This is a genomic window from Variovorax glacialis, from assembly GCF_051216375.1.
In the GTDB taxonomy this organism is placed as follows: Bacteria; Pseudomonadota; Gammaproteobacteria; order Burkholderiales; family Burkholderiaceae_C; genus Variovorax.
In genome coordinates this window covers 1-57,671 of sequence record NZ_JBPJZT010000021.1, presented here as the reverse complement: position 1 = coordinate 57,671, position 57,671 = coordinate 1, and the positions used below count along the sequence as shown (strand labels likewise).

Below are 57,671 nucleotides of genomic sequence, written 5' to 3'. Positions count from 1 at the left end.
GGTCCGAACCCGCCTCGGACCGCACGTGCATCGACTTGGCGGCAAGCAACAGTTCGCGGCCCGACCGGATTCGCCCCTTCATCGACGCATCCGCGACCAGGCGTTCCAGCGCCTCGGGATGCTCGTTGCTGATGTAGAGCACGCGGGTTCCCGCTTGCCGGATCACCGGAAATTCCTTGGAATGCATCAGGCCCTCGATCGTCAGATCGGCGACGAAGCTGCATGCGCTCAGCGCTTGGATGACGGGGATCAGCTCGCCGATCGCAAATGACGAGCCGGTCGATCGCACAGGGACTGGCGCGTTTTGCGGTGGGGTCGGCAGCACCACGTGAAACGGCCGCGCGCCGATGCGCAGCAGGGCAAGTTCGGCCAAGTGGACGTTCACCTGCCGGGACTGGGTCTCTGACAGGATGGCCACGGCATCGCCGGACTTGACCTGGCACAGCATGAAGCTGTGGACGAAGGCGTCGATCCATTTGCCTTCAATGCGTTCTGACAACATGTTGGATACCTCTGTTTGTTTCGTTCAACTTGAAAGATCGATGACGAGTTCCACGCCCTCATCGAGAGCTATCTCGATGCGCTGCCCCGCCTGGAACGACGTGCCCATCGCGATAGCGCCCGTCGCGACCACTTCGCCCGAGCGCAACGGCGCTCCACGACGGGCCCGATCGTTCGCGAGCCAGCTCAGGGCAGCGAGCGGCGCGACACCCGCGTCGACGGCCGAGCGGCTTGCGATCCGCGCACCGTCCGCATACAGCGATGCCGGTATCCCCAGCAAGGACTCCAGTTGTGTGACCGGCCGCGGGCGGCCCAGCACCAGGCCTGCGTGCGCACCGTTGTCCGCGATGATGGCCGCGCCGCCGAGCGCGAGTGCGTCGCGATAGCTCGGCAGATTGATCTCGGCGCCCAGCATCACACAGTCGACGGCGTCACGCAGTTGGGCATCGCCCAACGCCTGCGGATCCGGAAGATCGTGCGCCAAGCGCAGCACCAGTTCAGCTTCAACGTCCAGAAACTGACCGAACGTCCGATAGGTGGCCCGGTCGGACCAGAGGCTGTGTTCGAGCACCCGGCCCGACAAGGGTTCGTCAAGGCCTAGCATTTGCTGCGCACGCTGGGTATTTGCGCCGACCTTGTAGCCGGCAGCACGCCAGTCCATAGCTACGAGCAACTGATTGGCGATCGCGTAGGCGGCATCGAGGGAAGCGGGTAGCTCGTCGACGGAAAGGTCGTCGATCTGTCGATGCTCCCGCCTGGCCGCCACGAGCCTGTCCAGCAGAGTTGGGGGCGTGCTCATCTGATCCTCATCATGCATGCCGGGCCACCGTGCGCGAAAGCGGCTCCGTCGATCGGCCGGCTGGCCCGCTTTCGACGAATGAGCCTCCATCGCCACCGAACGATGGCTTCGCGCCAGCTTCACGCCAATAGAGGAAGCGCGCAAGCGCTGGGCTCACGACGATCGCGCCGAGCATGCTGAAGACGAACATCACGGTGAGCATGATGCCCAGGTCCGCCTGGTAGCGCAGCGGGGAGAAAGCCCAGGTCGCAACACTGATGGAGAGCGTCGCTCCGGTAAAGATCACCGCACGGCCGGTTTCGCTCAGGGCCTTCTGGTAAGCCGGTAGGAATGCCAGTCCCTCTTCGCTGCGCGCCTGCTGGAAGCGCGAGAAGATGTATACGCCATAGTCCACGCCAATCCCGACGCCCAGCGCCGCCACGGGCAGCGTCGCGACCTTCAGGCCTATGTCGAGGGCCACCATCAGGGCATCGGCCAGGATGGTCACGAGGACCAGTGGGAGCACCACAACGAGCGTGGCGCGCCAAGAACGCTCCAGTCCGAGCCAACTCACGATGGCCACGGAGAGAAAGACCCACAGCAACATCGACCATTGCGCGGAGACCACGGTCTCATTGACCGCTGCGGCGACGCCCAACGGCCCGGCGGCGAGTTCGAATTGCAGGGGTCCCGGATGCTCGCGCGAAAAGGTCTTCACCGTATCGAGCAGTCGCGTGATGGTTTCAGCCTTGTGGTCGCTCGCGAAGACGTAGATTGGCATCACCTTGCAGTCGAGGCTTCGCAGGCCGGTGCCGGCGGGCACGTAGTCGACGGACAGAGCGAGAAGGCCTTCGCCGCGCTGCAGCGCATAGTGCTTCGGATTGCCCTCGGCCCAGGCCGCATTGAGGCCCTTCACCGCGGAGGCGAGACTCACGACCGATCGGACCCCGGGCGTCGCGCCCAGCGTCGCAGCCATCCGATCCAGATGACGCATGGTCTCGTAGTCCAGGCAGGCGTCGGTCTTCCCGGTGGCGACAACGACCAGGACGTCGGACGAAAGGTCGAATCTTGAAACGATCGCTCGCACGTCCTGGTTGTAAGTCGAGTCCGAGCGCAACTCGGAGGCGCCTTCCTGCGTGTCGCCGACAATTCGATGCTGCGCGACGAAGAAGGCGCCGGTGCCGAGCAGCACGGCCACGACCACCACGCCCGCCGCCACACGCGGGTCGGCGGTCCGGGCCAGTGGTCGCCACAGCGATCCGGCTCCGCCGGCCTCGCCGCCGCCCAGCGCGGACGGGCGCGCTGGCGCGCTGCGAACCCATGTCAATAGAAGCGGCAGCGTCGTGAGCTTGCAGATGCTCACGGCTGCCAACCCGAGCGTGGCCATGATCGCGATGTCACGGATCACGCCGACCGGGATCAGCAACAGCGTGCCGAAGCCGACCACGTTGGCTGCAAGCGCCGACATGCCAGGTGCCCAGAGCTGGCGGAAAGCGCGGCGCGATGCCTGCGCGGCGTCGAGCCCCTCACGCAGGCCTTCGAGCTGCATGCTCACGACCTGGATGCCGTGGCTCACGGAGATCGCGAAGATCAGGAATGGGACGATCGCCGAGAGCGGATTCAGCCCGCCACCGACCAGCCCCGTCAGCCCGAGCTGCCAGATGACGGTCGAAGCCGAGGTCAGCAGCAGCATCAACGTGGGCTTCCATGCACCCGCGTACCAGCGCACCAGCGCCAGAGTCACGAGCACACTGATGCCGAAGAAGACCAGCACCATCTGCCCGCCTGAAACGATCGCCCCGACCAAGGGCGCGTAGCCGATCACGTGAACATCCACGTCGGCGTTGGCATAGTGCGCGCGGATCTCTTCCAACCTGCGCGCAGTGTCAACGTAGTCCACTGGCAGTCCCGTCTGTGGATCCTTGTCCCGCAATTCCGCCACGATCAGCGTGGCGCTGGCATCGCGCGAAACCAGGCTTCCGATCAGGTCGGCGCGCAGAACGTTGCGGCGCACAAGCTCCACCCCTGCCGCCGTCGGCGTGTAGGCCGGCGGAATCACCGGATTGGCTTCGAGGCCACCCTCGACGCTGATGGTGTAGCGCACGTTCGGCGTCCACAAGGAGCGCAACGTCGTGCGGTTGACGCCCGGCAGGAAAAAGACGTCGTCGGTGGCCTTGCGCAGTGAGGCGAGGAATTCCGGCGAGTAGATCGTTCCGTCCTTCGCGCGCAGCGCAATTGTGACCTGGTTGGGACCGGCGATGAACGCCTCGTGCTTGAACAGGGTTCGGATGTAGGGATGCTCCAAGGGCACCTGCTTCGCGAAACTCCCGTCGATGTAGAGCCGCGAAGTTGCGGCCAACGCCAGCAACGTGAGGATGGCCCACAGCGTCAGCCAGCTGCGTCGGTGGCCAAATACCAGGGCTTCGAGCCATCGCGTCATTGCGGCACCTCGTACATCGTGGGCGCGGCGCGGCCAATCAGCAAGGCGCCACCCCGCAGACAGGCCAACGCAGTGATCGCCGAGTGGTCCGAGCGCTCGGCAGGGGCGAAACTTCTGCCTGCGTCGCGGCTTTCGATAACCGTTCCTTCGGCCCCTGCAATGACGACTGTGCGTGCGTCGAACACGCACGCGGCACTCAGTCCCGATTGACTGCCCGTCGGTATCGAAACCCAACTGCGGCCGGCGTCCTCCGAACGGTACACCGTGCCGCGCATGCCGTAGGCCAGTACCGCGTCAGGGAGCAACGCGAGTCCCCAGAAGGAGCCCCGGTAGCCGGTCTGCACGCGCTCAAAGTTTTTGCCGTGATCGGTGGACCGGAAGACCACGCCCTCCTCGCTCGCAATGAAGAGTTCGCCGGCCGCGTTGCCGGCGACCGCCTTGAGGTGGCGATCGCCCTGGCCGATGTCGCGAGGCTGGAAGGTGAGGCCACCGTCGATGGATTCCAGCAGTGTGCCGAATGCGCCGACTGCAAAGCCATGCGCGACGTCGAAGAAGTACACCCCCAGAAGCGGATCGACGGATCGATCGGCCAGGCGCCGGTCGGCCCAGTGCTGCCCGCCGTCTTCAGTCGCCAGGATGGCGCCGTGGTGACCGACTGCCCAGCCGTGAACGGCGTCCGCAAAGTACACATCCGTCAGCGTTTCGTCGATCGGGACGGTCGCTGCACGCCAATGACGGCCCGCATCCACTGAGCGCAGAACGGTCCCCCACTCGCCCACGGCGACCACGCCGTCTCCGGCACGCGCGGCGCCGATCAGCAGCTGATGGACAGGGGAAGCGTCGAGGGATGCCGCCGCGAGGCTGAGCGGCGGCGCCGAGGCGCAACACAGCGCCGCAGCAAGATATTTCCATTTCAAATGCATGTCTCCAGGTACACCGGTCGGCGCCCGTGTTCTCATTCTTGGTTGCGGCCTCAGCGCTGGCCCCTACGCAGCGAATCCGGGGAGAAGGTCAGTGCATTGAGCTCGGGCACGTCGTACTCGTATTTCTCGGACCACAGTTCCACGTAGTATTTGTCGTCGAGGAGGTCATAGTTCACTCGCATGCCCGGCAGGCAACTCGGGCGGTCATAGAAATTCACGAGTTGAGTTTCGGAAGTCCGCCAGAGCTTTCCCTGCGCGTCGTACATGTCTGCGGCGACGATGTACCAGCTGTCCTCGTCCATGTAGAACGTGCGCTTCGGATAGATGTGGCGTTGCCCGGGCTTCAGGGTCGCCTCGATCACCCAGACGCGATGGAGTTCGTAGCGCATGTAGTCCGGCGAGATGCGGGTCTTGCCAACCACCTTCGCTCGCTCCGCGGGCGGCACATCGACGATCTTGTAGCCGTTGTAGCCCACGTATTTTTCAGCCTTGCCAACAATCTTCCAGTCGTAGCGCTCCAGCGAATCGCTGAACATGTTGCGTTGGTCGATCGTGAGCAGCCCCTGCGAGTCCGGATCCGGCGCATCGTGGCGCACATCGGGTCCCCGCAGCATGCGGCGCAAGGCAGTGAGATAGATCCAGCCTTCCCGCTGGCTGGTCGATGCGTCGAGCGGGTCATGAATCAGCAGCGCGTTGCCCTTGCGCCGCGCCGGTGCCTCGGTCGTCACCTTGGTCATGAAGTTGTACTTGTCGAGGCCGCCCTTGTCGTCCATGTGGTACGGAAAGATGATCTCCTCGACCTGCTTGGACGGTTCGAAACTGCCGTCAGGATTTACGAGAAAGCCGCTGTTCGTCGACCGAAAGCGCGTGGCGCCGTAGAAGTTGGTCTTGTGGTTCCACATGATCTGCCATCCGTTCTCCGGAAACGGGAATGGAAATCCGCCCACGGCTCCCGACAAGGCATTGCCGTCGGCCGAGAGCTTGGCCTTGCCGACGTTCTGCGCTGTCTTCTTGTAGATCCAGTCCGGGTATGCGCAGGACCGATGTGTCGGATACACAAGCATCTTCTCCGCATCCCCACGCCGGAGAAGCGCCATCTGGCCGGCCGTGAGCCGCTCCTTGTATTGATCGACGTTGGCCGCCGTGATGGTCGCGATCGGCTTGTCGGCCGCGAACGGATCCGGATAGTGGGCGCCGGCGACCACGCCCGTGATGCCCGCGGGCACGCCTGTGAGTGGTTCCCACGCCGGTATCGTTCCGGCGCTGTTGCCCTTGCGTTCGGCGCCCACCGGCGTCACCGTTGGGGTATCGAGACGCGCGTCCTGCGGCGCCGCCCTCGCGGGTCCGGACACGACCGCCGCAGCCACCACGGCCACCAGCGCCGTCGCATAGGTGGCTGCGTATGGCTTGCCTGCAATGATCTTCATGTTTTGCTCCTGCTGTTGCTTGTGCTCAGAACGCCCACTTGGCGAGCATCGAGAAATAGTCCCGGTCGCTCAGCACCAAATTGCCTCGGCTGGTGTGATCGGAGATGTTGGTGTAGGCGAACTCGAGGCTCCAGTCGGGCTTTTGCTCGTGGCGTAACTGCACGGCCGCCGTCGCGTTCAGGCGCCCCTTGAAGAATGGCGCCTGTGTCGGGTCGTCGCCGAACACCCAGGTCTGCAGCACCAACCGCGGGGTGACCGTGATGCTTGACCCGCCGACTCGGTAGTAGTCGACGGCGGCTTGCGCGATGACAGACCCGGTCCAGGGACCCTTGACTGCCGTCGGCAGCACAAACTGGTTCGGCAACCCTGAATGGATCGCGTTGGCTTCGATCGCGACCAGTCCACCATTGGCTCCCAGCAGACGCGGAAGGAAATCGCTGCCGGTCATTGCCTGCGTGAGGCCCAGGTTGAGCGCCCATTGATCGACGCGCGTCCACCCTTGGACATACCCATTCGCCTGCGCACGAAGCGGCGTCGACGCAAGCGGGGGTACCGGAATGTTGAATGGCGCGGCACCGAAATCAACCCCGCAGTTCGCCGGCGCACCCAGAATCGCGCCGCACAGCGCTGCGTTGGTCCTCGCGGCGCCGACGGCGTTGGGATCAAGGCCGATCGGCGTGTCGTGTCGATAGGCGAGTTCGCCAGTGAACGCGGCTGAACCGAGCGCCGTGCTGAAACTGGTGCCCAGTGTCTTGACGTCATTGGGAAACTCCCAGAAATAGCTGGTCACCCCGTTGAGGCCCACGCCGCTGACCTTGGCCGCACGCTGCTGCAGGTTCTGAAAATAAAAGCCCAGGTTGATCCCATCGAGATTCAGGAAACTCGCCAGGCCGTATTGCCCCCCGGTCTTCGATTTCGGGTCCGGGCCGCGATACAGGGGCGGCGCGCCCGGGACGACGCCCACCGTGCCGGCACCCGCTCCGAGAATGTCGTTGTCGCTGAACAGGGTCCCCACTGGGTCATACTCAAACCTCAGCTTTTCGAGCTGGTAGAAGCCTTGGAAGCTCACTGTTGGATTGAGCTGCCAGGTGGCACCGGCCGCCGCGACCGGTAGCACCATTTCCTTGAGCGAGACACCCGCTGCGTGGCTCTTCCAGGACTCGATGGGATTGAACATGTTGATGCCGCCCGGCAGGAACTTTGCCTCGCCCCACATGATCGTCTGCCGGCCCAGCTTGAACTCCAGAGCGCCGGCATCCTGCAGGTCGAAGTCGCCTGCGTAGTACGCATCGAGCAGTTGCGCCCGGCTGCCGACCGCATCACGGACCTCGGACCTCAAAGTGCCGGGGAATTTGTCGAGCCCCCAGGTGTTCCAGGTATTCATCACCGCGCCGTCGTAGGCGTAGCTCGCGCGAAGCAGCACACGATGGTTCTTGTACTGCGCCTCCAGCGTGCCGAGCGCCGTGGTCGGCGATGACACCAGGGTCCCGCGGTCGGAATTGAGATTGCCATCGTCTTGAAGATCGGTCGCCTGAAGGCCGCCGTGGCTTGGCCCGACAAGCTCTTGGTTGCGCCTTGAGGTGCGCCAAACAAGCCCTTGCGACAGTTCTCCGTCAAAGGTCCACTTCACTGCGCTGCCCGTGGATTCGGGCGAGACGGCACCCAGGGTCTGTCCCAAAGCGGGCAGGCACAGCACGGTCGCGCCCATCGCGGACACGATCCTGCGATGGCGCGCGCGCCTCGTCACTTCTCTCATCTTCGCTCTCCTCCTAGTTGATGGGACGGCTTGCGGTCGACGCTTGCACGTCGCCCTCGCAAGCTTGTTCTGACCAAGGTACTTGTGCAGCGACGCTTCACCAGGGGCGTTTGCCCCGCGCGTATTGCGCCCGGCCGACGAAGAACTCGGCATCGTTGTCGGGCGGCACAATTCCGAGCGCACGGACCGCGTTGCGGGCCTCGTCCATCTCGTGCTGCTGCATGCGCATGACCGGCTGACGCGTGTAGCCTCCATTGCCTCCGGTCAGCCACTGGTAGTACTTCTGCTGGGGCCAGTGGTAAGTCCCGAGCATTTGGGTGGGCATGAACTGCTTTTCGAACAGGAGTCGCGCAGGAGTCAGGCGCCAGAAGCTCTCCATGGCCTCGTCGCGTTGCCCATCGAGCAGTTGTTGGAAGTAGTTCACGAGCCTGGGTTCGTCCGGCGACTGAAAGATCTCGTAGGCGCCGGGACCCGCCCATTGCTGGCCATACCGCGTGACGGCCAGGGGAAACCAGCGCTCCCACGGACACTGCACCAAGGCATGCTCTGCGCATCGCTCAAAGCATTCCGAGACGTAGGCTGGCTCGGTGATCGCGCACAGCACCGCGACCACGCGCTCGTGGCGCGCCAGGCGCTCCAATACATCAAGAGGAAAGCCTCCCGCGCTGAAGCGCGCAAAGTTGTACTTGAAGCTTGGATAGAGAATGACGCCGATCTGGGCCGCCTCGATCATCTGGAGACTCGCGCGCTCGACATCGTCGGGCGACGGCGGATAGTACGAAGGCGGATAGCCGATCAGCGCGAGGTCGCAACCGACCTGTTCGGCATGCTTGAGGAAGTCGACGTTGCGGTCAAGCGTGTCGAACATCGCCGTCGTCGAGACCAGAATGCGGCCCTTGGCCGCATCGGCCACGATCTGGACAAAGCGCTTGGCCTCATCGAAGGTGAGGCCCGCCTCGGTCGCGCAATGGGTCGAGACAAAGCCGTGCCGGATGCTCTGTTCCACATCCCAGCGAATGCCCTCTTCGCACAATCTCGAGAAGTCCGCCGCATAGGAGGGAAAGAGCAGGTTCTGGATGCCCCGCAGGCGCTCGCGCGCCCACGGCTTGAGTTCGGCTCTGTGTTTCGGTGCTGCCACTTCGGATCTCCTTGGTCTCTCGACCCGGTTCATCTATTTGGTTTAGGTCTCAAGGATGTTATGGATGCAGTGTCGTGCGCGCCAATGAATTGCGCGCCTTGCGTCATAACTTCGCGTGCGGCTCATGCCGCCAGGTTGGACCATTGCTGGATCACATGCTCGGCACTGCGGGACGCAAGCGCATGGAGTGTGAAGGTCGGATTGACCGCGCCGAGGCTCGGAAACACACCCGCGCCGGCAATCAACAGATTGGCGTGTTCATGGCAGATGCCAAAAGAGTCCGTGACGGACTCGGCTGCCTTTTCGCCCATGATCGTTCCGCCCGCCAGGTGCGCAAGTCCGCGTTGGCCCAACCAGTTCTCGCGGCTCCCCGCGGCAGCGAAGAGTGCGAGCGCCTCGCGACCCGCGAAGGCAGCCAAAGCCCTGCACTGCTCGTCCAGGCTGTGTGTGATGCGAACCTGCGCGATGCCGTCGCGGTCCAAGCCAGGGCCCAGTTCGATCCTGTTGCGGGCCGAGGGCACGGTCTCGCAGATCGCGCTCATCGTGGCCAGATGCTTGGCAGCGCGCGCCATGAAGCGATGGAGTTCGCCGCCAAAGAGGTCCGCACGCGTATTCGCGATGCCGAGCAGGTCGTTGGGCTTGAGGGCGTTGGCGATCGCCCAAGTCACGCTACCGAAAGGACCACCGGCGCGTCTCTTGCCATAGTGATCCTGGCAGATGAGTTGCGCACCGCTGGTCCCCAGGTGGCACTGGGTCTCTTCGTCAAAGAAGCCGTGCGCAGGCACCATTACATGTGCCGCGATGTTTCGCCCGACCATCCCGCTGCCGTTGGCCAGACCTTTTGGCGACGCAGCCGAGGCCGATTGCAAAAGGATGCGCACGTTCTGCACGGGCCCAGCAGCAAGCACCACCGCGCGTGCACGAACGGTATGAGCATGGCCCTTGGCGTCAACGAACTCAACCGCGCGCACCCGGCCGCCCTGCCCGTCTGCGCGGAGGCGACGCACGCGACAGTGCTCATGCACCACCGCGCCGGCCGCAAGCGCTTGAGGAATGTAAAGCGCCAGCGGATTGGCCAATGCCATCAGCGGGCAACCGGCGTCGCACCAGCCATCGTTGATGCACGCCGGCCGTCCCTTGTAGCTCGCCGAGAGAATGGCCGCCGGGTAGGGCGCGGTGCGAAGTCCGCGCTTCTCGAAACCACGGCGCAGCAGCGCACCCTGGCTGAATACCGCCATCGGCCCCAGGGGATAGGCGGCGCCGGGGGGCCGCCAGGTCTCGGCGACCGCATCGCCCGAGATACCAATCTCTTCCTGGATCTTGTCGTACCAGGGCCGCAGATCAGCATAGGTCAACGGCCAGTCGACGCCTTGACCGTAAGCCGAATGAAGGCGGAAGTCCTCCGGATGCATGCGTGGCCAACCGCCATAGTGGTGAAGCGAGGCGCCGCCCACGCCCCAACCGTTCGCCATGTTGAATCCGTAGGGATCTTCTCCGCCGGGTAGCACCGCGGGGCCGCCCCATTTGATGCGGCGTGCCCAGATCTGCGAACTCACGAGGTCACCCGCGTTCCAGCGCGGACCCGCTTCGAGGACCACCGCACGGCGCCCGGCCTGAGCGAGCCGAGCCGCCATGACAGCGCCTGCCGCACCGGCGCCGACGATCACCACGTCGGCTTCAAGCGGATATTTCGGTGTGCGACCGGTCATCACTCTGCCTTGCCGGCAAGAAGGCGCTTCATCTCGTCGACCAGACGCCTTGCGGCTTCTCCACCCCGAACTGCGATCTGGATATGGCCCGGCACGCCAAGGCGAGCGCCGTCGGTGACCTTGATGCCGCGGGCCGCCAATGCCGCGCAAAGCCAGTCCGCTTCTTGCGTCGCGACAAGGAGGTACGCGGCTTGCGAAGGTCGAACACAGAACCCGATCCGCCCAAGTGCCTTGGCCAGCGCGGTGCGATGGCGCCTGAGCCTCGCGGCCGCGCGATCTGTCCATCCGGGGTCGCCGAGCGAAGCGATCGCCGCAACCTGCGCCGCTGCATTGATGGCGCGCGCGGGCTGCTGCGAATGCATTGCCGTCACGAAGTTGGCGGGTCCTATCGCATAGCCGAGGCGCAACCCTGCAAGCCCGTGTTCGAAACTCATCGAGCGCATGGACAGGACGTTGCCTCGCCCCGTGCGCAGCGCCGTTGGTCGATCGGCGAAGCACATCTGGGTCTCGTCGAGAACAAGCACGCCCTCAGGAATGGCATCGGCGAGGGCGTTCACGGATTTCTCGTCGAGGAGGCTTCCCGTCAGTCCGCTCGGATTGGCAAGAAGTACGGCTGCCGGTCGAAGTTGTGCAAGCCGCTGGCAAACCAACGAAATATCCCAAACGAAATCGGTCTCCGCGCTGGCGAGAAGACTGACCGTCAAGACGCCCGCCAGCTTGGCGGCACGCTCGTACTCCGCGAGAGCCGGCGCCAGGACCACAACCATGTTGCCCGCACCGAGCGAACGCAGCAGCAGGTGCAGCAGTTCCGTCGAACCATTGCCGAGAACCACGCCGTCGAGATCAACACCGTGCAACGCAGCGAAGCTTCTACGTAGCGTGAGTTCACCGCCCTCGGGCAGACGACCAGGTTCCAGGCCGCGCAGCGCTCGTCTGGCCGCCGGCGAACTCTGGGTCGCGGGCAGCGTGAAGTCGTGAACTGCGCAGTCGATTGCACTCTGTGTCGATGGTTCGTCTGGGGTCTGCATGACCTGTTCCTGTAGCGAAGTGGGGAGCGGCGAGGCGGCTCCGGAGAACCATGAATTCCAAGCGACGCGATTCTTGGCAGCGGCACTCGGCCCGTCCAATGAATTCGCGTACCCACCCCATAACCTTCAGGCCCATGAATTCCGCTCATGTCGATCGCACTTCTTTTGATTGGCTCGCGCGCGACGACCGTGCCTAGAATGCCGCGCGCTTCCTGACGCCAAGGAGAACAAGTTGCACACAGACGTCCTTTCACCGGCTCATCGTCGGTACCTACGAACCGAAATCCTCCTGGGCTGCGTGTTCAACGCAGCGCTGTCGGTGGTGTTTGCTTTTGTCGCGCTGCAGGGTCGAGCGGCCATGCCACTCTGGGGAACGGACGGCATGGCGATGGACCTCGTCCCGACCGTGTTCATGATCACCCTGGTGGGCAACCTCATCGTGACCTTGCTCACGCGCAAGCGCGTTCGCGATGGCCGCGTGCCGCCCCTCGGGCCGCCCCATGGGCCCGCGGTCCGCCTGCCCCGCAATGCGCTCCTGCGCGTTCTCGGACTGGCGCTGCTTCTGACGATCGTTCTCGTGCCCTTGTCCGTTGCGGCACTGGCCTCCCTGGGCCTGCATTCGATGCCGGCGACGCCCTTCATCGCCTACAAGTTGATCTACGGCATGGGCGTCGGAGCGCTGTCGGCCCCACTAGTCATTCGCGCTGCCCTGCCGGACCGTGCCGCCCGGCCTCCGCAACACCCGGGCGCCTCGGCTGCCTGATCGAGACAGAGAAAGACACATGCCCTCCACCACGATTCGCCTGTCGCCAGGCGCCAGAGTCCTGTTCCTGACAAAGGATCCCGTGCTGATCGAGCGTCAGTTGCGCGGCGAGCTCGCGCTTCGCATGGAAGACATCGAGATCGATGATCTGCTTGACGATGTCAACACCGACGTCATGACGCCTGCGTGGACCTGCTTCGACTACTTGCCGGACGAGATCGCCCGCAATGCGTATGCCGGCCTGGTCGTCGATGGACGACAACTCATTCCCCGCGACGCACTTTTCCGGGGCGGCTTCGAGGTGATCGTCTCGGGCTATCGCAAGGGAACGGGTTCATCGCGCGAAACCGCGGTGCAGGCCGAGAAATGGAGCGGCATTCGAATCGCGATCGCTGCCTCTTTCGCACCCATCCATAAACGCAACAACCTGAATCAAGGCGTTCTGATGGCTCATCACGACGTCCTGCGGCGGCTGCAGTCGGGTGAGGCGGTTCCGATCGCGGACTTTCAACAGGACTGCGACCCGATCGAGCGGCTGATCGTCGAGTCCGGTGGGTTGCTGCCGCTCAGCGAGCGCGTCGCGAGCGGAACCGTCAAGCTGCCGGCGCTTTCGCATCGGGCTACACGCCCACAGACCATGGTAGAGAAAATTCTCTCTCGCCATCTGGTCGATTCGATCGAAGGCGCAGCTCTGGTGCCAGGCGATGCAGTGATGGTCCGCGTGGACGGCGGCTACTCGCACGACTACACGACGGCCCAAGTTCATCATTTCCTCCAGCAGGCCCACGGCGCGAACTACCAGATCAAGGACCCGGCCAAGTTCGCGGTCTTCGAGGACCATCTGATTTACGCCGACAGCGTGCCGCGCATGGCGCCCTACCGCGACAAGATCGAGCGGCTGCGAGAGCTTCAGCGTGAGTTCCAGCGCCATACAGGCGTTCGCAACCACGCGGCGATCGACGGTCGCTCGCCAGGCATCTGCCATCAAATTGCGCGCGAAACCTTCATCGACCCCGGCGACTTCGTCCAGGCCACCGATTCGCACACCTGCATGGGCGGTGCCGGCAATGCGCTCGCGTGGGGCGTGGGCGCCACCGAGTACGCGGCGCTGATTCATTCAGGCATGACCGCAGTGACGGTGCCGGAGTCGATCCGCTTCGAGTTGCACGGGACGCTGGCGCCCGGGGTCACCGCCAAGGACCTGATGCTTCACATTCTGGCAGGCCCTGCGCGCCGACAGGAGACTCTGGACCGTGTGATGGAGTTCGGCGGTCCGGGCTTGCATGGATTGTCGATGGACGAACGCGCGACGCTGGCCAATATGGCCACCGAATGTGCTGCAAAGACGGGTATCTGCGAAGCGGACGACACCCTGTTCGACTGGCTGCGCGTCATGCGGCCGGGCGTTGACCTCGATGCGCTGCGCGCTCGCACGGTCGCGCCTGACCCAGGCGCGACCTACACGGGTGGTATCCATCGGATCGACCTCGACAAGCTCGAGCCGATGGTCGCGACCCCCGGTGACCCGACGCGCGGCATCCCGGCCGATCCCACCAATGGCGCATTGGTGCGCGAGATTGGGCGCGTGCGTATCGACATCGCCTACGGCGGCTCCTGCACGGCGGGCAAGCACGAGGACCTTGACATGTACGCACGCGTCCTTGCTGAAGCTCACGCCTGCGGCCGCGGTGTCGCGCCGGGCGTCGAGTTCTTCATCCAATGCGGCTCGCTGGCGGTCGAGGCTTATGCGCGCGCGCGTGGCTACGTCGAACTCTTTCGCGCGGCAGGGGTGCGACTTGTGGCCCCGGGATGCGGCGCCTGCATTGGGTGCGGCCCGGGCGCCTCCTCGCACGAAAGCCAGGTGACAGTTTCCGCGATCAATCGCAACTTCAAGGGCCGCTCGGGCCCGGGCGAGCTTTGGCTCGCATCGCCACTGACAGTGGCAGCCAGCGCCATCGAAGGGCACATCACCGCCTATCGACCGGGGCTATGGGGCGACTCCCCCTCGAAGGCTGCCTCGCTTTGAACGCCATGACCTCCGCCCACGTCGTCTTTCTTTATTCGGCTCGGTTTGCGCCCGTCGAGGTTCTTCCCTTGGTCGCCAATGCCATGCCAGCGAACTGCACGATCGACATGGTCGAGCAGGACGAGCCCGCCGCGCGCCGACTCGCCGCAATGGAGCGCGCCGACGTGGTTCTGGCATACCCCGGCAACCCGCTGCCCACGGAGCTTCGTCAAGCCAAGCGACTCAAGCTGTTCCAGCTCATGAGCGCCGGCTATGACTGGCTGGACCTGACGATGTTTCGCGACGCGGGCATTCCGCTGGCCAACAACGGCGGGGCCAACGCGACCACGACCGCCGAACACGCACTGTTGCTAATGCTTGCAGCGCTCAAGCGTCTGCCCCTCCACCACGAAGCCATGCTGCGCGGCGAATGGCTGGGGATGCAGGAAACCGCCAATTTGCGCGAACTGCACGGCAAGGTGCTCGGGATCATTGGGCTCGGGCGAATCGGCCGCCATGTCGCGCGGCTGGCAGTCGCCTTTGGCGCGCAAGTCGTGTACTTCAGCCCTGCACGAGCCCCCAAGGAAGTCGAGCTCGAACTCAAAACCCGTTTGGTAACGCTCGAGCAATTGTTGCGCAGCTCCGATGTCGTCAGCCTTCACGCCTCGCTGAGCGATGACAACCATCGAATGATTGATGGCCGGGCGCTGGCGCTCATGAAGCCCTCCTCCATTCTGATCAACGTGGCGCGAGGTGCACTTGTCGACGAGGCCGCATTGTTCGAGGCCCTTCGCAGCTGTCGAATTGCTGCTGCGGGCCTGGACGTCTTCGAGCGGGAGCCTCTGCCCTGCGACTCGCCGTTGCTCGGGCTGAGCAACGTTGTGTTCACACCTCACGTGGCCGGTGTGACAGTAGATACCTGGAGTCGTCGGCTTGCTCATGCGTGTCAGAATATCGAGCGCGTCATGCACGGGGAGCCCCCCCTGTCACGCGTGGCCTGACTGCACGTGGATGGATACCAAGCGCCTTCGTCACTTTCTAGCAATCTACGAAACCGGCAGTCTGAGTCGCGCTGCCGAATTGGTTTTCGTGACGCAGCCAGCGCTCACGAAAAGCATCAGGCAGCTCGAAGACGAACTTCAGGTCAAACTGTTCGATCGCACTCCCATGGGGGTCGTTCCGACGGCCTTCGGCGAAGCACTCGCGATCCACGCAAAGGCGGTGCGCGCCGAGATGCGCCTGGCCGAAACCCAGATTGCGATGCTGCGTGGTGCCAGCGAAGGCCAGGTTGTCGTTGGGATCACGACGAGCGTCGCCGAAAACCTGATGCCGGTTGCGACCGCCCGCCTGTATGCGTGGCGCAAGGGCATTAGCCTGACCGTCGTCGTCGGCACGGTTGAAGAGCTGATCCCGTCACTGCGCCGAGGTGAATTGGACTTGGCCTTGAGCGGATGGGCAGATCCAAGCGACCCCGATCTGTCCAGCGAAATCGTGTTCCGCGATGAAGTTTCAGTACTTGCATCGTCACGACATCCACTGGCTTCGAAATCCGAGATTCAGTTCAAGGACCTGTTGTCTTTCCCATGGGCGCTGCCGATGCAACGCATGTCCTGGCGTAGCCGCCTCGATCGGATGTTCGTCGACCAGGGTCTCGCGCCGCCGATCGCGTCGGTGTTGAGCAATTCGGCGAGCTATCTGCGCGCCCTGGTTCTGCAGGGCCCGTTTATCGGCGTTCTTCCGCATCGACTGGTACGTCCCGACGAACGTGCTGGCCATTTGGTACCGCTCCCCGTGCCAGGGGCCTCCATTGAGGTGGACATTACCCTCACCTACCGAAATCGCATCGCAATGTCTCCAGCGGCTCGCGCGCTGACCGCGATCCTTCGTGAACTCATTGGCGCAGCGGAATTCGCCGCGTGATTTCTGATTCGATGCCACGGCCGACATGGTCAATATCGGTGAGTCGAGACCCACCGACAGACCGGACGAGGTCTCGAGGTTCTCCCGTTGACGAATCCAGGTGCTCAAAGGCCGCACGTCGGCGCATGATCTCCTGAGCCCGCGACGAAGCGTCGTGCGCGCTGCACTTGCTCAGCGCTGCCTTCCCGGGTTGTCGTACGTTTCGTGCGATCGGTGCGTTTTTGTTTGCCCGCCCGGCATCCGTGCTGGCATGCAAGTTTCCATAGGATAGCGCAGGTCTTAGTCAAGCCCCGCCCTACTGGGGATCGGTCCGCCTGTACATTGGCGGCCGCGCGTTCTGGAGCCGTAGAAGAAAGTAAATCGGGCTCTTCCGAACTTTGTGTGACGGGCAAGCTGCGAAATGCACGGCGAGGAATGTACGGGGTGCTTGGGTCTTCAGGCCTGGCCCAGTTTGATCCCGGGTTGTGCAACTCGGCGGCTTCATCGATGAGTTGAGGTCGACAATATCGATGTGTCCCCTGCGCGATTCATTTCGCGGCCAGAACTCGCAGGCGGAACTCGACACTTGCCCGCCCGTACATCTGGCGCTTGAGGTACTTCAGGCGGTTTGACATGGCCTTCCGTGGAAGTGCGATGTCTGTGGCCTCGGAGTTGGCCCCGGCCCGATCCCGGGCTACTTGGATGACGCCGGAGATGGTCTGACCCGAGTTGGTGTGGAATGCTGATAGAGATCGACGTCGCCATTCGCATGGGGTGCCGTAAATCCGAACGGTTGGCAACGGGGCTTGGAACAGTAAAGCGCTGCGCCGCAAATGCACCGGGCTTGCTGGCACGGGCGGTCAAGATCTGTAACGGTCAAAGTTCTCTGGCCTCGAGGCGATTGTTCGATGGACAGGCGCCAAATGATGGACCACAAGCCGTTGGACGGTCTTGAAACCAAACGGACGTGGTGGCAGCCGCAACCGCTCAACATAGCCTGAGAAATCAGGGGCGCGACGACCAGTCATCGCTCGCCGTGATGCCGCCGTCTTTCCACGTCCAAGTGATCTTCTGGTACGTGAAGGCGATTTCCTCGTACTCCGCATAGCGCGTCATCTCCGGGTCCTTGTTGTTGAGCATCCGAAAGCTGATCGACGCGATGCTCGCGTTGACGAGTTCGATCGTGTAGTGCTGCTTCTCGACCCCACCGCCTGCGGCCGAGGACAACTGCGATGTCCAGAATTCGAGCGTGCAGGTCGGAAAGTTCTCGTTGTTCGCGAGGGCGCTCTGAAGGAGCGGGCTGGATCTGTCGAGCTCTTTCGTGATCACGAGCGGCTTGTGCTGGCGCTTGCCGGTCGCCTGGCCGCTGACAGCGTCGCGCGGGCTGATGACCTCGTGCGAGACCGCGATGACCATGATCTTGCCTTCGCGACCCTTCTGGGTCACGGACCCCTTGATGTCGCCTTGCTTCTGACCCTTGAGGGTGAGGTACGCGTTGAGAGCCATATGGTCAGCCCTATTCCAATCGAACTGGTTTCCCTCATCTCAGTCTACGCCCATGGAGTGCCGGCAGACGATTCAGATGGGCGACGGTCGCACCTTGCTGACCAGTTCGCGCGAAACCGTAGACTTGCGCGCGACGCCCTTCCCTCCTTTAAGCCGCCACGCTCTCAAGGCGCCCCGGTTTGACGGCTTCAGGCCGTCGCACGGGTTTTCTGCCAAAGCACCGGAGGTTCGTTTCTGAGAAGGACCGCGTTGATCAGAACATCGAGGCATGCAAGAGCGAGCCAGGCGCCCTATCGGCGCTCCTGCCGAACCGGGCGCTCGACATCTGCTGGGGCGGGGGAATGCCGCTACGCTGGTGTTGCGCAAGGGACGTCATCCCTGCAACCATCGCTGCGGCGCGCGTTTGCAGAGGACCGCGCGCATAGTCGACCACGGTGCGTTCGTCGCCGTGGCCGTTCAAGTCAACGATCGTCCAGTAGAAGTGCCCCGCACTGGGCTGGTCGACGATCAGTTGCAGTTCCTTGGTCATCGTGGCCGCTCCGGGTATTGCGAAGGTAGGCATTGAATGCTTCTCGGGAAGACCTGGGAAGTGACAAATTCACGAGAGAGCTGGTCGTCACAAACGCTGACATCTCCACACGGCAAACGCTCGAGGCGGAGCGTCGCGGCGCAGGGAGCGAACTGAACGCTGCCGGCTGGGCGTCCAAGACGCTCTAATCCATCATTTATCCGATTTGGTTGGGTGAGCAGCCGCTGACAACACACTTCCCGTGGCATCACGCGCGCGTCCATCCAAAATATTAAGCCTTCGCGTGCGCCGAACCCTCTGGATGAGAATGCGGCCGGCTCAGTTTCCTCTTCGGCGGCAAAGCATGCGTCTCGCCTTGGCAAATCTTGCACCAGGCCTATAGCGCGTCGCACATCACCATTCCGTGCTCAAGCGTCTCGTGGACATGGGAAGCATCATTGGACGAGCCAGATCCCGTCATGGCTTGGAGACGGGCGCTTCCAGACGCGCTTCGATGGCGACTTGCCGAGAGGGTGGATGGTCAGCGCGGTTCTTCCCTCGAGGGGGCGTTGTCGGATGCTCCGTCCTTGGCGGCTCGTCGTAGCGCAAAAGCAAGGCGCCGGGAAAATTGCTTCCTGTACTTCGCAAGCGACGGCGACGATGGCTAATGGTAGTCGTCTTCACGCTGGTGGCGGATCGCGGCAACCACGACCTCGATATCGCTGACGATGCGAAACAGAGCAACGTATCCCGACGCCCCGAAAGGAATGACCAGCTCGCGTTCGAGTCGGTCATCGTCGGCGATGCGGCAGGTGAACGGATTGGTCTCCAGAATCCGCAGTTCGGCGCGGATCGATGCCACTGCGCGTCGCGGCAGATCGAAGTCCCCGTGTTGCAGCGCTGTTTCAGTGAGGAAGTCCTCAAGGCGCATGAGATCTTCAAGGGCCTCGTGCGTCAGGACGACGGTGTATGTCACGAACGAGTGGCGGTTCCGCGCTTCCCGCGCGGAAGTTGCGCGATGCGCTCATCAAGGCGCGCCTGCATCGCATCGAGGGCATCCTTCGCGGAGTAGTACTGACCGTTCTTCTTTGCACGTTCCAGCGAATCGCGACCCCGCGTGAGGAAATCCTGCTGTGATCTGCGCCGCTGAGCCGCTTGCACAGCCGCATTTTCGACAAACTGCGACAGCGTTTCCCCCTGGCGTAGCACGCTTTCGATTTGATCGCGCACGGAGGGCTCGACACGAACGGGCGGCAACTGGGCGGTTTTCATGAAATGAATTGTAGAGCAGATGCTATGCAAACGATAGTCCTGATGCACGGCGCTCGCGGTCCTTGGCATGCGGCAATGACGTCACTGCGGACGCTCATCTGAGCGCGAGCCCTGTCCTGGACGAACGCGACGGCATTCAGAATCAGCACTTACCTTGGCTTGCCGAGATTCGCCACGCGTGACGCATACGTGTCATCGAGCATGGCTGCCGCTCCCGCGGCCGCGATGCGTCGCGCTTTCAGAGCGGCTGTCGCTTCAGTACTAGTGAACGGGCCGACTGCAAACCGCCACGCGGCGCTTCTTGGCTACTTTGCGAGGAGCCTGACTGCTTCCTTTCGCGCCTCTTCCACACGCCCGAGTTCGACAGATGCTGCGATCGTTGCGCGACGCGCGGAGGCGGCGCCAATTTACTACGAGGGCGACCCACCTGCTCGCGGTTCGGGTCTACGCGCTCGACAGCGCCCAGTCCCGGTCCTATAGTCCGCCTTCTCTTGGGTCGCGAACAGCCGCAGAAGAGATCCGCGGCTTGCCAGCGCTGCAAGAGACTTCGACAGTTGTGCATATCCAAAAATCCAGGAGACGCAATGAACAAGTCGGTTCTCAAGTTTGTCGGCGCAGCATTGGCGGCGCTTCTCGTCGCCGCACCGGCGATGGCCCAGAAGAAGACCCTGGCGGTCGTGGTCAAGGGCCTGGACAATCCCTTCTTCACTGTGCTGGGCGACGGCTGCGCGCTCTGGAACAAGGAAAACCCAAGCTCCGAATACACCTGCCTGTACACCGGACCGGCATCGAGCGCGGACGAGGCCGGCGAAGTACAGATCGTCGAAGACCTTATCAACAAGGGGGTGGCAGGCATCGCCATTTCGCCCTCCAACGCGCCGGCCATGGCCACCATGCTCAAGGCCAAGGCACCGAAGATGCCGATCATGACCATCGACGCTGATCTTGCCGCGGCCGACCGGTCCATGCGCAAGACCTACCTGGGCACCAACAACTACGACATGGGCGTGCTGATGGCCAGGCACCTCAAGCAGCTCAATCCCAAGGGCGGCACGGTGTGCATGCAACTGGGCAACGTGGCTGCAGATAACATCAATGCGCGTGCAGCCGGCTTTCGCGACACCATTGCCGGCAAGAACGGGGTCGACCGGCTGAAGGGTGACGGCGGCTGGACCGAGATCGACGGCTGTCCGCTCTTCACCAATGACCAGATCGACCTGGCCAACCAGCAGATGTCGGACGTGTTCACCAAGAATCCAAAGCTCAGTGCCTTCATCCTCGTGGGGGGCTGGGCGCAGTTCGGTCCGTCCGCGTATGCGCAGGTGACGGACCAGGTGATGGCCAGGCTGAAGTCCAAGGAGCTGATCATCATCGCCGGTGACACGCTGCCCCCGCAGCTCGACGCACTGAAGAATGGCCGCAGCCATGCGCAGATCGGCCAACGCCCCTTCGAGATGGGACATCGCGCCCCCGCCGTGCTGATCGACCTCATCGGTGGCAAGAAGGTCGCCGACCCGGTCTACACGGGGCTGGACGAATGCGTGCCGACCAACCTGGACAAGTGCCCGGCGAAGTAGTCGCATGGCTGTCCTGGAGCTCGCCCGGGTCTCCAAGCATTTCGGCGCCATCCAGGCGCTCGTCGACGTCTCGCTGCGCATCGAGCCCGGCGAGGTCGTCGGCCTGATGGGCGACAACGGCGCCGGCAAGTCGACGCTGGTGAAGATCGTCGCGGGCAACTACCCGCCCAGCGACGGCACGGTCATGATGGAGGGCCGTACGGTGGCCTTTCACAAGCCCGCCGACGCGCGCGGCGAAGGCATCGAGATCGTCTACCAGGACCTCGCGCTGTGCGACAACCTGACGGCGGCCGAGAACGTCTACCTCGGGCGCGAACTCACGCGTGGCTTCGGCCCCGTCAAGGTGCTGGACTATCGCGCCATGTTCAAGCGCGCGGCCGAACTCTTCGCCGAGCTGAAGTCGGAGACACGGCCGCGCGATCTGGTGCGCCGGATGTCCGGCGGCCAGCGGCAGGCGGTGGCCATTGCGCGCACCCGCCTGGCCGATCCGAAGATCGTGCTGATGGACGAGCCCACGGCCGCCATCAGCGTGCGCCAGATCGCCGAGGTGCTGAACCTGATCCGGCGCCTGCGAGAGCACGGCATCGCGGTGGTGCTCATCAGCCATCGCATGCCGGACGTGTTTGCGGTGGCAGATCGCATCGTCGTGCTGCGCCGCGGCGTGAAGGTGGCCGACAAGCCCATCGCGCACAGCTCCCCGGAGGAGGTCACCGGCCTCATCACCGGCGCCATCGAAACCGCATGATCACACCCCACCCAACGACAAGGCAGTCCGACATGGCCGCAAGTCTCGAGGACAGCATCGACCGGCGCGTGCATGGCAACTGGCTGAGTTGGCTCGTCAGCCAGCAGACCTTCTGGGTTTCGGTGGCGGCCGTTGTCGCGTTCGTGGTGCTCACCTTCGCGAGCGATGTCTTTGCGACGCAGCAGAACCTCTTCAACGTCACTCGCAACTTCGCTTTCGTCGCGATCATCGCGATCGGAATGACGGCCGTCATCGTCACCGGGGGCATCGACTTGTCGGTGGGCGCGGTGCTCGTGCTGTCGGGCATGGTGGTCGGAATGACCATGCACGCGGGCACATCGATCTGGGTGGCGATTCCGCTGGCCCTGGGCGCATCGTTGCTGGCGGGTGCGATCAATGGCTTCATGATCGCCTACATCGGGGTGCCGCCGTTCGTGGTCACGCTGGGCATGCTTTCCATCGTGCGCAGCCTCGCGATGGTGCTGTCGAACAACCGCATGGTCTACGAGTTCGGGCCGGACCAGCCGAAACTGCTCGCGCTGGGTGGCGGCTTCGTCAACGTGTCACTGCCCTTCGTCGACCCCATCCGGGTGCCAAGCCCGGTGCTCTTCCTGATCGTTCTGCTATTGATCGCGAGCTTTCTGTTTCGCTGGACGCGCTGGGGCCGGCACCTGTATGCCATCGGCGGCAATGAACGTGCGGCGACGATGACGGGCGTGCCGGTGAAGTTGGTGAAGGTGAGCGTCTACATGTTCTGCGCGCTGTGCGCGGGCATTGCGGGCGTGCTCGAAGTCGGCTGGCTCGGCACCGTGACGACGAGCCTGGGACAGGGCATGGAATTGTCGGTGATCGCGGCGTCCGTCATCGGCGGCACCAACCTGGCGGGCGGCATCGGCACGGCCTTCGGCGCCGTGGTGGGCGCGGCCTTGATCGAGGTGATTCGCAACAGCCTGATCCTGCTGGGCATCAGTACCTTCTGGCAGGGCACCTTCGTCGGAGGATTCATCATCGTGGCGGTGCTGTTCGACAGACTACGGGCGCGCAGCGCGAACGAGTGACACGTTGGGCCACACGCGCCTGCAAAGATGCTCAGCCGACCGGTGCGGCCGGACTCAGCAGGCCGGCGGTCTGGAGGTCGCGCCATAGTGCGGCCGGCACGGGCTGATCGGCATCGGTGGAGTTGGCCTGGACCTCCTGTGGCGTCACGCCGCCGAGCAGCACCGTCACGACCGCGGGATGCGCCATCGCGAACTGCAGCGCCGCGCGGCGCAGCGGTGTGGCATGCGCTGCGCAGATCGCCTCGATCTTGCGCACGCGCTCCATGATGTCCTCGGGCGCCGGCCCATACTCGAACTTGGCGCCCGGCACGGCGCCGGTTGCGAGGATGCCGGAATTGAACACACCGGCCAGCATCACGCCGATGTTCTTCTCGAGCGCCAGCGGCAGGAATTCGTCCAATGCGTTCTGGATCAGCAGCGAGCAGCGGCCCGCCAGTATCGCCACGTCTAAATCGCCGGCCTTGGCGAACTTCACCGAGACGTCGGACTCGTTGATGCCGAACCCAATGGCCGCGACGGTCTTCTCGCTGCGCAACCTGTCGAGCGCCTTGTAGGCGCCCTCCATCACCTCCTTGAAGCGCACGGGCGCATCGACCGGGCCGTGCGTCCACACGTCGCAATCGTGAATCAGGAGGATGTCCAGGCGATCCAGGCCGGTGCGCAGCAAAGACTGTTCGACCGAACGCATCGTGCCGTCGTAGGAATAGTCAAAGTGCGGCGCATGCGGATGGCCGCCGGCAAAGCCCGGCGAAAAGACATCGGGATTCTTCGGCGGTGGCTTGGCAAGGGCATCCATGACTCGCCCGACCTTGGTCGAGACGATCACGTCCTTTCGCGGCAGGTGGCGCAGGCCTGCACCCACGCGCGCTTCGGCCAGACCGTTGCCGTAGTGCGGCGACGTGTCGAACACGCGCACCCCGCTGGCGTAAGCCTGTTCGACGGTGACGATGCAGGTTTTCTCGTCCAGCAGTTCGTACAGATCGCCCAGGGGTGCGGTACCCAGGCCGAGGGCCGAGAAGGCGAGTTCCGTTCCATTGCGAGTCGTGAAGCGGCGTGACTTCATCGCGTTTCTCCTCGTCGGATTGCGAGTGGAAGGCCCGCGCAGAGCATAGCGCGTACGCGCCAGGGAGATATCGGCAGCGATGACCCGCTGCAAGGCAACGCTGGCAAGTCGGCGCGCAGATGCGACGGTCGACGAACGTACGCCGCATTCGAGTACATCCGCGAGCGGCGCGTAGACTTCCGGTCTCATGCGCGATGACCGATCGGCATGGGCTTGCCCGCCCCGACGTGTGGAGAACGAAATGTCCAAGGTTGCAAACGTTGCACTTCTGTGCACCCTGATCGTCCTGACAGGCTGCTCGGGCATGCCCCCGCCCCCGCCGCGCCAACCTTCCGCGTGTTCGACCCAGCCCGGTGGTTATGCCTGCCAGGTCGAGCGTATGTCTCGCGCCGGTGGCGGGTGATGCCCCGAGTCCACAAATGAAGACGGTCAGTAGATGAGCTGCCCCGTGCTGGTGCCACCCAATATGACCGACGCGCGCTGCCATGGAAGTGCAAGCCATCACCACGCTGCTTTTTGATCCATCAACTCCGCAGACACGGTGGTCAGCACGTCGTTTGCTCGTCTGGTTGTGATGGAGGTCGTGTGAAAACTGCGTTGGACTTGCCGGTATGCCGAAACGGGGCCTTGTGGTCGCCAATCAGCGCCTCGGAGCCATCCAGTGGTCTCGTTGCACAGGCAAGGCGGCCGAGCTCGTGCAAGGCCGCTACGTAAGCCGCGAAGGTCATCGAAGGGGCTCACGCCCCCATCAATCTCATCGCCTTCATCGTTCTGGCAATACCCAGGGTCGCGATGACCCTCTTCAGGTTGTAAGCCAGCACGTGCAGACTCATCTCGGTGTTCACGTGCTCCAAATTCTTCATCAGGAAGTGCGTCCAGCCCATCCAGTGTTTGAGTGTGCCGAACACATGCTCCACGGTACATCGTCGCAGCGTCATAGCCATCGGCTTGCGGTCCAGGCGTTGCTGAACGCGTTCGAGCACCTCCTCGTGCTCCCATCGACGAATGCGCCGATACGCGCTCGTCGTGCACTGGCCTTTGATCAGGCACTTGGGGCAAGCGCTGGTCCAGTAGACACGAAGCTCGTTGCCGTTCTTCTCCAATGTGTTGAACCTGTAGATGGCTCGCTGCCCCGCGGGACATTGGTACTCATCGTCCTTCGCGATATAGATGAAGTCGCCCTTGTCAAAGCGCCCCTCCGCCTTCGCGTTCGAGGTCATCGGTTTGGGAACGTAGGTCGTGATGCCCACGTCCTCGCAGTCCTTGAGCTCCTTGCCGCTGAAGTACCCGCGATCGGCAAGGGCCTGCAGCTTGGTCTTGCCCATCGCCTCGCGCGCGGCCATTGCCATATTGCTGAGTTGCGAGCGATCGTTGCCGTCGTTGGTGACCTCGTGAGCGACGATCAGGTGGTGCTTGGCATCGACCGCTGCCTGGACGTTGTAGCCCACCAGGCCCGAGCCCTTGGCCTGCGAGTTCATCGAGCGCGCATCGGGATCGGTGGTCGAGCGCTGGCCGTCGGGCTCGTGCTTGAGCTCCTCCTTGGTCCGATCCAGTTCCCGCATTTGCTCGCGCAGCTTCTTGATCTTCTCCGTCAACCGCTCGGTCTTGGCCTCGGCCTCTGCGGGCTGCGTGCGATCTGCCGTCTCCATGGCATCGAGATAGCGTTGGATGCTCTGCTCGATCTGTCGCTGGCGCGCGTCGATCTTGCCGGGGGTGAAGTTGCGATCGCGACTGTTGACTGCCTTGAACTTGCTGCCATCGATGGCCACGATGGCGTGAGTGAACAGCTTGAGCTCTCGGCACATGCCAACGAAGCGCTTGCAGACATTGCGGATGCCAGGACCGTTGTCGTGACGGAAGTCGGCAATGGTCTTGAAGTCCGGCCTCAGTCGGCCGGTGAGCCACATGAGTTCGACGTTACGCTGGGCCTCGCGCTCCAAGCGACGGCTCGACTGGATGCGATTGAGGTAGCCGTAGATGTAGAGCTTCAGTAGGACCGACGGGTGGTATGAAGGACGCCCGGTCGGAGCCGGCTCGACGCCCTCGAAACCCAACGCCTGAAGGTCCAGTTCCTCGACGAAGACGTCGACGACTCGCACCGGGTTGTCCTCACCGATATAGTCGTCAAGGCATTCGGGCAGCAGCGTCACCTGCTGTCGGTCCTCGCCTTCGATGAATCGCTTCATAGGCCACCTCGCTCTGACGGGTTGGCGAATTTTATTTTGAGTGAGACGATCAACGAAGCGTTTTCACACAGGCTCGATGGAAAACTGCCCTTGTCGCGCGGCAGTTGCATCGTTCTCGGCGCCTTTTTTAACAATTGTCATGCGAGTGTTGTCATACCATCTTCAATCTTCGGAGCGATGTCCGTCGCTTTGGCGTGAGTCGACGTTTCATTTGAACGTTGATGCAGTTGATGCTGCCAAAGCATTGAGAACCCTTTCGGCAATCAGACGCCGCCATGCTCGCGCGTTGCGGATGGCCGATGATGGCCCTGTGCGAACCTATGCCAAGGAAAACGCTTACTGAACCGCTCGGAGCGTTCCTGCTCGGTCATGACGTGGCGACGCTGGCCGCTGTCCTTCTCGAACTGGCAGAGGTGACGATACGGTCAGGGACCACCTGCAGCGCCTTGAACTGGCCGACCGGCCGGAAAAGCTGGGCGGAGGCTTCAGGAAGATTTTTCGGTCTGGCGAAGCTCGACTCGGTTGCGCACTCAACCTAGGTCAATCTCCGCGCCAGGTATGCCTGAGTCCGGTCGGATTTTGAGAGTTCCACCGGCAGCACGTGCATCGAGCATCCAACGGCAGCTTCCGGGCCCCATGCCGTCCGCCGTAAGCCGGGTTCGGGCCCTGAAGACGATCCGGGGGATTTCCCCGTCGCCGGAAGTTGACGTTCGGGCCTCAACGACCGTCGCAGTTGACTGCAGAAGCCGTGCGCTGCAGCACCCCGAAATGGCTGCCATCCTCGCCCAGGTGGGTCAGTTTTACATCGGCGCTAACAGGCAGGTGTTGAAGCTTTGAAGGTAGGGGCCGATGGGGGCCTACGTCACTACTGCCTTCGCGCGTTGTTCTTCATCAGGAAGAAGGTCAGTGCCAGCACCACAAGCGCTAGCCCGGCGCCGAATGCGGCGATGTCGCTGCCACCCTCCCAGGCGACGACCTCGCGCAGGAACAGGACCGACAGGACGGCAATGACCACGCTCACCAGGTTTCCCTTGAGATCCTCGAGGTTGTGGACTTCCAGCCATTTGGGCAGCGGTAGCTTGTCGTCGATGAACAGCGAATAGAGGCCGATGCTGATGAGGTAGACGGCAATGCCGATGAGGAAGACGTCGACAGCTTCGACGATGCCCACCGCGAAGATCTTGACCGCCTTGGCTGACGCGGTGCCGCTGCGGATGGCCTCGATGAAGGTCGAGCACAGTGCGACCGCCTCGTACAGGATCAGCGCCACTGAACCGAGGAAGGTTCCGATCACGGGAATGATCATGATGTATCGGCTCGACGCCAGGACTCGTCGCATCATCGGAAGACCTCCTCCAGTTGAGCCGCCGGGCGCGAGCAAACTCGTTTCGCATAAACACTCCCGGCCCTTTTTCCGCATACTGGCACGCTGCTCGTCGGTGCCTCAACGGCCGACCCAGGGCACGCCGCCCGCCTTCGTGTCGGGCTACGACCGTGAACGCGCGTTCCCGGCGCTGGAATTGGCCACGCTTTTTGGCCTGCATCGATCTATGCGCAACGGCTCGGTGTGGATCGAACACAACCTCACCTTTCGTGGCCGAGAGCGCCTGCTGCCCGCCGAGCGCTGGCAGGCCGCAGCCAACCGGCCAACAAAAGCCGTAGTCAGAGCGCAGGTCGCCGACGCCTTTGCCCATGCTCTTGCAGTCGCCGCGGACCCTACTCGTTGCAATGCGACAAAGGCGGGCCCAAATGATCGAACAGTCTCTCAGCTTATGTGGCCACTTTGTCAAAAGCTAATCGCCGTCGCTTTGGGCGTAAAAGTAGCTCTACACGCCCCGGCGTGCAACTTTAGGATGTTGGGCACTCCGCGTACCCTGCGACATCGACGATCATGTCTATGGATCATGCCATGGCCTTCCTAAATATGGTGACGAGCGCGGCAACGACGGCCAGTTGCACCGGAATAATGATGATGACCAAAGTTGCCCCGAGGAATATGATTTTTTCGATGCGTTCCGCTGTGTGAGTGGAATCTTCAAGCCTCTCAAGAAAAATTGAACGCCAAGATTCCATCGATTTGGTCGTTCCGTTTCCAAGCCCGAATTCTCGGACCAGATTGCGCGGCCATCCTGTACGGATTTGAGCGTACAGAAGCCCACCAATTATCAATAAGTTCGCTATCAGCAAAGTGATTGCAACAATCGGGAAGTGAGAAACATACGCATGATGGAAGCGAAGGAGAGGATCATCAAGCAGCGAAGGGTCAGTTGCGAGACTTTCTTCGGGCGACACAAAGAAGAGCGCTAACGCAGAGCCAGACAAGGTGAGAAGCAGCGATAGTATTCTTAGTCCGATGGTCAACTCGGCCAGCGCCTCGGCGTCCCTGCGCTCGATCTGAGCGAATATGACGCCTAAGTCGCCACCTTCGCGGGTTAATGCATCCCAAAATGACAGGGCACTCATTAAGTGGATTTTGCGACGGTCTCTGGGAGTAAAGCAAGTCAACTTTCGCTCGCTGAAGCGGAAAAGACGCGAAGGGTGTGGAGAGGTGGCGCCGCTGTCAAAAAGCGGAACGGCTTCGTTGGTCCGAATTACCACCTCGCGTTTGCGTTCGTCGTAAGCGACGCCCGCTCGCCATCTCTCGCGGCGATGTCAAACCCCCGGGACTCCCGGATTAGGTGCTCATGGGGCGACGTGTGGGATGAATGCAAAAGTTGATGGCGCGAGGAGCGTGCAATGCGATCACCGGGTGTTCCGTTGCGTCGGATCACGAGGATTGCGCTGCCCCATGCGAGGAACAGGGGCGGCAAGCTCTGTGGCCGAGTGATGCGTGATTGCGCTGCGCGCCGGTCGCAACTTCAGGCGCTACCTGGAGGGCCACAGACCTTAAGTCGCGGCAGGGCCAGCGCGACATCTTCTGACGCCGCCGACACGAGCGGCCATTCATGTGCTTCTAGAAACTCTTGCGCACATTCAGCCAAATCTCGGTCGAGCTGTAGTTCAAGCCGATCGAGTTGCTCTGATCGCGGATCCAGAGCAACTCCGGCCGCAGCGTCCATGTCGGCGCGAACTCCCACACCAGATAGGCCCCCACTTCGTACAGGTTGTCACGACGCCGCAGCAGGACTGCGTTGCCGAGCGTATCGGGGTGGAAGTGGATGTTGTCCGAGTTGTAGGCATCCCGCTCCCACCACACAAACGTCCCCCAGCTCCACTGCTTGTTGACCGTGAAATCCAGCGCGGCGGTGGCGCCGAAGACGTCGGACGAGCCGTCTGGCCTGCTCGTTGCGTAGTTGTGGCCGGCGTGCCCAGTGACTGAGAAACTTCCGTCACCCTCCATGAATGAGCGAATCCAACCCGCGGAAACCAGCGCCGTGGTCCGGCTCCTGGCGCGGAGAGGGCCCTCAGGGTATCGCCGCCGTCGCACATCCGCGCTGAGGGTGAATTGATTGTCCGGGTCATACCGCATGCGATAGTCCGTGTAGATCGAAACATCGTTGCGGTAGTCGCCGTCGCCACGATAGCTCGTGCGGCCTCTGAAGCCTGCGGCGAGATTGTTCTCGCCAAACGCCCTGCTGCCGGCCAGATTCCAGCGCAGGTCGGAGTCGCTCCGGCTGTCGGCGTTGTCATAGTTGCGGTAGCGATAGTCCAGCGTGGCGTCAATGGAGTAGCCGTTCTGCAGCGCGTAGTTGATGCCGCCGCCCCCGCGCGCGTTGTAAAAGGTGTCGCGCCGGTCGCCGCCGCCAAGCGCGCGCGTCCCGACGGTCTCGTTGACGCGGTACTGGCCGATGCCGGTCTCCAAGTAGGCGAAATGCGTCAGTGGCTTGTTCTCGTCGAGCGACTGGCGCGCCGCCTGGTCGTAGATCTCGTCTTGCGACATAACGTCTTGCGGCAAGTTGTCGAAGCGAAGCACGGTCTCGAACTCGATCTTCGCTTCAGCGTACCGGCCAAGCAGATAGTACGCACGACCTAATCCAAGGTGCGCCGGCGGAAAGTCAGGTCGAGTCGCAAGACTGCGTTCGAAAAGCGCCTTTGCCTCGTCGCCTCGTTCCAGGCCGAGAGCGGCGCGGCCGAGCAGATAGGTGACGTCGGCGTCGCTAAGACTTGCGAAAGATGCTAGGAGTTCGTAGGCGTCCTGATACATACCGTCGCCGACCAGCTGCCTGGCACGTGCGACATCGGGGTCGGCGGCGAAGGTCGCATTCGTCCCCAGCACTATTGTCAAGACGAAAAATGCTCGCGCGACTGATCGCCAATACGGGTGGAGTGGTCCGCGCATTTCGGCAATGACCCCTAGCAGCATTTCGATGAGCATTCCCGACCTCCCTCCTGATGATGAACAACTGCCTAAGTTGCGCATTCGGGCGTCACCAAGCCGGCAACTTGTCGCAGTCAGCCGCCGCTGCCGCTGCCGGCTGCACAGGCACACTGTCGACAAGGCAGAGCATGTCGATTCCCTCGTGCCGGACGGACGCAGCAGAAGGCTGCGAAGGGTGTGTAGTGAAGCAGGTGTGCTGCATATCGCCTTCTCTCAAGCCAGCAACCCTTTCTGGCTGCCTGAGCGGACGAGCCGGACCTTGATCTTGCTCAGTCGCTCGTAGAGTCCCGCTTCGGCGCGAACCGGCCACCAGTCGTACAGGAATATCTCCATCGGCCGCCACAAAGCGACCCAGGCACCGATCACCAGACTCTCGTGAATCAGGGTGGCATAGCGGGTCTTGCTGATGACGCCGGCGATCAATTCGCCAACGATCGCGGCGCCACCAACGAACAGCACGCCGATCAGCAGGCTGATGCGTCCAATCCGAAACAACTTGCGCAGGCCGCGCCGGGTGGCCAGTGCGCGTTGGCGGAAGTATTCGTCAACAGCGTCCTCGAGCATCGCTGCGTCGGCGTCGGACACGTACTCCACATCAAGGTGCACGACCAGTTCGAGACGTCGCCTCGGCGGCACTTCCTGCGCCCAGTCCACGATATAAGCCAGCGCTTTCCCATCAAGATCACGCTCGCGGAAGGGCGCCGGGTCCATTGAGTTGAACAGCTGCCTAAGGTCGGCCACATGCAGGTCGAGCACGGCGCTGACGGCAGATGTTGCGGAAGCCTCCATAGGGTCAGCTCATCAGCCGGAGGCGTCGATTGAGCCGGTTCGACCGCGGCTGGAGGCAGGGTCGGCGTATTTATGCAGGATGCCGCGGCGCGCACCATCAGCAAGAGCGCCGGGCGACTTCGCCACCTGGCCGCGCAGGTCTATACTTTGGGAATCTAAGCACAGCAGAACGGAGTCGCCTCGAACTTGATGATCAGGTCGGCTAACGCAACTCCAGAAAGACGAAGACGCCGATAGGCCGGAGGTAGCGAAATTGTCGGACAGGCAAAACCTCCGACGAGGCATGGCGTTCCCTTTTTCGCCGAGCAGTACGTTCAGAATTCCACCGGATCTCGCACGATCGGGCAGGTCATGCAGTGGCCGCCGCCACGGCCGCGTCCGAGTTCGGCGCCCACGATGGTGATCACCTCGATGCCCTGCTTGCGCAGCAGCGTGTTGGTGTAGGTGTTGCGGTCGTACGCATAAACCACGCCCGGCGAGGCGCACACCAGGTTGGCGCCGCTGTCCCATTGCGTGCGCTCGCGCTGGTAGTCGCTGCCGCCGGCTTCCACGACGCGCAGCTTCTTGAAGCCCAGCGCCTGCGCCACGACGTCGACGAAGGGCTTGTTCTCGGCATGCAGTTCGACGCCGCTCGGATGGCTGCTCGGACGGTACGAGTACGTCCGCGTCTGATTCATGAAGTCCGGCGCGAGCAGCACGCAGTCGCGGTCGGCGAAGGTGAAGACCGTGTCGAGGTGCATCGCCGCACGGATCTTGGGCATGGCCGCGACGATGACGCGCTCGGCGGCCCCTTTCTTGAACAGCGTGGCCGCCAGTTGGCTGATGGCCTGGCGCGAGGTGCGCTCGCTCATGCCGATGAGCACGTTGCCCTTGCCGATGGGCATGACGTCGCCGCCTTCGAGCGTGGCCAGGCCGTGATCCTCGGTCGGATCGCCCCACCACACGTTCACCTTGCCGGAGAAGTCGGGATGGAACTTGTAGATCGAGGTCGTGAGGATGGTCTCTTCGTGGCGCGCGGGCCAGTAGAGGGGATTGAGCGTCACGCCGCCGTAGATCCAGCAGGTGGTGTCGCGGGTGTAGAGCGTGTTGGGCAGCGGCGGCAGCAGGTACTCGGTGGCACCGGCGGCCTCGCGCGCGACCTCCAGCGCCTTGCCGCCGTGCGTCTCTGGAAAGTCGTGGGTCGACAGGCCGCCGATCAGCGTCTCGGCCAGCGCGCGGTTGTCGAGCCCTTCGAGGTAGCTGCGCAGTTCGTCGATGAAGCCGAGGCCCACCTGGTTGGGCACGACCTGGTTGTCGAGAATCCACTTCTTGCCTTCGGGCACAGCGACGGTCTCTGCGAGCAGGTTGTGCATCTCCAGCACTTCGACGCCGCGGTCGCGCATCTTGGTGATGAAGTCGAAGTGGTCGCGCTTGGCGTTCTCCACCCAGAGCACGTCGTCGAAGAGAAGCTGGTCGCAGTTGCTGGGCGTGAGCCGCGAGTGCGCGAGGCCCGGTGCGCACACCATCACTTTGCGTAACTGGCCGACCTCCGAGTGCACGCCGAACGTCGTTTCCTTGCCTTCTGCAGTCGTCATGATGACCTCCAAAGATTAAAACGATGAACCGATTTACCAACCCGTGCGACTAGATGCTGATGAACCCTGTCGCCAGTCCATAGATTCCGATTGCAGCACCCAACACGGCGATGATGAAGACGATCCAGTCAGTAGGGGAGAACACCGTCTTCTTCTGCTCACGTCGGGCCCAGATGTAAAGCACCGTGCCGGGCGCATAGAGGACTGCGGACAGCAGGATGAACTTGAGGCCGCCGGCGTAGATCATGAAGACCGTGTAGACCACGGCGATCGACGCGATGATCAAATCTCGCTTGCGCTCGCTCGGTCTCAGCTGATAGCTCTCGCCGCGCTTGGAGATCATCAGGCCGTAGCCTGCCACGAACAGGTACGGGATCAACGCCATCGAACTCGTAAGATTGAGCATCAGCGCGAAAGCATCGCTCGAGAAGTAGGTGGTGATGACGAACATCTGAATGATGATGTTGGTCAGCCACAGCGCATTTGCCGGCACTTTGTTTTTGTTCTCTTTAACGAAAATCGCAGGCATGTCACGGGTTTTGGCTGCAGTGAACATGACCTCTGCACAGATCAGCGACCAGGCCAGATACGCGCCGAGCACCGAGACAATCAGGCCGACGCTGACGAAGATGGCGCCCCAGGGCCCGACCACACCTTCGAGAACCGTTGCCATTGAGGGTTGGCGCATGCCCGCTATGTCGGACCGCGGCAGCACGGCGTAGGGCAGCATCGACACCAGTACCATCAGCGTCGTGACACTGATAAAGCCCAGGATGGTGGCCTTGCCCACATCTGTGCGCTCCTTGGCAAATCGCGAATACACGCTCGCGCCTTCAATACCCAGGAAGACAAAAACCGTCACCAACATGGTCGCTCGCACTTGTTCGAAGATGCCTACCTGAACGCCCTCGCCGCCGTAAAAGTTGGCGCGGAACAGGTCCATCTTGAAGGCGAAGACCATGACCACGATGAACACCACGATTGGAATGATCTTGGCCACGGTCACAACGCTGTTGATGAACGCCGCCTGTTTTACACCTCGAAGAATCATGAAATGGAAGGACCAAATTCCGAGAGAGGCAACCAAAATCGCGGCGACAGTGTTGCCCTCACCGAAGATTGGAAAGAATGCGCCAAGCGTGGACTTGATCAGTACCCAGTACGAGACGTTTCCGATGCAGCTCCCGATCCAATAGCCAAACGCGGACAAGAAACCCGGGTAGTCGCCGAAGCCAGCCTTTGCATAGGCGAAGACGCCCGCATCGAGCTCTGGCTTTCTCTCCGCCAGTGCCTGAAACACTCGCGCCAGCATGTACATGCCAGTGCCCGCGATAAGCCATGCGATGACGGCACCGAAGGGCCCTGTGGCGTTTGCAAAAGTCCTTGGCAGGGAAAAAATCCCGGCACCGATCATGCCACCCACCACCATGGCGGTGAGCTGCATGCGGGACATCTTCTGCTCATTCGAAGCCATGGAATCCGCCTTCTCCAAGGGTGGTGACTTTAGAGCGGGTCGCACTCTCAGCCTGAAGGAGTTGTCATCGAGTTGTCACATTACTTCCGATGCGTAGGCAAACGTGCCCAAAGAACGCCCTTGGCTTTTTCCGACTCTCAAACGGTCGGATCGCAGCATCAATGCGTCCGTTTTCTTTGTCAAGCGCCGCATCACTGAGACAGCCTCGATAGGCTGAGTTCATGACGAATGCATGCACCCGACAGAGAGGTCGTGGGCGGCAACGAACTTCTGTGGATTCGCCGCGAGACGCCAATACGCGCGACGCGCGGCGCGAATGAATCCTCGAATGTTGCGTCGGATCGTGTGTGCAGTGACTGTGTTTACCCGGTGATCCAGTTGCCGGTCCGATGCGTATAACGCGACCCCGAAGAATCGCGCTCCTCGAGATGACCATCAAGCGCTAACTGGCGGCACTAATTCGGTCTGTTACACCTGCCCGCCATTCGCGCTGGGCTGGGCGGTCGCCCACAACGTCACGGTGTTAGAGCCCCTTCTATGTTGGTAGTGACGGTTCGGAAGACTTGCCAAAGATCAGAAGTTGGCGGACAGTCTTGCGACCATTCAAAGCATGGCTGGTCAGTGCTGCCAAGATCTCAAAACCTTCAGCCTCAGTAGTGCAGCGGATAGAGCGATGCCCTCCGAAGGCGTGGGGCGCAGATTCGACTTCTCCCGAACGCGCCACTGTTGTTAAGTCGGCCAGAAGAATCTTTGGAGAAATCTATGCTTCATCTCGACATCCCGACGCGCGAACAGATCGATGTTCTTTTTCGGACGCGCGTCGATGCCTGCGTCTCGATCTACCTTCCGACGACCCAGTTGTCCCAGCACACCGACGCGAGCCGGATACAACTTGGCAACTTGTTGAAATCCGCGATGCAGCAGCTTGATGACGCGGGTATCGAGCGCAAACGTCGCCTGCCGATTGAGGAAAACATCGAAGAGTTGATCGCCGACTACGAGTTCTGGCGCTTCCAAGCCAACAGCCTTGCGATCCTGGCCACGACCGACCACATCTGGACTTTCAGGCTTGCAACCAGCCTTCAGTCGCAGGTCGAGGTATCCGGGCGCTTTCATCTGAGCCCGTTGGTGCGGGCCGTCACGTTCCCGCACGCAGCGTTGGTCTTGGCCTTGTCCGAGAACCAGGTTCGCCTGATCGAATTCTTTGCCGAGGGTGCACCTGTCGAAGTGCAGGTCGCTGAAATGCCCACAGATGCCGCGAGTTCAGCAGGCCTTGACACTATCAATGATCGGTCGCCCAGCGGTAGGATCACCGGGTCCGAAGGTAAAAAGGTGCGCTTGGTGCAGTTTGCGAGGAAGGTGGATGCGGCGCTCCGGCCCGTCCTCTCCGGGATTAAGCTGCCCCTCTTCTTGGCGTCGGCAGAGCCATTGGCCTCAATCTTCCGCACGGTCTGCAATTCGGTCGAACTCGCGGCCGAGGGAGTCGCCGGCAACGCCGAGAGGAGCACTGCGCTCGAACTCGCGGCGGCCGCGCGGCCTTTGCTCGATCATCTCTACGCGCGGCAACTCGAAGAACTTCGTTCGCAATTCAGTTCGCGCCTGCAGATTGGCCGGGCCACCAGCGATCTTGCCGACGCGGGGCGGGCGGCCGCACTGGGCGCGATTGACACGCTCTTGATCGATATCGACGCGACGGTTCGCGGGACCTATGACGAAACAACCGGCGCGATCACCTTGAGTGATGCATCGTCGAAGGACACTTATGGGGTTTTTGACGCGATTGCAATGTGCGCTCTTGCATCAGGGGCGCGTGTGCTCGGGGTGCGGGCACAGGACCTGCCAGAAGGGCAACACCTTGCAGCAATTTTGCGTTTCTCTCTATGACATGACTCGCGCGAAACTTGGGCGGGGGCTGGACTCAGCATATGCCCGTCTGCGGTGATGCGACGCTCTGTTTCCGATGCGCGGCACGTGATGTCTTGAACTTTGGGGAAGGGTATCGATGAACCGGCCAGAGAACGTGCAGCAGGTCAGCCTGACCGAAGCGATCATTCCGATCGCCAGTCTCGTTTTGCTGGTAGGGCTGTCCTACTTCCTGTTTGGAGACGCCGGCGCCGGCGGGCCGAATCAAGTCGCGTTGATCGTCGCCACGATGATCGCCGTTTTCATCGGGTGGCGCCGCGGCCATTCGCTTGCGGCGCTGGGTGAGGCAGCTTCGGCAAGCGTGAGCACTGGCATCGGAGCCATATTCATCTTGTTCGCCGTTGGCGCCTTGGTCGGCGCTTGGGCGCTCAGCGGAACTATCGTGGCGATGGTTTACTACGGACTCAAAATCCTCAGCCCGAACTATTTCTACGTCACTGCCGCGGCGCTGTGCGCCGTCATTTCGTTCAGCATCGGGAGTTCTTGGACCGTCGCCGGCACCATTGGCATCGGCTTGATGGGCATCGCGGAGAACATGGGACTGAACTCCGCGATCGCGGCTGGCGCGGTCGTCTCGGGGGCCTATTTCGGCGATAAGTGTTCGCCGATTTCCAGTTCGCCAACGCTTGCTGCCACCGCGGCCGGCGTCGACAACATCTATCTCCACATTCGGGAGACCCTGCTGACATCGGTCGTTGGGCTGGCGATCACGTTAGCAGTCTTCCTGCTACTTGGTAAGCCCGGCGATTTCGATGCCGGCCAGCAGCTCGCGTCGATGAGCAGCGCATTCCACATGTCGCCTGTCTTGTTTCTACCGTTGGCGGCGGTGGTCACCATGGCGCTGTTTAAGTTCCCGCCTTTCACCTCCATCTTTCTTGGCGCGATCGCAGGCGGCCTGCTCGCAGTTATTGTCGCGCCCGAGCGGGTGGCGGCGTTCGCTGCTGCACGTGAAGGGGTGCCGTACTGGCTCGCTTTGCTGAAGGGGGTTTGGTTGGCACTTGCCAGCGGCTACAGTGCCTCAACCGGGTATGCATCGTTGGACGTGTTGGTGTCACGCGGCGGCATGGAAAGTATGCTCGATACAATCTGGCTGGTTATCACGGCTCTGGCGTTTGGCGGCGTGGTGGAGAAGTGCGGTGTTCTTGATCGCCTCATTTCGCCCGTCATTCAGAAGGCGAAGTCGGACGGCGCCTTGGTTGCCTCGCTGGTCGCCTCAGTCGTTGCGACCAACGCCGCCACTGCGGACCAATACATTGCCGTTGTGCTTCCCGCGCGGATGTTCAGGATCGCCTTTGCAAGCCGAGGCCTCGCTCCCGTTTGCCTTTCTCGAGCCGTGGCCGACACGGCAACCCCCACTTCGTCACTGATTCCGTGGAACAGCTGCGGCGCCTATATGGCTGCAACGTTGGGAGTTGCCACGCTCAGCTATGCGCCCTACGCGGTCTTCTGCTATGTAAGCCCTGTGCTCACGGTCGCCGTTGCTTACGCTGGCATACGAATGTTGCGACTGCCCAAACCGACGGATTCTAGGCAGTCAGAACCGACAGTTGGATCAGCCGACCAGTAGCGCCCGCGCCTCGGTTCGATCATGGTCCGGCAACTTGCCTCCAACGCTTGGTTCGTGCCGTTTCTGGCGGCCCTGCTCGTTACGGCGCTAGCCTTGCTGGTGCACCACGCGAGCGGCCCGGTGCTAGAGCGCATGACCCGCTTGATGCCGGTCCTGCATGCAACTCTGCTCAACATTCAACGCCCCGCGAAGGCCGTCCTGCCGTTGGGGGCCCTCCTGGCATTGTGGCAGGCGCTCCCGCAAGAGCTGAGTTACCTCGGCAATGTTCGACATCTCAATGGGATTTGTTTAATCGCCGCGGCAACCTGGCTCGTGATTCGCGCGGTCAGTGGCTTTGCGGACGGCACGATAAAACAGCATGCGGCCGACATTCGAGAGAATCTCGAATCCCGCCGCTTGTTCACCCAAGCCCGGGTTTTGGCGCGCACTGCCAATTCGGTCCTTCTGGTAGTCGGCGCAGCGTTCATTTTGATGACCTTTCCTGGCGCGCGCGAAGTAGGGGCCAGCTTGCTGGCGTCGGCCGGCCTTGTTGGTATCGTGGCTGGCTTTGCAGCTAGGCCCGTTCTCAGCAACTTTATTGCCGGCTTGCAGATCGCGCTGGCGCAGCCCATCCGGATCGACGACGTGCTGTTGGTTGAGGGCGAATGGGGACGGGTCGAGGAGATCAACGGTACGTGTGTGGTCCTGCGCATCTGGGATGACCGCCGGCTGATCTTGCCCCTGACCTACTTTGTCGAAAGGCCGTTTCAGAACTGGACGCGCCACGACTCGCGGTTGCTTGGCTCGGTCTTCGTCTTCGCCGACTACGCCATGCCGCTAGCGCCGCTACGGGCGGAGGTCGAGCGCATCGTCAAGGCAGCACCCGAATGGGACGGCCGATTCTTCAACCTGCGAGTGACCGACGCCACAGAACGCGCGATGCAGATTCGCGTGCTCTGCACCGCAGCCTCATCCGCACTTGCGTTCGACCTGCGCTGCACGGTGCGCGAAGGCCTGATTGATTTCATGCAGCGTGAGTACCCGCAATACCTGCCAAGGTTACGGACCAACTCCGACGCCGCCAAGGCGCTCGAACAAATTTGAATGAAAGAAAGCGATGCCGTTCATGCGAACGCTTTGCGCCATTTTCATCCTTTGCGTCGCAGGGTGCTCGACTTTGCGACCCTGGGCAAACATTCCTTTGAACGACGACGGGCCGGAGCGGCTTTACTCGGCTTCGGATCGAGATCCAACAATATTAGTGGCGATAACGCTGTCAGGCGGCGGAGCAAGGGCGGCGGCGTTTGGATTTGGCGTACTGAGCGAGCTCCAGCAGACCACCTTCGTCTGGAACGGGCGCCATACCAATCTACTTGAGGCTACGGATGTGATCAGTGGCGTCTCTGGCGGAAGCATCTTGGCTGCTTACTACGCCGCATTCGGTGCCAATGGCTTGGCAGACTTCGAGCATGCCTTCTTGCGGCAGAATTTTCAAAACAGCTTGATCCTCCAGGCGCTGCGCCCGACAAGCCTGTACGATTTGACTTCGCCTTGGTACGGGCGATCCCATTTGTTGGCGCGCCGGCTGGACCAACTGTACCGGGGAAAGACCTATGCCGATTTGGAGCGAGATCCCCGAAGTCCACGGCTTGTGATCTCGGCGACAGACATGTCGCTCGGCACGTCATTCGACTTCACGGCCGACCAGTTTTCATTGATCTGCTCCGACTTGCGAAGCGTGCCGCTGTCGTTCGCGGTCGCTTCTTCGTCGGCAGTTCCGGTGCTCCTGAGCCCGACGACCTTGAAGAACTTCGCGCTCGAGTGTCGCGGACGGGGAATCGCCGCCACTGTCGGGGCGAATTCCGGTGACTCCTACCGCGTTCGTATGTTCCGGGCGCGGGCCAACAGCTATCTCGATGCCGATCGGCGACCGTATATTCATTTGGTGGATGGCGGGGTCGCCGACAACCTCGGCGTGCGTACCCTTCTTGATCGTGCGCTTGCGGGTGGGGGGCTGGGCAGAACTTTTAGGGACGCCGGGGTTCCGCGGGGCGCTGTAAGAAAAATGGTGCTTATCACGGTCAATTCGGAGAGAGATCCGACCAACAACATCGATGCTAACGATCGATTGCCAGGTATCAGGGCGGTTGCGGACACGCTGCTTTTCGGCGCTGGCGCGCGAGCAACCATGGAGACGCAGGAATTTCTTGCCGACAGCGCGAGCCAGTGGCGGCAGGACCTGCACGCGCGTGGCGCTGATGGCTCCGACCCTTTCGCAAGCGACGCAGAGATCTATGTCGTCCCCGTCAATCTGAGGGATGCTGCCGACGAGGAGTTGCGGGTCGGGCTGTTGCAGGTCCCCACCGCGTTCTCGATCAGCGACGAGGAAGTGACGCGGCTTATTGCCGCCGGCCGCGTCGCGCTTCAAAGGTCGCCCGAATTCCAGACGCTGGTCCGCTCATTGGGAGCGAAACGAACTAATTCATTGCCCGTCCACGATCGTAGCCGTCGCCTCGGACCCTGAGTCCGCTGCCAGCCGACTCCGGACGTCGGGGCCGACGACGTCCGCCCGACAGGGTCAAATCCAGACCTTGACAAAAAACTCATGCGATATATCCGTCAGCACAACAAGGACCCCAAGCCGCTGAAGTGGAAGTACGACAATCCCCAACGCCGACACCACCAATTCTTCTGATTCAGTGGACTAGTGCCTCGGGTCGTTATTTTTCATCAGAAAGAGCGTAAGCGCCGCCACGACGAGCGCGATCGCTGCGCCGAATGCAGCGATGTCGCTGGTGCCGTCCCAAGCGACCGCCTCCCGCCAAACACGGACTGCCAAGACGGCAATGACGACACCGACCAAATTTGCCTTCAGGGTGTCGAGATCGTGAACCTCAAGCCACTTGGGCAATGGCAACTCATCGTCAATGAAAAGCGAATAAAGGCCGATGCTTGATGATGTAAATGGCAATTCCGATCAAGAAACCATCGACGGCTTCAACAACCCGCGCAGCGAAGATCTTGACTGCCTTGCTTGAGAACGATCCATGTCGGACGGTCTCAATGAAACCCGAGCCAAGCGCGATCGTCTCGAAGACGATCAACGCCACTGAGCCCAGGAACGTCACGATCACCGGAATGATCATGAGATAGCGGCTGGAGGCCAGGACTTGTCGCAGCATCGGAGCACTAGTCGCTTCAGTCGACCATCACGAAAGTTGGTTCCCAGGCCCTCGCCCGGCGCAGCGACAGCGCGCGGATCGCACTGAGCGCCAAGCTGCCCCGTGGGAATGCCGGGCTGGCAAGCGGCAATGGGAGCTCTGGAGGCGTCAAGGGACCCAGTCCGACATCACGTCCGCGAGGCTGCCCGAAGAGATCGGGGCAACTTTGCCGGCGAGTGGTTGGACCTCAAAGATGGGCGGGGCATCGTTGGCACGACCGCTCATGGACGAGGCCCGTCGTCCGACCAGAAGTCCAGCAGGAACAGCTTCGGTCCAGAAAATGTTCCCGGCAGCTGACCCTGAGCTGACCCATCCTGAGTGCTCCTTGACCCATATTGCGCAAACCGTCCCTAGACGGCCTCTTGCTGCACCGCTGCAGACAAACAAGCCGGTGTCTCCTGGCTCAAGAAGCCGGAGGTACTGAGGGTATTTGTAGATCGCCTTCCAGTTCATTGCGTGCCGCCTTTCTAGTGCGCGCTCCAATAATCTGCCTCGCCGATTGCCTGGAAAAAAACGACGTGCGATCGGGTTGTCTGCACGACGTGGCTCGCATACGTACGGACTGCCGGATCGGATCACTTCTGGAAAAAAAATCCGGCGCATCCTTCCATTTTGAGCCCTTCCCTTTTTGCTGTGGCGCCATGTCATCTCGCCGCGCCCCACGTTCCAGCAGCGGGTCGGTTTGGCGCGCATCGAGACTTCGGCAGAACCGCGCCGCGCACGGTTGATGGCCCGCGAGGTTCAACCCTGGAAGACGTGCTCTTTTCCTTCGCGGCGCGTCCGTGCGCGGACGCGTGAAGGTCGCCAGCGTCGGCGTGATGCCGATCAGCCGGCAATTCTGATGCCAAGCTCATGAACCGCAAGCCGATGGGGCAGTACGAGTGACGCGCGAACGGGCGGGACGAAGCCGAAGGGCCAGGCAGGAGGATGGGCGCGCCAGGGAACCCTGGCCGTGCGCTCCCTTCGCCGCGATGCGCGCAGCCCCGCGAGACCGCCAGCGGCCGGGTGAGGCGGCCACGGAGGCTAAGCAGCAAGATTACCTTCGCTTACGCAGATCGGTGGGTGTCACGCACAGCCCCATGATGACAAATTGGGAGGAGGCGTTTAAAAGCGTGGCAGTGCATGGGAATGCGCTCCGTGCAGGGCGATGCACATGGGAAAGGTCGGCATCCAAATGTTCGTCTCGTTCCGTCCGCAGTCTCATGCCCTGGCGCTGGAGCCGCGCATCCTCTTTGACGGGGCGGCGGCGTCGGCGGTCGACCAGCAGCACCATGCCGATCCGGCGCACGCGGCAACGGCAACGCCCGTCGAGACCGCTGCTGCTGCGGCGCGCCCCGCCGCCGAGGCGCCGCCCCCCTCCACGCCGACGCCCCCCGCCCCGCATCAGCTGGTGGTGATCGACAGCCGCATCGAGAACCGCGACCAGCTCACGACCCAGCTCCCCGCCGACGCCCGGCTGCTGGTGGTCGACAGCCGCACCGACGGGCTGGCCGCCATCTCCGCGGCGCTGGCCGAAATGGGTCCCGTCGATTCGATCCAGATCTTCTCGCACGGTGCGGCAGGCCAGTTCACGCTCGGCAACCGGACTCTCACCAGCGACAACATCGACCAGGCCAGCAGTGTGCTCGGCAACTGGCGCGGCGAACTCGCACCCGGCGCGGACATCCAGCTTTACGGCTGCAATGTGGGCGCCGGCGCCGCGGGCCAGGCCCTGATCGGCGCACTCGCGCAGTGGACGGGCGCCGATGTGGGTGCCTCCAACGACAACACCGGCAGCGCAGCCGCCGGCGGCAACTGGACGCTGGAAGTCCGCAGCGGCGATGTCGACAAGCCCATCGCGTTGAGCGCCGATGCCATTGCCGGCTTCCACGGCTTGCTGGCCGACGCGAGCCCGACGGTCAGTCTGCCCTCAGGCGGGGCGGACGTGCTGCTCGGCGGACAGTTCAGCTTCACGCTGAACTTCGACAATGGCTCGGTGCAGGACGGTTTCGCGCCCTACGTCGATCTGTTCCTGCCCGCGACTGGCAGCGACGGCGACGGCGACGACGGCGTCACCTTCGTCTCGGCCTCGTACCTGGGACAGCCGGTCAAGTCCTATGTGCTGACCTTCGATGCGGCCGGCAACGCCACGCATCCGCTGGCGAGGGACGCGAGCGGCAATGCACTGATCATCAACGCGGCCAGCGTCGGCATGCGCCCGGGCGACCAGTTCGTGGTGCTCGAGTTGCCCTACGGCAGCGTGTCGCAGGACCAGCCGACGATTCCTGTGCAGGTCACGGCCGGACTCAGCAATCTGGCCGACACCAGCCTGAGCAATCCGGCGGCCGACCTGAGCATCAAAACCCGCGGCGGCTTCCAGTTCGGCAACGACGCGCTCGACAATCCGACCGTGGACCCGAGTCTGGTCGAGGCAGCGCTGCACACCTTCGTCGTGCACCCGACGCTGGTCACGCTGCAGCAGTCGATCGACGTGCCCGAGGGCGAGACCGCCGCCGGGCCGAACTACCCGCATTCACAGACCGTCACTGTCACGCCCGCAGCCGGGCAGACACTGGACGGTGTGGTGATCACGCAAGTGCTGCCGGAGGTCGTCCAGGTCACCAGCATCACGCCGGGCAGCGGCGGCGCGCTGGCGCAGATCACGCTGCCCGACGGAACGGTGGTCACCGACCCGGCGCAGATTGCCGAGCTGATTGCGAGCGGCGACACCTTCATCGCCTCTTACGCCATCAGCTACGCTTCGCTCAGCGGGCCGTCGAGCACGGCGGTCGGCTTCTACGTGCCCGATGTCGGCGCCGCGGGCACGCCGGTGATCGACCCGCGCACCGGCAACGCCGTCGCGGTGGCCTTCGGCGCGCCGAGCGCGGTGGGCCGATGGACCCCGCTGGACCCGCGAGATGTGGTGCCGCCGGCCACCGACATCGGCTTCAGCGCCACCGGCGACGGGGAGAACGCGAGCTTTGTCGCCCGATCGATCGCGCTGATCAAGCAGGCCAGCCTGCAGACGGACATCGGCAGTCCGGGACTCGGCCCCGGCGATACGCTGCACTACAACCTGAACCTCTCGATCTCCGATTTCTTCGCTTTCGGCGAGAACCTGTTCAGCGAAGGCACCTTTACCATCACCGACCAACTTGGCGACGGGCAGGTGCTCAACGGGCCGGCGACCTTCAGCGTCACGCGCGGCGGCGTCACGCAGACCATCGATCTGGTCGTCACCAGCACGCCGAACGCCGACGGCACGACGACGCTGGTGTTCGACCTCGCGAGGTCATTGCAGACTGCGCCCGGCAGCCTGTTGCTCGGCGCGCTCATCGGCGACCTGGCTTTCGGCGACAACACGCGCGAAGGCGCCACCACGGCGGTGATCGGTTACAACGCGGTGGTATCGCAGAGCTACACGCCGCCCTCTGGCGCGCCGCACAGCGAGATCAACGAAGGCGACTCCTTCCACAACGACGCCACGGTGACGGGCACGCTGCTGGTCGACGCGATCAACCTGACCGGCTTCGACGAATCCGACCAGTCCGCGGCCTCGCGCACGATCGCCACCCACCAGGTCGATATCGAGCTGTTGTCGGTGAATGGCGCGACGCCCACGGGCTCGCCCGAACTGCACCCGGGCGATGTCGTCACCTTCGGCCTCAGCTATGACCTCGTGACTGGGGACTACGAGGGGTTCAGCCTGGCAGCCTACCTGCCGCTGCCGCTGTTCAACGTCGCGGGTGCGCCCTGGAGCGAGGGCACCGGCGTCGGCCAATGGGCGCTCGGCGCTGGCAACACGAATCCGGATGGCATCGATCTCGTGAGCAGCGGGCCCGGCAATTCGGTCGTCTTCGACTTTGGGAGCTACGCGACCCCGACGATCAACGGCAGCCGCATCGAGGTCCAGTTCACGATGAGGGTCGGCGACCAGCCTTTCGCCGACCAGCGCTCGCTCAGCGTGCTGGCGCAGTCGGACCAGCTGACCACCATTGCCAAGAACCACTTGATCTCATCGGACGTGGCGTCGATCGTTTCGGTGGCCGAACCGGTGCTCGACATCCGCCACGGCGTGGTGGCCACCACGCACGGCACGGTGAGCGGCACCACCGGCGTCTGGAACGCGCCCGGCAGCGCGGGCGTGCCCTTCCAGGGCAGCGTGACCGACCTCGGCGCGGTCGACGGCGACGTGAGCGGCATCGACGGCGGCGACACCTTGCGCCTGGCGACCGCGCTCGAGAACCGCGGCGGCGGCGGCGCCTTCGACGCCCGGACGACCATCACCCTGCCGGCGGGCCTTGCCTTCGTCGGCAACAGCCTTGCCGCGGCCAACCTGGCGGTCCATCGCGGCGACGGCTCTCTGCTCACGCCGGGTGTCGACTACAGCGTGTCCGGCAACGAGATCGGCTTTCTCGACGCGGGCGGCGTGGCCTCGCTGCGGCCCGGACGCCCCGGCACGGCAGCGGACGCCAGCGGCGAGAACATCGTGGTGATCACCTACGACGTACGAGTCGACGACGCCGTCCTCGCCGCACGCACCTTGCAGAGCACGGCCGCGCTGACCAACTACGCGAGCGTGCCCGGCGGCACGGATTTCACGCCGACCGATCCCGACGATGTCGCCGGCCAGCAGGTGGCGAGCCCCGAGGTCGCCAAGAACTTTGCCGGCGGCAGTGCGAGCGACAGCAATTCCAGTGCCCCGCACACCACGGGCAGCGACCTGGTGATCGGCGAGAGCATGCTCTACGACCTCATCGTCACCGTGCCCGAAGGCGCCACACAGACGCTGCGCGTGGATGATCTGATCCCGCCCGGCCTGCGGATGGACACCGGATTCAACGGCGTCGGCTACCAGATCCTCACGACGACGGCGCAGACCGGCGTGCTGGCTGCTGATTTCAACGGCACGGTGACGCCCGGCAGCCTCGGCGCGACCTCCGGCACGCTCGGCAACGATGGCGTCGGCGCCCGACTGAGCTTCACGGCCGCGGGCGCCGCAGCGGACAACCTGACCAACAACAACAGCTTCGTGATCCGGCTGCGGCTGGTGGCGAGCAACGTCATCGCCAACCAGGCCGGGCGGGTGCTGCAGAACGACGCACAGATCGTCTTCAGCGATCCGGACGGCGACACGCCCAACGGCAACGTCGCGCTCGACCGCACGGTGGCTTTGAGCGGCAACAGGCCATCGGTCACGGTGCGCGAGCCCACGCTGCAGATCGAACAGACAGCCGTCACGACGCGCAGCGCCGGCGTCGACCGGGGCGACCAGGTGCGTTACATCATCGAGATCAGGAACAACACGGCCAGCTCCGATTTCGACGCCTTCGACATCAGCTTCCTCAACAACCTGCCGACCCAGCTGGACGGGCTCACTCTGGTCGGCGTGCAATATGTCGGTGGCGCCACCAACAACGGCGGTCCCGACTTCGTGCTGGACGGACGGCAGCTGCACACCGCTGCGGGCGCCGACATCGATGTTCCGAGGGGGGCGCGGATCCTCCTGACGGTGGTAGGCACGGTCAACGCGAGCGCAGCGAGCCAGCCGAGCTTCGACAACACCGCGACGGTGCAATGGACCAGCCTCGATGGCACCACGGGCGGCGTCGCCGATCCGGTGGGCGAGCGCACCGGCGTCGACGGTCCGCTGAACAGCGGCGTGCTCAATGACTACCAGACCAGCTTCACTTTGACGATACCGGTGCTGCAGCAGCTTGAGCTCTCGCGAGTCGGCGGCCTGCCCGACACCCCCGCGGCCAACCCGACCGATGCGCCACACGAGCAGGTCACCGTCGGCGAGATCGTGCGCTACCGGGTGGTGGCCACGCTGGCCCAGGGCACCGTCGGCGACTACAACATCCAGGTGACGCTGCAGAACGGGCTCGGCTTCATCAACGACGGCACGGTGCGCCTCGCGTTCATCTCGAACGAACCCATGACGTCGAGCACGCCGGACCTCATCACCGGCGGAACGCTGAACATCAACGGCAACGAGAACAGCGCGGAAGCCTTGCCGATCACGCCCGACCTGAGCGGGGCGGCGCCCACCGGCGTGCTCAATCCCCGGCTGATTGGCGTCAGCGCAGGTCCTAATGGCAGCACCGTGCTCACCTTCCAGCTCGGCACCATCGACAACAACGACCTCGACTCGGACCATGAACTGGTGTCGTTGGAGTTCAATGCACGCGTGCTCAACCAGGCCGCGAGCGTGGCCGGCGCCTCGCTCGCCGGCCAGGTGGTGGATCGCTCCGGGAGCGTCAATCTGTCCCAGGGCGGCACGCTGTTCCAGGATATTGTGGAGCCCGGTTTCAGCGGCATCGACAAGCGCGTCACCGATTTCGACCCCAACCCCGCAGGCGGCACCGGCACCGCCACGGTGACGCTGGCCTTGACCCAGAACCGGGGCCTGGCGGCGTTCAACGCCGAGCTCACAGATTCGTTTCCCGGGGGCAGCGGCTACACGCTGCTGAGCCTGCAGGTTGGCGGCACGACGTACGGCGCTGGCAACCTGCCCGCAGGGATCAGACTCGTGTCCGGCAGTGGCATCACTATAGACTTCGACCGAATCGATCCGGGCACGACCATCCGCGCGGTCTACCAGGTCACGCTGCCCAACACCGCGGCCATCCCCAACAGCAATGCGCGGCTGACCTGGACCAGCCTGCCCGACAACTTCACCGATTGGGGCGGCAGCCGCGTCGAAGCACCGGGCACGCCGACCGGCGAGCGCACGGGCAGTGGCGTGCCGCCGAACACCTATGTGCTCGTGGAAGGCGCCGGCCTCGGCGTCATCCAGGGCACGTTGTGGGACGACACGGCGTCCGCCACTTCGAGCGCGATTCCCGATGGCCCGCCATTGCCCGGGCTGGCCGTGAGCCTGACCTGGGGCGGGCTCGACGGCAACCTGGCCACCGGGGGCGACAACCGCGTCTTCGCCTCAACCACCGACAGCGCCGGCCACTACCTCTTCGGCGTGCTGCCGTCGGGCGTGTTCCGCATCGATGCGCCGGCGGGCACGGTCAGCTTTCCACAGCCGCTGGGGGACCTGCGTGTGCGCATCGACTCCGATCCCGCGAGCCCGCTCGGCCAGGTCGTCATCCGTCTTGGCGAAGGCGCGTCGGCACCGGCGAATGCGGGCTACGTACAGCAGAACGACGCGCCCGAGAACCACCTGCCTGCAGTCCCTCCTGAGGGCCTGGAGGATGTGCCGCTGCCGATCAGCGGCTTGACCGTCAGCGATGTCGATGCCTTCGGCGGCACGCTCGACATCACGCTCAACGTGCTGCATGGAACCCTTCGGCTGACGAGCGTCCCTCCGGGTGTGACCCTGTCCGGTGCCGGCACCGCGACGCTCCGGCTCAACGGAACCGTCGACGCGTTGAACCTGGCGCTCGCGGGCCTGAGCTACCTGGGCAACCAGGACTTCAACGGCCTCGACACGCTCACCATCCTCACCAACGACCGCGGCCACAGCGGCGATGCCAACGGCAACGGACTGCCCAACGAGAACCCCGGCGACGCACTGAGCGACCAGGACACGCTGCAGATCACGCTCGCACCGGTGAACGATCCGCCGGTGGCGAACGACGACGAGGCAGCCGCCGTGGAGGCCGGCGGCACCCGCAACAGCCTGCTCGGCGTGGATCCGAGCGGCAACGTGCTCGCCAACGACACCGATGTCGATATCGAGACCAATGACGACGTGATCCGGGTGATCTCGGCGGGCTTGCTGGGCCAGCCGCACGTCGAGCTTCCCTCGATCGGGGCGAACCAGGTTGTCGGCGTGTATGGCACCCTGACGATCGGTGTGAACGGCGGCTACCAGTATGTCGTCGACAACGACAACCCGGCCGTCGAGGCCCTGCGCCTGTCGAACCAGACCCTGGTCGAGCGATTCGAATACACGATCTCCGACATCGAGGGCCTGCAGGACAGCGCCGTACTGACAGTCACCCTCCACGGCGCGAACGACACGCCCGTGGGGGTCAACGACCAGGGCGCTGCGCTCGAGGCCGGCGGGGTCCACAACACCACGCCGGGCAGCGATGCGCTCGGCAACGTGCTGGCCAACGACACCGACGTGGACAGCGCGGCCAACGGCGAGACGCGGCAGGTCACCGGCATCCGCAATCTGCGCGAGGTCGTCATCGGCCCGCTGCGCGCCGTGCCCGTGGGCTCCAGCGCGGCAACCGGCACGGTAGTGGCCGGCGCCTACGGCACGTTGACGGTCGGCGCCGATGGTAGCTATCGCTACGCGGTCGACAACGAAAACGCGGCGGTGGAGCGCATGGTGCCCGGCGACACACTGAGGGAGTTCTTCAGCTACCAGGTCACCGATGCCGCCGGCCTGAGCGATCTGGCCGAACTGCGCATCGTCATCGATGGCGCGAACGACAACCCGGTCGCCAGCGACGACCTCGCGCTCGCGCAGGCCGCCTCGACGACCGGCAACCCCGGGGTGAATCCGAGCGGCAACGTGATCCTCGACGCCAGCCGACCCGGCGCCAGCGACGAGCCTGGCGGCAACGGCATCGATCTCGACGTCGATCGCACCGACCAGCCCAACAGCGTGCTCCAGGTCACCGGCATCGGCGTCGGAGCCGAAGCGTCCATACCCGCCCTGAGCGGCGTCGCCGGCGGCACCACCTCCGCCGATGGCACCGCGATCACGGGAGCCGTGGGAATCCTCGCCGGCACGGCCGTTTCGGGCGATTTCGGCGTGCTGCGCATTGGCGCGGACGGTTCCTTTGAATTCGATGTCAACAGTGCCGACCCCACGATCCGGGCACTGCGGGTCGGCCAAACGCTGGACGTCATCTTCACCTACGGGCTGGCCGACACCAGCGGCCTCACGGACAGGGCCCAGCTGGTGGTGGCCGTGAGCGGGGTCAACGATCGGCCCGTGGCGCAGGACGTCCTTGCCCTTGCGACCGAACGCGGCGGCGTGGCCAATGCCACGCCGGGCGTCGACCCGATCGGCAATGTGCTGAGTGGCGCGAGCGATCCGGACGGCGATCCGCTGTCCGTCACGTTCGTGCGCAGCGGGCCTTCGGGGACGCCGGGGACCGACGTGCCGGTGGACCCTGCCGGGACGACCATCTCCGGCGTCTACGGCACCCTGACACTCAGGGTCGACGGCAGCTTCCGCTATGCCATGAACAACGCCAACCCTGCCGTGGAGGCGCTGCGTCAATCCACCGATCAGGTGAACGAGCGCTTTACCTTCACTATTGCGGACGGTCAGGGTGCCTCCGACCAGGCGGAAATCATCGTCACTGTCCGCGGACAGAACGACAACCCTGTGGCGGCGGACGACGCCGGCACCGCCGTCGAGGCCGGCGGCGTTCGCAACGCGACGCCGGGCAGCAACGCCACCGGCAACGTGCTGGCCAACGACAGCGATGTCGACGGCGGCGTGGGCGACCCGGTCAACTATGGCGAGACGAGTGCCGTGTCCTCGGTGCGCACCGGCGCCGAGGCCGCCACCGGCACGGCCGGGACCCTCGGTGCCGAATTGCGCGGAAGCTACGGTTGGTTGACTCTGAATGCCGACGGCAGCTACAGCTACCGTGTGGACGACGACAATGCCCTCGTGGAGGCCCTGCGCCTGCCGAGCGACACGCTCAGCGAGAGCTTCAGCTACACGGTGGTCGACACCGCGGGTGCCGAGGACCGCGCCACGCTCACCGTGACCATCCAGGGCGCCAACGACGCGCCGGTCGCCACCGACGTGCATGTGGTCTCGATCGAGGCGGGCGGCGTGAACAACGGCACGCCCGGCGTCGATCCGTCGGGCAATGCCTTCACGCTGCTCGACGATGTCGACGGCTTCGGCGAGACCCTGGCCGTGTCCGCCGTCACGCGGGGCGCCGTCAGCGGCATCGTGGGCACGCCCTTCGCGGGCGCCTACGGCACGCTGCTGCTGAATGCCGACGGCACGCTCACCTACACGCTGGACAACAGCAACCCGACCGTGCAGGCGCTGCGCACCCCGGCCGACACGCTGGTCGATACGTTCGGCTATACGCTGCGCGACCTGTCGGGTGCCACGGGGTCCGCGCCGATCGTGATCACCATCGAGGGCCGCAACGACAACCCGGTGGCCGTGGACGACATCGCGACGGCGCTGGAGGCCGGCGGCACGTTCAACGCCACGCGCGGCATCGACCCCGCCGGCAATCTGCTCACCAACGACACCGACGTGGATGCCGGCGACACCCGGGTCCTCACGGGCATCCGCACCGGCGGTGAAACGGGCCGGGGTGTGTTTTCAGCTGTCGCCGCCAGTCAGGGGATCACCGGCCTGTACGGCACCCTGACCGTGGCCAGCGACGGAAGCTACAGCTACCAGGTCGACAACAACCTCGCCGCGGTGCAGGCGCTGCGGCCCGGCGACACCCTGTCCGAGGTGTTCAGCTACCAGATGCGCGACACGGATGGCGCGACCGACATCGCCGAGTTCCGCATCACCATCGAGGGCGCGTGGGACGCGCCCGTGGCCGCCAACGACGGTGCCATCGGGGTCGCCAACAACGGCTTCGGCGTGACCTTCAACCCGTCACGCAACGTGCTCGTCAACGACACCGACGTCGACCAGCCCGACGCGCTGCATGTCTCTGGCATTCGCATCGGCGCGGAGGGCTCGGGTGCCGCGCTGCAAGGCGTGGGCGGCACCGGACGGACGGTGGTGCCAGGCCTCTACGGCGAGCTGAGCATCGGGGCCAATGGCGACTTCACCTATGTCATCGACACCGGCAATCCGGTCGTGCAAGCCCTCGGCCCGTTGCAGTTCGTGCGCGATACCTTCACCTACCGGTCAACGGACCTCGGCGGTCTGAACGATCTCGCCGAGATCCGCGTCATCGTCGTGGGGGTCAACGACCCGCCCGTCGGTGTCGACGACAGCGCCACGGCCATCGAGGCCGGCGGAGTGAACAACGCCGTGGCCGGGCTGGACCCCACCGGCAACGTGCTGGCCAACGACACCGATGTCGAGGGCGATGCGCTGGTCGTCACCGAAATCCGCACCGGCGGGGAGCGCGGTGGCGGAAGCGCAGGCACGCTGGGCAGTGCACTGCGCGGCCTGTACGGCGACCTCACGCTGAATGCCGACGGCAGCTGGAACTACGTGGTCGACAACAGCCTGCCGCAGGTCGAGGCACTGCGCGCGAGCGGCCAGACCCTGCTGGACGTGTTCACGTACACGCTGTCCGACATCTGGAGCGCGACCGACACGGCCGAGTTGCGCATCACCATCGACGGCCGCAACGACGCGCCGATCGCCGCCGACGACGCAGCCCTTGCCGTCGAGGCCGGCGGCGTACGCAACACGACCCCTGGCGTCGACCCCGCGGGCAACGTGCTGACCAACGACAGCGACGTCGACAGCGTCGCCAACGGCGAGACCCGGCAGGTGCTCGACGTCCGCAACGAGGCCGGTCAGTCGGCCGCGGCCGGCCAGGTGCTGAGGGGTCGCTTCGGCCAGCTCACGCTGGGCGCGGACGGCAGCTACAGCTATGCACTGGACAACGCGAACCCCACCGTCGAGGCTTTGCGCACTGCGGGCGAGACGCTGCAGGAGAGTTTCACCTACCGCATGCGCGATACCGCGGGCGCGACATCGGAAGCCCGCCTCCATGTGCTGATCCAGGGCGCCAACGATGCGCCGGTCGCGCTGGATGACAGCAACACCGCCCAGGGCGAGATCCCGGCTCCGCATGCGAGGGGCAACGTGATGCTTAACGACTCGGACGTCGATGGCGGCGACAGCCTGCGGATCGTCGCGATCCGCACCGGCGATGCGGCTGGCGCGGGCACGCCCGGCGCGCTGGGGCAGGCGCTCGTCGGGCACTACGGCACGCTGGTGCTCAACGCCGACGGCAGCTACACCTACACCATCGACCAGACGAACCGCGACGTGCTCGGCGCCGCGGGCGCCGGACAGGTCCTGCGCGACACCTTCACCTACACGGTCGCCGACCGCGAGGGAGCCACCGACCTGGCCCAATTAATCATCCATCTCGACATTCCGGCGCCCTATGTCGCGCCCTCGCCAGACAACTATTTCTTCCTCGACACGCGCGACGACCGCTACCCGACCGTGCCGCTGCCGGAGATACGACCCGTCGTCTTCATCGGCCCCGTTGTCGAGCAGACCAACCTGGCGTTGCGCATATCGAGTTGGGGCAGCGACGGCAGCCAGACCCTGTCGCAGCTCCCGGCGGAAATCGAGAGTACCTCGCTCGGCGCAGGCCTGGGCTACGTGCCGGACCAGCACGTCGCGCGTGCCGTGGCCGGCAGCCGCTTCGAGAGCAGCCTGGACCTGGCGTGGATCCTCGGCCGTGAAGGTCGCCTGAGCCTGAGCGCCGACGGCTTGCTGGCCAATCCTTCGTTGTTCACGGTCGGCGTGGACAACCTGACCACGGACTTCGTGCGCGCCGAAGGGCCCGTCGATCCGTTGACCGCGCAAGGCTTTCAGGCGCAATTGCGCGCGGCAGCGCAGCGGCTGAATCCGTGGGTCGTCTGGGACCGCCAGCTCGTTGCCGAAGCTCAATCCAAGGACGGCATTTAATTGGCCCTGCCAAATGACGAGCGCCGCTGTCTGGCCCCCGAAGGGGAGCGCTGTCAGGCGATCGGGAAATCAGGGTTAGAGAGTGTCTTGATTCGCTTCGATTCTTGGGCGCCACACTCCCATCTCGGGGTGATCTCGGTTTTCATGCATTTTTTGTGGTCGCGTCCCATTCCGTGGTGTAGCTCCAGAGCCCGGAGAAGGCTGAGCTGCACGGTACTCAGCGAGCCACAGCGGACAGCCGAGTGGGTGCAGTGTCGCTCAGGGTCTGCAAGCCTTCACGCCGCATGTATCGCCGGTTGAGCGTGAGCGTCCGGCCGTTCCACGTTGACCGGGCCCGGAACCCGTGATCATCAAGCGGCGGTCGTGGACCCAACGAAGGCGACGCACTCCGCGAGGTTGAGGGCGGCCAGTAGGAGGTATTTCTCGGCGTCGGTGCGCACCCGCAGCAAGTCGTGATCACCGAGGTATCCGTAGGTAAACGCGAGCAGGTAGCGCTCGGGATGCTCATCGCAGAACTGCTGCACGACCTGGTCCGCCAAGTTGCCTGGCAACCCTTCGTTGAAGCGCATGCGGGCTGTCAGGCGCTGCATGCATGTCTCTTGCACAGCTTCCGTGACCAGCGGCCATGCGTGACCGCTGCGCTTCATTGCCTGGTACGTCACGAACAGGATGTGCAGCGGCACCTCCAGTTCCACCATGCCCACGCCCATGCGAGACAACGCCAAGATTGAGGCAAGCATGTTGGGCTGGTGAGCGAAGATCTCGTCAGCCAAGCGCACCTTCTGCGCCTGGCCCATGCCGTTGACGTCGATGGCCGCCTGGACCATCGCGGCCTGTGTGATCACGCCCATCTTTGTCAGTTCGGCTGCCAGCGATGTGGCAGCAGTTCATCGAGTCGGTGGCTCGGATGCGAGTGGATGCGCGCCAGCACGTCGCGCAGGTACGCCCACGGATCCAGACCGTTGAGCTTGGCGGACTGCACGAGACTCAACACCACTGCTGCGCGCTGGCCGGCCAGTTCGCTGCCCACGAAGAGCCAATTCTTCGCGCCGAGCTTCCACGGCTTGATCTGCCGCTCGATCAGGTTGTTGTCGACAGCCACCGTGCCGTCATCCAGGTGCAGTGTCAGCGCCTTCCAGGCGTTGAGGCTGTAATCGATCGCCTCGGCGATCTTGCTGCCATCGAGCACCAGCGTGCGCTGCAGCTTGAGCCACACCTCGAACTCGTCCCACAGCGGCTTGCTCAGCTGCAGTCGGGCCCGCCGACGGTTGTCGTGATCCATCTCGGCGAAGGCCGCCTCGGCGCGGTAGATCCTCGCCCAGCGCTGCAGCGCCTCGGTGGCCACTGCGCTGGCACTGCTGCCCCCGCGGCTGAGCTCCTCGAAGTACCGCCTGGCATGCGCGGCGCAGAACGCCGACCGGCGCTGCGGGTAGACCTTCGCGTCCAGCACGGCGTTGTAGCCCGCGTACTGGTCGGTGATCAAGGTACCGTTCCACGGCGGCTCTGGGTATGGCGGTCTCTTACCGCCGAGGAAGGCCACTGGGTATTGCGACCCTCGGCCCAGGCAGAACTCGTAGATCACGCCCGGCTGCGGGTCGTGATGGCTGCGTGCCCAAGCCCAGACGTAGGCCTTCTTCGTCTTGCCAGCTCCCGGGTCCAGCAGCGGCACCGGCGTCTCGTCGGCGTGCAGCACACGGCAGCTGAGGATGAAGCGCCGGTGCGCCTCGTACAGCGGCTCGAGCTTCGCGCCGCCGGCGCCGCCCCAGGCGGCCAGCGTCGAGCGCGGCGTGTGCACGCCCGAGCGTGCGTTGATCGGCTCCTGCCGGTAGTACGGCAGGTGGTCCACGAAGCGGCTGATCAGCGTGTGCGCCACCAGCCCGCTTGCGGGGATGCCGCCGTCCACCACGTCCGGCTCTGCCGGCTCTTGGCAGATCTGCTGGCAGCACCTGCAAGGTGAGTGTCCGAGATTCCCCGTCATTGCCTGAAGGCGCGTGATCGGCGAAGGTCAGCTCTCCCTTCTTCGGAGAGTTCAATGACGGGTCAGGCAGAAGCGATCGAGGCTGCGCGCGTGCGGCGAGAGCGTGTGGACTGGCGAACAGGTCAGGCGATGGTGCAGCATGACGATGCCTTCTGGCGCGACCATGAGCAGCGCCGCCTGGAACAGGGACTGAGCGTGCGGCAGTACTGTGTGGCCAACGCTCTGGCGCTGTCGACCTATCGGCATCGCGTGACAGGCAAGAAGCGCTCGAGGGCGAAGCCTGCAAATTCGGTGCCACAACAACCGGGGGCATTCGTTGCCGTGTCGGCGCCGAGGCCGGCGGTTGCAGCGCTCGTGGAGATCGCCCTGGAGGGCATGACGCTGCGCCTGAGCGGCGAGGCCGCCGAGCGGGTGCTCGCGGGCGTCATGGCGCGTCTCGCATGATCCTGTCGTCGGCGATCCGGGCCTACGTGTACAGCGAGGCCGTCGACATGAGGAAGTCCATCGACGGCCTGTGGCAGATCGTCGCGGCTGCGATGGGCATGAACCCGCTGTCGGGTCAGGTCTTCGTCTTTATCGGCCGGCGCCGCGACCGTGCGAAGTTGCTGGTGTGGGACCGCCACGGTTTTTGGGTTCTCTACAAGCGGCTTGAACGAGGCCGTTTTACCGACCCTGCGCGGCTGGGCAGCGACATCGCGATGAGCGAGCTCGTTGCGTGGCTGGAGGGGATCGATCTGAGCCGCACGAGACGCCTGCAGACGCTCGACGTGAGCGTCGTCGTCTGAGGCGCGTACAGAGGGCTTCAGGCCTTCAAGGCAATCGGCAATTCACCGACTGCCCACGGTTCGGGAGCGCTGCGATCATGGGCCCCCATGCAACTGCTGGCCACCCCCGTCGATCGAGCGAGCTTGCCCGACGAGGTCGAGGCGCTCAAGGACATGGTGGTGGAAGTCGCGCAGGCCTTCCAAGCGCTGCGGGCACAGGCGGACCAGCAGATGAGTTCGCTGGCAGCGCAACTGGCCGAGTTCAAGCGCCGGGTGTTCGGCGCACGCAGCGAGGTGCTCGCGGTGCTGCAGCCGGAGCTCTGGCAAGACGTCGTCGAGCTCCCGGTGCCGCCCGAGCAACACGACGAGGTCAAGGGTCATCGCCGCCGTCGTCAGGGCCGTCCGGCCATCGATGCGAGCCTGCCGCGCCGCCGCGTCGAGCATGACCTCAGCGACGCGGACAAGGCCGGCTTCGCACGCGTGGTGCGCATCGGCGAGGAAGTGTCCGAGACGTTGGAGTACACGCCGGCCAAGCTCGAGGTGCTGCAGCATGCGCGGCTGAAGTACCGGTGCGAGGACGAGGCCGGGCGCAGCACGATCCGCACCGCGTGGGCACAGGCGTCGCCGCTGGCGCGCAGCAACGCCGGCGCCGGGCTGCTCGCCCACGTGACGGTGTCGAAGTACGCTGACCATAGCCCTCTCGCGCGCCAGGAACGCGTGCTCGCCAGGCACGGTGTGCGGCGTTCGCGCCAGACGCTGTGCGACTGGACGTTGGGCACGGCCGAATTGCTCGCCCCGTTGATGGTGCCGCTCAAGCGCCACCTGTTGAGCAGTGCTGTCATCTTCACTGACGATACGACGCTCGCGCTGAAGGCGCCGCGTCCAGTGCGCCCGCGGAAAGGTCATGAAGGCCAGCACATCGTTCTCCGCGTCGTCCATCAGGGCGCCGAGCTTGGGGAACTTGTCTCGGAGCTGATCGGCCACCGATCGCCACTGCGTACGAGGCGCATCGGCCGAGTCCTGCACGAACGCCGTGCCGATGGCAGCCGAGACCATGCGCCGCTGGGTCTTGCCAGCGTACGCCAGAGCGTTTCGCATAAAGTGAACTTTCTGCCGACGTCGGCAGAAAGTTCATTACGCCGACCTCCGGGTTATGCCGACATGGCGTCGCCCACCGAGCCCGTGGGCGGCGAAGCCGCAGTTGAGGTCGGCATAGTCAGAGTGCCTGCAAGAAGCTCATCAGCGCGTC

The 57,671-nt window shown here is 63.8% G+C and carries 39 protein-coding genes and 2 pseudogenes (1 of these 41 running past the window's edge); 15 read left to right on the top strand and 26 right to left on the bottom strand.

The features are described from left to right. The 9 genes from ACSFBL_RS31650 to ACSFBL_RS31610 form a co-directional block, all read right to left on the bottom strand. A protein-coding gene (locus ACSFBL_RS31650; protein WP_435519779.1) for a 2,5-dihydroxypyridine 5,6-dioxygenase NicX family protein crosses the window boundary here: on the bottom strand, nucleotides 1-502 show its start. The gene continues 545 nt to the left of window position 1, outside the view; the window shows 502 of its 1,047 coding nt (coding positions 1-502); its start codon is at nucleotides 500-502; its stop codon lies beyond the left edge, outside the window. Nucleotides 503-526: 24 nt separating this feature from the next. Continuing rightward, nucleotides 527-1,300, bottom strand: coding sequence for a 2-keto-4-pentenoate hydratase (locus ACSFBL_RS31645; RefSeq protein ID WP_435519778.1), 774 nt, complete (start codon nucleotides 1,298-1,300; stop codon nucleotides 527-529). Nucleotides 1,301-1,310: 10 nt separating this feature from the next. Further along, the gene (locus ACSFBL_RS31640) at nucleotides 1,311-3,719 is read right to left on the bottom strand and encodes an efflux RND transporter permease subunit (RefSeq protein WP_435519777.1); all 2,409 of its coding nucleotides are present in this window, start codon (nucleotides 3,717-3,719) and stop codon (nucleotides 1,311-1,313) included. Continuing rightward, entirely contained in the window at nucleotides 3,716-4,507 is a 792-nt protein-coding gene (locus ACSFBL_RS31635) for a WD40/YVTN/BNR-like repeat-containing protein (protein WP_435519776.1), read from the bottom strand. Before ACSFBL_RS31635 ends, ACSFBL_RS31640 begins: the two co-directional genes overlap by 4 nt. Nucleotides 4,508-4,692: 185 nt before the next feature. Further along, complete coding sequence (locus ACSFBL_RS31630; protein WP_435519775.1) at nucleotides 4,693-6,069, bottom strand: DUF1329 domain-containing protein; 1,377 nt, start codon at nucleotides 6,067-6,069, stop codon at nucleotides 4,693-4,695. Nucleotides 6,070-6,094: 25 nt separating this feature from the next. Further along, a complete protein-coding gene (locus ACSFBL_RS31625) occupies nucleotides 6,095-7,777 on the bottom strand; it encodes a DUF1302 domain-containing protein (RefSeq protein ID WP_435519774.1) in 1,683 nt (560 codons plus the stop codon). A gap of 145 nt (nucleotides 7,778-7,922) precedes the next feature. Then, nucleotides 7,923-8,963, bottom strand: coding sequence for a dihydrodipicolinate synthase family protein (locus ACSFBL_RS31620; RefSeq protein ID WP_435519773.1), 1,041 nt, complete (start codon nucleotides 8,961-8,963; stop codon nucleotides 7,923-7,925). Between the two features lie 122 nt (nucleotides 8,964-9,085). Next, nucleotides 9,086-10,672, bottom strand: a complete 1,587-nt coding sequence (locus ACSFBL_RS31615; RefSeq protein ID WP_435519772.1) for an FAD-dependent oxidoreductase — start codon at nucleotides 10,670-10,672, stop codon at nucleotides 9,086-9,088. Further along, nucleotides 10,672-11,700: an aminotransferase class I/II-fold pyridoxal phosphate-dependent enzyme gene (locus ACSFBL_RS31610; RefSeq protein WP_435519771.1), complete on the bottom strand. Its 1,029-nt coding sequence runs from the start codon at nucleotides 11,698-11,700 to the stop codon at nucleotides 10,672-10,674. The genes ACSFBL_RS31615 and ACSFBL_RS31610 overlap by 1 nt, the downstream gene beginning before the upstream one ends. 358 nt (nucleotides 11,701-12,058) lie before the next feature. Here ACSFBL_RS31610 and ACSFBL_RS31605 point away from each other — a divergent pair, with 358 nt between their 5' ends. From ACSFBL_RS31605 to ACSFBL_RS31590, 4 genes are read left to right on the top strand one after another with little or no spacing between them, the layout of a single operon-like run. After that, a complete protein-coding gene (locus ACSFBL_RS31605) occupies nucleotides 12,059-12,463 on the top strand; it encodes a hypothetical protein (protein ID WP_435519770.1) in 405 nt (134 codons plus the stop codon). A gap of 19 nt (nucleotides 12,464-12,482) precedes the next feature. After that, nucleotides 12,483-14,489, top strand: a complete 2,007-nt coding sequence (locus ACSFBL_RS31600; RefSeq protein WP_435519769.1) for an aconitase family protein — start codon at nucleotides 12,483-12,485, stop codon at nucleotides 14,487-14,489. Between the two features lie 5 nt (nucleotides 14,490-14,494). Then, on the top strand, nucleotides 14,495-15,469 hold the full coding sequence (locus ACSFBL_RS31595; RefSeq protein ID WP_435519791.1) for a 2-hydroxyacid dehydrogenase: 975 nt from the start codon (nucleotides 14,495-14,497) through the stop codon (nucleotides 15,467-15,469). 10 nt (nucleotides 15,470-15,479) lie between these two features. After that, nucleotides 15,480-16,388 (top strand): LysR family transcriptional regulator, encoded by a 909-nt coding sequence (locus tag ACSFBL_RS31590; protein WP_435519768.1) that lies wholly within the window; start codon nucleotides 15,480-15,482, stop codon nucleotides 16,386-16,388. Nucleotides 16,389-17,372: 984 nt separating this feature from the next. Here the strand turns inward: ACSFBL_RS31590 and ACSFBL_RS31585 are convergent. From ACSFBL_RS31585 to ACSFBL_RS31570, 4 genes are all read right to left on the bottom strand, one after another. Continuing rightward, on the bottom strand, nucleotides 17,373-17,873 hold the full coding sequence (locus ACSFBL_RS31585) for an Hcp family type VI secretion system effector (protein ID WP_435519767.1): 501 nt from the start codon (nucleotides 17,871-17,873) through the stop codon (nucleotides 17,373-17,375). Nucleotides 17,874-18,126: 253 nt separating this feature from the next. Next, entirely contained in the window at nucleotides 18,127-18,402 is a 276-nt protein-coding gene (locus ACSFBL_RS31580) for a hypothetical protein (protein WP_435519766.1), read from the bottom strand. A 643-nt stretch (nucleotides 18,403-19,045) separates the two neighbouring features. Further along, nucleotides 19,046-19,357, bottom strand: a complete 312-nt coding sequence (locus ACSFBL_RS31575) for a type II toxin-antitoxin system RelE/ParE family toxin (RefSeq protein ID WP_435519765.1) — start codon at nucleotides 19,355-19,357, stop codon at nucleotides 19,046-19,048. Continuing rightward, the gene (locus tag ACSFBL_RS31570; RefSeq protein WP_435519764.1) at nucleotides 19,354-19,653 is read right to left on the bottom strand and encodes a YlcI/YnfO family protein; all 300 of its coding nucleotides are present in this window, start codon (nucleotides 19,651-19,653) and stop codon (nucleotides 19,354-19,356) included. Before ACSFBL_RS31570 ends, ACSFBL_RS31575 begins: the two co-directional genes overlap by 4 nt. Nucleotides 19,654-20,237: 584 nt before the next feature. On the opposite strand from ACSFBL_RS31570, the gene ACSFBL_RS31565 reads away from it, so the two are divergent. From ACSFBL_RS31565 to ACSFBL_RS31555, 3 genes are read left to right on the top strand one after another with little or no spacing between them, the layout of a single operon-like run. Further along, complete coding sequence (locus ACSFBL_RS31565; protein WP_435519763.1) at nucleotides 20,238-21,230, top strand: substrate-binding domain-containing protein; 993 nt, start codon at nucleotides 20,238-20,240, stop codon at nucleotides 21,228-21,230. 4 nt (nucleotides 21,231-21,234) lie between these two features. Beyond that, nucleotides 21,235-21,975 carry an ATP-binding cassette domain-containing protein gene (locus ACSFBL_RS31560; protein WP_435519762.1) on the top strand — a complete coding sequence of 247 codons (741 nt, stop codon included), beginning with the start codon at nucleotides 21,235-21,237 and terminating at the stop codon, nucleotides 21,973-21,975. A gap of 32 nt (nucleotides 21,976-22,007) precedes the next feature. Continuing rightward, the gene (locus ACSFBL_RS31555; protein ID WP_435519761.1) at nucleotides 22,008-23,033 is read left to right on the top strand and encodes an ABC transporter permease; all 1,026 of its coding nucleotides are present in this window, start codon (nucleotides 22,008-22,010) and stop codon (nucleotides 23,031-23,033) included. Nucleotides 23,034-23,064: 31 nt separating this feature from the next. On the opposite strand, the gene ACSFBL_RS31550 is transcribed toward ACSFBL_RS31555, so the two are convergent. From ACSFBL_RS31550 to ACSFBL_RS31515, 8 genes are all read right to left on the bottom strand, one after another. Next, nucleotides 23,065-24,096 (bottom strand): aldo/keto reductase, encoded by a 1,032-nt coding sequence (locus ACSFBL_RS31550; RefSeq protein ID WP_435519760.1) that lies wholly within the window; start codon nucleotides 24,094-24,096, stop codon nucleotides 23,065-23,067. A gap of 737 nt (nucleotides 24,097-24,833) precedes the next feature. Beyond that, nucleotides 24,834-26,282 (bottom strand): IS1182 family transposase, encoded by a 1,449-nt coding sequence (locus ACSFBL_RS31545; protein ID WP_435519759.1) that lies wholly within the window; start codon nucleotides 26,280-26,282, stop codon nucleotides 24,834-24,836. An 865-nt stretch (nucleotides 26,283-27,147) separates the two neighbouring features. Next, nucleotides 27,148-27,624 carry a YqhA family protein gene (locus ACSFBL_RS31540; protein WP_435519758.1) on the bottom strand — a complete coding sequence of 159 codons (477 nt, stop codon included), beginning with the start codon at nucleotides 27,622-27,624 and terminating at the stop codon, nucleotides 27,148-27,150. Between the two features lie 560 nt (nucleotides 27,625-28,184). After that, entirely contained in the window at nucleotides 28,185-28,745 is a 561-nt protein-coding gene (locus tag ACSFBL_RS31535) for a hypothetical protein (protein WP_435519757.1), read from the bottom strand. Nucleotides 28,746-29,235: 490 nt separating this feature from the next. Next, entirely contained in the window at nucleotides 29,236-30,597 is a 1,362-nt protein-coding gene (locus tag ACSFBL_RS31530; RefSeq protein ID WP_435519756.1) for a tetratricopeptide repeat protein, read from the bottom strand. A 216-nt stretch (nucleotides 30,598-30,813) separates the two neighbouring features. Next, nucleotides 30,814-31,389: a hypothetical protein gene (locus tag ACSFBL_RS31525; protein ID WP_435519755.1), complete on the bottom strand. Its 576-nt coding sequence runs from the start codon at nucleotides 31,387-31,389 to the stop codon at nucleotides 30,814-30,816. Between the two features lie 314 nt (nucleotides 31,390-31,703). After that, nucleotides 31,704-32,894: an arginine deiminase gene (locus tag ACSFBL_RS31520; protein ID WP_435519790.1), complete on the bottom strand. Its 1,191-nt coding sequence runs from the start codon at nucleotides 32,892-32,894 to the stop codon at nucleotides 31,704-31,706. A gap of 118 nt (nucleotides 32,895-33,012) precedes the next feature. Further along, complete coding sequence (locus ACSFBL_RS31515; RefSeq protein ID WP_435519754.1) at nucleotides 33,013-34,437, bottom strand: basic amino acid/polyamine antiporter; 1,425 nt, start codon at nucleotides 34,435-34,437, stop codon at nucleotides 33,013-33,015. Nucleotides 34,438-35,199: 762 nt separating this feature from the next. On the opposite strand from ACSFBL_RS31515, the gene ACSFBL_RS31510 reads away from it, so the two are divergent. The 4 genes from ACSFBL_RS31510 (at nucleotide 35,200) to ACSFBL_RS31495 (ending at nucleotide 40,430) form a co-directional block, all read left to right on the top strand. Further along, nucleotides 35,200-36,321 (top strand): baeRF11 domain-containing protein, encoded by a 1,122-nt coding sequence (locus ACSFBL_RS31510; protein WP_435519753.1) that lies wholly within the window; start codon nucleotides 35,200-35,202, stop codon nucleotides 36,319-36,321. A gap of 118 nt (nucleotides 36,322-36,439) precedes the next feature. Further along, complete coding sequence (locus tag ACSFBL_RS31505) at nucleotides 36,440-37,927, top strand: Na+/H+ antiporter NhaC family protein (protein WP_435519752.1); 1,488 nt, start codon at nucleotides 36,440-36,442, stop codon at nucleotides 37,925-37,927. Nucleotides 37,928-37,948: 21 nt separating this feature from the next. Next, nucleotides 37,949-39,010, top strand: a complete 1,062-nt coding sequence (locus ACSFBL_RS31500) for a mechanosensitive ion channel family protein (protein WP_435519751.1) — start codon at nucleotides 37,949-37,951, stop codon at nucleotides 39,008-39,010. Nucleotides 39,011-39,023: 13 nt separating this feature from the next. Further along, nucleotides 39,024-40,430 carry a patatin-like phospholipase family protein gene (locus ACSFBL_RS31495; protein ID WP_435519750.1) on the top strand — a complete coding sequence of 469 codons (1,407 nt, stop codon included), beginning with the start codon at nucleotides 39,024-39,026 and terminating at the stop codon, nucleotides 40,428-40,430. A 180-nt stretch (nucleotides 40,431-40,610) separates the two neighbouring features. Here ACSFBL_RS31495 and ACSFBL_RS31490 read toward each other — a convergent pair whose 3' ends face one another. Continuing rightward, nucleotides 40,611-40,817: a YqhA family protein gene (locus tag ACSFBL_RS31490; protein ID WP_435519749.1), complete on the bottom strand. Its 207-nt coding sequence runs from the start codon at nucleotides 40,815-40,817 to the stop codon at nucleotides 40,611-40,613. Nucleotides 40,818-40,830: 13 nt separating this feature from the next. Beyond that, the gene (locus tag ACSFBL_RS31485; RefSeq protein WP_435519748.1) at nucleotides 40,831-41,088 is read right to left on the bottom strand and encodes a YqhA family protein; all 258 of its coding nucleotides are present in this window, start codon (nucleotides 41,086-41,088) and stop codon (nucleotides 40,831-40,833) included. 1,213 nt (nucleotides 41,089-42,301) lie between these two features. Here ACSFBL_RS31485 and ACSFBL_RS31480 point away from each other — a divergent pair. Beyond that, on the top strand, nucleotides 42,302-53,680 hold the full coding sequence (locus tag ACSFBL_RS31480) for a VCBS domain-containing protein (RefSeq protein ID WP_435519747.1): 11,379 nt from the start codon (nucleotides 42,302-42,304) through the stop codon (nucleotides 53,678-53,680). 350 nt (nucleotides 53,681-54,030) lie between these two features. On the opposite strand, the gene ACSFBL_RS31475 is transcribed toward ACSFBL_RS31480, so the two are convergent. Continuing rightward, a complete protein-coding gene (locus ACSFBL_RS31475) occupies nucleotides 54,031-54,531 on the bottom strand; it encodes a hypothetical protein (protein WP_435519746.1) in 501 nt (166 codons plus the stop codon). 5 nt (nucleotides 54,532-54,536) lie between these two features. Continuing rightward, a complete protein-coding gene (gene tnpC, locus ACSFBL_RS31470) occupies nucleotides 54,537-55,658 on the bottom strand; it encodes an IS66 family transposase (RefSeq protein WP_435519745.1) in 1,122 nt (373 codons plus the stop codon). Between the two features lie 54 nt (nucleotides 55,659-55,712). Here tnpC and tnpA point away from each other — a divergent pair, with 54 nt between their 5' ends. The 3 genes and pseudogenes from tnpA to ACSFBL_RS31455 form a co-directional block, all read left to right on the top strand. Then, entirely contained in the window at nucleotides 55,713-56,102 is a 390-nt protein-coding gene (gene tnpA, locus ACSFBL_RS31465; protein WP_435519744.1) for an IS66 family insertion sequence element accessory protein TnpA, read from the top strand. Then, a complete protein-coding gene (gene tnpB / locus ACSFBL_RS31460) occupies nucleotides 56,099-56,443 on the top strand; it encodes an IS66 family insertion sequence element accessory protein TnpB (RefSeq protein ID WP_435519743.1) in 345 nt (114 codons plus the stop codon). Before tnpA ends, tnpB begins: the two co-directional genes overlap by 4 nt. A gap of 87 nt (nucleotides 56,444-56,530) precedes the next feature. Then, nucleotides 56,531-57,235 (top strand): annotated as a pseudogene (locus tag ACSFBL_RS31455) (transposase); the annotation flags it as partial. A 63-nt stretch (nucleotides 57,236-57,298) separates the two neighbouring features. Here the strand turns inward: ACSFBL_RS31455 and ACSFBL_RS31450 are convergent. Beyond that, nucleotides 57,299-57,541 (bottom strand): annotated as a pseudogene (locus ACSFBL_RS31450) (transposase); the annotation flags it as partial. Nucleotides 57,542-57,671: the final 130 nt, after the last annotated feature.

What these genes read in the sequence shown, in the direction of transcription:
- ACSFBL_RS31560 (WP_435519762.1), top strand. Translation starts at nt 21,235, where the DNA reads ATGGCTGTCCTGGAGCTCGCCCGGGTCTCCAAGCATTTCGGCGCCATC.
- ACSFBL_RS31625 (WP_435519774.1), bottom strand. Translation starts at nt 7,777, where the DNA reads ATGGGCGCGACCGTGCTGTGCCTGCCCGCTTTGGGACAGACCCTGGGT.
- ACSFBL_RS31570 (WP_435519764.1), bottom strand. Translation starts at nt 19,653, where the DNA reads ATGAAAACCGCCCAGTTGCCGCCCGTTCGTGTCGAGCCCTCCGTGCGC.
- ACSFBL_RS31615 (WP_435519772.1), bottom strand. Translation starts at nt 10,672, where the DNA reads ATGACCGGTCGCACACCGAAATATCCGCTTGAAGCCGACGTGGTGATC.
- tnpB (WP_435519743.1), top strand. Translation starts at nt 56,099, where the DNA reads ATGATCCTGTCGTCGGCGATCCGGGCCTACGTGTACAGCGAGGCCGTC.
- ACSFBL_RS31590 (WP_435519768.1), top strand. Translation starts at nt 15,480, where the DNA reads ATGGATACCAAGCGCCTTCGTCACTTTCTAGCAATCTACGAAACCGGC.
- ACSFBL_RS31520 (WP_435519790.1), bottom strand. Translation starts at nt 32,894, where the DNA reads ATGGTGTGCGCACCGGGCCTCGCGCACTCGCGGCTCACGCCCAGCAAC.
- ACSFBL_RS31585 (WP_435519767.1), bottom strand. Translation starts at nt 17,873, where the DNA reads ATGGCTCTCAACGCGTACCTCACCCTCAAGGGTCAGAAGCAAGGCGAC.
- ACSFBL_RS31550 (WP_435519760.1), bottom strand. Translation starts at nt 24,096, where the DNA reads ATGAAGTCACGCCGCTTCACGACTCGCAATGGAACGGAACTCGCCTTC.
- ACSFBL_RS31605 (WP_435519770.1), top strand. Translation starts at nt 12,059, where the DNA reads ATGCCACTCTGGGGAACGGACGGCATGGCGATGGACCTCGTCCCGACC.
- ACSFBL_RS31645 (WP_435519778.1), bottom strand. Translation starts at nt 1,300, where the DNA reads ATGAGCACGCCCCCAACTCTGCTGGACAGGCTCGTGGCGGCCAGGCGG.
- ACSFBL_RS31545 (WP_435519759.1), bottom strand. Translation starts at nt 26,282, where the DNA reads ATGAAGCGATTCATCGAAGGCGAGGACCGACAGCAGGTGACGCTGCTG.
- tnpC (WP_435519745.1), bottom strand. Translation starts at nt 55,658, where the DNA reads ATGACGGGGAATCTCGGACACTCACCTTGCAGGTGCTGCCAGCAGATC.
- ACSFBL_RS31510 (WP_435519753.1), top strand. Translation starts at nt 35,200, where the DNA reads ATGCTTCATCTCGACATCCCGACGCGCGAACAGATCGATGTTCTTTTT.
- ACSFBL_RS31525 (WP_435519755.1), bottom strand. Translation starts at nt 31,389, where the DNA reads ATGGAGGCTTCCGCAACATCTGCCGTCAGCGCCGTGCTCGACCTGCAT.
- ACSFBL_RS31485 (WP_435519748.1), bottom strand. Translation starts at nt 41,088, where the DNA reads ATGCTGCGACAAGTCCTGGCCTCCAGCCGCTATCTCATGATCATTCCG.
- ACSFBL_RS31475 (WP_435519746.1), bottom strand. Translation starts at nt 54,531, where the DNA reads ATGGGCGTGATCACACAGGCCGCGATGGTCCAGGCGGCCATCGACGTC.
- ACSFBL_RS31535 (WP_435519757.1), bottom strand. Translation starts at nt 28,745, where the DNA reads ATGAGTGCCCTGTCATTTTGGGATGCATTAACCCGCGAAGGTGGCGAC.
- ACSFBL_RS31495 (WP_435519750.1), top strand. Translation starts at nt 39,024, where the DNA reads ATGCCGTTCATGCGAACGCTTTGCGCCATTTTCATCCTTTGCGTCGCA.
- tnpA (WP_435519744.1), top strand. Translation starts at nt 55,713, where the DNA reads ATGACGGGTCAGGCAGAAGCGATCGAGGCTGCGCGCGTGCGGCGAGAG.
- ACSFBL_RS31515 (WP_435519754.1), bottom strand. Translation starts at nt 34,437, where the DNA reads ATGGCTTCGAATGAGCAGAAGATGTCCCGCATGCAGCTCACCGCCATG.
- ACSFBL_RS31565 (WP_435519763.1), top strand. Translation starts at nt 20,238, where the DNA reads ATGAACAAGTCGGTTCTCAAGTTTGTCGGCGCAGCATTGGCGGCGCTT.
- ACSFBL_RS31530 (WP_435519756.1), bottom strand. Translation starts at nt 30,597, where the DNA reads ATGCTCATCGAAATGCTGCTAGGGGTCATTGCCGAAATGCGCGGACCA.
- ACSFBL_RS31595 (WP_435519791.1), top strand. Translation starts at nt 14,495, where the DNA reads ATGACCTCCGCCCACGTCGTCTTTCTTTATTCGGCTCGGTTTGCGCCC.
- ACSFBL_RS31580 (WP_435519766.1), bottom strand. Translation starts at nt 18,402, where the DNA reads ATGACCAAGGAACTGCAACTGATCGTCGACCAGCCCAGTGCGGGGCAC.
- ACSFBL_RS31610 (WP_435519771.1), bottom strand. Translation starts at nt 11,700, where the DNA reads ATGCAGACCCCAGACGAACCATCGACACAGAGTGCAATCGACTGCGCA.
- ACSFBL_RS31600 (WP_435519769.1), top strand. Translation starts at nt 12,483, where the DNA reads ATGCCCTCCACCACGATTCGCCTGTCGCCAGGCGCCAGAGTCCTGTTC.
- ACSFBL_RS31640 (WP_435519777.1), bottom strand. Translation starts at nt 3,719, where the DNA reads ATGACGCGATGGCTCGAAGCCCTGGTATTTGGCCACCGACGCAGCTGG.
- ACSFBL_RS31505 (WP_435519752.1), top strand. Translation starts at nt 36,440, where the DNA reads ATGAACCGGCCAGAGAACGTGCAGCAGGTCAGCCTGACCGAAGCGATC.
- ACSFBL_RS31630 (WP_435519775.1), bottom strand. Translation starts at nt 6,069, where the DNA reads ATGAAGATCATTGCAGGCAAGCCATACGCAGCCACCTATGCGACGGCG.
- ACSFBL_RS31555 (WP_435519761.1), top strand. Translation starts at nt 22,008, where the DNA reads ATGGCCGCAAGTCTCGAGGACAGCATCGACCGGCGCGTGCATGGCAAC.
- ACSFBL_RS31500 (WP_435519751.1), top strand. Translation starts at nt 37,949, where the DNA reads ATGGTCCGGCAACTTGCCTCCAACGCTTGGTTCGTGCCGTTTCTGGCG.
- ACSFBL_RS31540 (WP_435519758.1), bottom strand. Translation starts at nt 27,624, where the DNA reads ATGATGCGACGAGTCCTGGCGTCGAGCCGATACATCATGATCATTCCC.
- ACSFBL_RS31480 (WP_435519747.1), top strand. Translation starts at nt 42,302, where the DNA reads ATGTTCGTCTCGTTCCGTCCGCAGTCTCATGCCCTGGCGCTGGAGCCG.